This window comes from Streptomyces sp. bgisy159 (assembly GCF_057707805.1).
On record NZ_JBYIQX010000056.1, the window covers coordinates 1 to 40,477 of the forward strand.

A 40,477-nucleotide genomic window follows, 5' to 3' on the forward strand; every position below is an offset into this window, starting at 1 on the left:
TAGGCAACTGTCCAGCCTGAGGGGCCCGCCGAAGCGGCAAGCTAGAGGAGATCACGGCTTTCGGCAACAGTGTGGGCGCGAGTAGAAGCCGTTTAGTGGAAGTTCAGTTGCGCCGGGGTGTCTCGCTGCACACCGAAGGGATTTCCAATCGACGCGTCTATTGACACGGCGGAAATGTCGAGTGCTCTTATATGGGGCGGCGGTTGCGTGACTCCAAGGTCCAGGCCCGGCGTTCCGCCTGCTGTCGGACCGCCGGGACGTGTCGGCCTGCCGCCCGAGGTAGGACAACGTTGTCATAGATGTCGCGGCGCACCGCACCGCACCGCGGTCCGACGGGCCTGCCCGCGATGCCTACGCACTCGCGGACCGGCGCCACGAAGGGCGCGATCGGCCGGCTCCGCGGTGCCGGCATCCGCACCGCCCTCATGGTGGACGCCCCCAACTGGGGCCAGGACTGGTCGCACACCATGCGCGACAACGCCGCGTCGGTCTTCGCCGCCGACCCGGACCGCAACACCGTCTTCTCCGTCCACATGTACGGCGTGTACGACACCGCCGCCGAGGTCCAGTCCTACCTGAACCACTTCGTCGACCGGCACCTCCCCATCGTCGTCGGGGAGTTCGGTCACCAGCACAGTGACGGCGATCCCGACGAGGACGCCGTCGTGGCCACCGCGCAGTCACTCGGTGCGGGCTACCTCGGGTGGTCCTGGAGCGGCAACGGGGGAGGAATCGAGTACCTCGACCTCGTGAACGACTTCGACGCCGACTCCCTCACCGGCTGGGGGACTCGACTCTTCCAGGGCGCCAACGGCATCGCCGCCACGTCCGAGACAGCCACGGTCTACGGAGGCGGAGGCTCGACCGGCGGCGGGACCGCGCCCAACGGTTACCCGTACTGCGTGCACGGTGCTGCGTCCGACCCCGACGGGGACGGGTGGGGCTGGGAGGGCTCCGCGTCGTGCGTCGTGCGGGGCGGCGCCGCGGACCGCTGAGCGGAGCCCCGCGCGATTCGGGATCGCGCGGGCCGGCCCCTCATCCCGACGCGGGCGGCGAACCGTCCTGGTTGAAGGTGACCGGCGTCACCGCCTCGGAGTTCGCGGTGTCCAGGAAGAGCCGGTACAGGTTCACCCCCTGATACCGGCCACCGGGCGCGCCACCGATGATCTCCACCAGCGCCAGGTGCAGGTGCGACGCCGTACCGGCCACTTGGTGGATCCGGCCGAGCACGTCACCGCGGGACACCCGCGCGCCGACGGACAGCTCGGCCGGCACGTCGGCCAGGTGGGTGTAGAAACCGCCCATCTGATCGTTGGGGGCCCGCATGAACAACTGCGCGCCGTACACCTTGCCGGTGTCTGCCGCCGGGTTGTGCGGGTGGTACTTGGTGATGTGGGCGTCGAAGGCGGCGTGCACCGGGATGCCCGCGCCGGCGCCGAGATCCATGCCGTACTGGATGTACCAGTCGGGGGACTGGTGGCCGCCCTCTCCGGGGCCGCCGAGACCGTGTGTGAACCCGCTGAAGAAAGGGTTCGACATGTCGATGGTGAATGCGGACACCGCCGTGCTCCTTGGTGTGGGAACCCCTGCTCCATCATCCCGAAGAAGGTGGTTCGTGGCGGCTGCAATCACCTTCGCGGTGGCCGGTGTTGTGGAAGGAGAAACAAATTCTGCGGTGGAGGGCGTGCCCCGTGAGACCTATACTGAAATCGCCTTCGCAGGCCGTCACCTCCTCCTTCGCGCCAGGTGAGGCCTCCGCCGGAGGGAAATGTCGACAACACCCGGCTTCTTGGCGCCCCCTCCCTGATATTCGCCTACGCGAGCGCGTCGGGGTCATCCAATCCGACGCCGCGAGCCGGGAAGGGAAATCCCGCCCCTGAGGCCCGCTCTCGAAGCTCCGCCCCGAGGTTATCGCCCTAGGAGGCCGTCATGCCCTGGCCGGACGCACCCGATCTCGAATCCGGCGATGTGATCAGCATCCTCGGCGTCGACCACGTCTTCTGCGGGGACGTCATGCGGACGGGTGGCAGCCTGTCCTGGAACAACCGCAATCCCGGGAACATCGTGCGCTCGGACGAAGCCACCCGGTACGGCGCCTTTCCCGGCAAACAGAACCACAACTTCGCCGTCTTCCCCAGCGACGACGTCGGCTTCGAGGCCATTCGCCGCTACCTGGACAACCGCCGTGACAAGACGGTTTTCGAGGTGATGAAGGCATATGCGCCGGCCGGGCACGGCGCCAACGATCCGCAGCGCTATGCCCAGCAGGTCGCCGCCGCCCTGGGAGTGAGCTCCGACACCCCTCTGGCCGGTATGGACGACGGCCGACTCACCACGTTCGCCACCGCCGTCCGGCAGGTGGAGGGATGGCGGCCCGGTCAGGAGTGCGGGCCCGGCGGCCTGCCCGCGGACGTCGCCGGGTGGCTGGCGGATCACCCGAGCCGCGCCGAACGCGAGGCGGCGGACCAGCCGTTCGCCCGGCGTGGCACCGTGGCGCCCGGCGTGCGGAACATCCAGCAGCGGCTGAACGACATGGGCTTCCAGCCCGCCCTCACTGTCGACGGCGCCTTCGGCCCGCACACCGATGAAGCGGTGCGCTGGTTCCAGAGCACCCACGGCCTCACCGCGGACGGCATCGTCGGCAACAAGACCTGGCTCCGGCTCACGGGGTCGTAGCGCCCCCCGAACGCGGTCCGCACGCCACACACTGACCGACCGCACTGACCGATCGAAACGACCCGACCTGACAGGAGTGTCCCCATGACCGCGACCGCGACCATCTTCGACGTCTTCTGCGTTCACGCGGCGACCGGCACCGACACCGCGGTGAACGAAGCACTGTCCGCCCTGGCGGGCAACGAGGTCGTCCGACTGAGTTCCATCGGCGGCTCCGTGGCCGACTTCGTCAAGTCGATCCCGCAGGCGGCGGCGGCGATCGACACGGCCCGTGGCGACCCGGACGATCTCTACCTCACCACGGACACGGCGGGCGGCCTCGACCGGGCGATCTGGCCGGGCAACGGCTCGACGGGCACGGTGCGCAGCGGGCAGACCCAGCCACTGGGCGTGGCCGTGCCGGTGAACCGTGTGCAGAACCTGTCCCTGTGGGACTACGACTCCGTCTCCCGGGACGACCTGCTGGGTTCCATCCGCATCGACGAGGGCGAGCGCGGAGCGGGCCCCATCGCCAAGCTCGCCAGGAACGACACCGAAGGTTCCGCCTACTACGTCACCTACCAGGTGGACTGACCCATGGACGGCGCCTGGTCGTGTGACAACTGTGGTGCCGAGGTGCCGCAGTCCGCCCAGCGCTGCCGCAACTGCGGTGCCTACCTGTCGCTCTACGGCGACGGAGAGGCGGGTTCGGGACAGCCCTGGTACTGGCGGCGCCGGCACGACTGGACCGCCGAGCTGACACAACGGCCGCCCCCGCCACCGACACCCCCGCCCCCCGCGGCCCCGCCGAAAGAGGAGCGGCAGGAACCGCCCCAGCCGCCGCCCCTCCCTCCGGTCCGCACGCTGCAGGGGCGCGGCACCATCACGGGCGTCGCACGACAGGTGCAGATGCGGACCGAGGTCCAGGGGAACTCCAACGGCACCAGCACCGTCGTCGTGTGCACGTTCCGCGTGGAGGTGCGCAACCGGGCCGGCACCCCGGTCTGGGTCGTGCCGGTGGAGATACGAGGCCGCTCCTTCGAGGGCAGCCTCAGCGACGGGGACCTGGTGCGCGCGGAGGGCAAGGCCAGACGCGGGACGCTACGGGTCAAGCGATTGCACAACCTGACGACCGGTGCGGAGGTCAGGACAGGCACCTCCACGGCCGGGATCGTCCTGGCGATCCTGCTGGTCGCCGCCTGGGTCGTGTTCATGATCCTGATCTGGTGACCCGGTCCCGGCCCTGGGAGCGGCCCGTCCTACCGCCGGTGCGGGAAGGGCACGCGCAGGTCCACCAACCGGGACTCGCCCCCGGCCCGCGGCTCGACATAGGCCAGGGGAGCGTAGTGGTAGGCGACACCGTGCGGGCCGCGCCGCAGCGGCTGGCCGTGACGTCCGCGAGGCCACTCGACGTCCCCCGTCAGCACCCTGGCCGGGATGAGCCAGTGATCGCCGCGCCGGTAGACGCGCGGCGACTCCGAGCTGGGCTCGAACCGGATCTCCACGCCGTCCTCCAAGGCCAGCCACTCTCCCTCGCGTACCGGGAGGCCGGTCGCGTCGCCCGCGCCGTACCGCCCGTGGTCCCAGCGCCGCAGGAACGGGTGGCGAGCCGCCACCCGGCCCGCCGTCGGGAGCGAGCCGTCCGTGTCCGGGGCCGCGTCGAGCACGACCCGGTGCTCCGCGTAGTCGATCTCCTTGACGGTGTACAGCCGGTCAGCCGGGTCGTCGGGCCGGTCCGATGCCACCCGGCACACCACCGCGTCGTGGACGATCTCCACGACGTCACCCGTGTCCACCCCGAGCTTGTCGTCCCGTCCCAGCGTCTCCACCTCGACCGACGCTCCCGAGATCGCCCTGATCGGCAGAGTCACGGAGCCGTTCTCCCGGGACCACTTGAACCTCGCCGCGTGGGCCCGGCCCCCCTGATGCACCTCCACCCGGTACAGCTGGTTCTCGGGGCCGCGGTATCCGGACGTCGGGGGGAGGTCGGTGGCCGCCGGGTCCTCCCCGGGGCGCCGGGTGCGAGCCGCGAGCAGCGCGTGCGGCTGGAACTCACGCCGGATCCGGTCCCGCAGGAAGCCCGGGGCGCTGTCGCTGTCCGGGACGAAGGAGCCGTCCACCAGAGGCAGCACGCAGACCTGCCAGACGACACGGGTGCGCGCCGTGGTGTCGGGACCGTTCAGGCCCAGGGCGACCTCACGGATCCAGGGCGCCTCCACCGAGGTGACCAGCCGCTCCCAGACCCGCAGGTACACCAGGAACGGTCCGGACGGCAGCCGGTCCTCCGGCCGCGCGCGGTCGAGGTGGCCGTCGGGCTGCTCCCAGTAGTCGGTGCCGTCGCATTCGCAGAGGATGCCGTCGACGTACATCCGCCCCGGGGCCACGCCGAACGTCTCTCCGTCGTATCCCTCGACCCCGAATCCGCCGACGCCCTCGTCGTCCGGCGCGTACGCGGCGGGGCCCAGGAGGTCGGTGGCCAGCGTGCGCAGATAGTGCAGCAGGACCGCCGTCTGTTCGTTGATCTCTGCATCGAGCTGCACCCTTCCCTGCTGGGACAGAACGGCCGAGAAGCGGCGGGCCGGATCGAAGGTGACGCGGGAGAAGTCGCCGTGCATGCGGTGTGCTTCCTGCCTGGGATCGAAGGGGCCCTCGAAAGAGGGGGGCGGGCGGACATGGACGTCGGGGAGCCGCTGTTTTGGGGGCAAGGGGTCGGCGAAACAGGCAGAGCGTCCCGCCGTTCACGTCACGAAGTGGAGCCCCGTGTCGCATCCGGCGGGCGTGTACTCGGCCAGCCGGATACGGAGGTTGTCCTCCCGCTGCGGCTGGAACAGCTGGTGCAGCGCGCCGGGCTCCGACCCGTTGGCGCCGCCCCGGCGGATCTCCGCGGCACACCGGTCGCTGAGGCGTACGTAGGCGGGCGCGCCGTACCGGGTCGCGGAGAACCGCAGGTCGGCCGCGCGTGACCCGGAGTGGTCCGGCTCGCAGTGGAAGCGGGTCGGCGTGGCAGAGCCCTCGGGAAGCCAGCAGAACCGCAGGGACCCCCGGTCGCGCCGGTCGACCCGGACCTCCCCCGCCAGCAGGCAGTTCTCCAGCAGTTCCACTCCCCGCACGCGCACCTGACCGAGGACGGTGCTGCGCCGGGCGGTCAGCACCACCCCGGCAGAACCGCCGTCCGGCGCGCCGAGCGCCGTCGCTTCGAGGTCGGTCGCGTCCACCACGCTGTCGCACACGTCCAGCACGTTCGCCTCACCGGCCGGATCCACCGACACAGCCCCGAGAATGCTGGAGCGCACCTCGACGCTCACCGGGCTCCCCGCGATGTCCAGGCTGGGCGCCCCCGGCGCCAGCGGCCTGCCCTGCGCCTGGAGCACCCAGCCGGGCACCAGGGTGCAGTGCCGCAGGACGAGCCGGCCCACCTCGCCCCGCACCCGGATCCCGCCCCCGGCGACCAGCAGACCGTCGAGGACGCACACGGTCGGGGCCTCGCCGGGGCGCCCGCTGCCCGTGCCGTTGATCACCAGCCCCTGCGGACGGTCGCCATGGCGGCCCCGGGGCAGCCTGAGGACCGGGCGGACGCCCTGCGCCGCGCGCAGCGTAAGGCGGTCGCCGGGATCGAGACGGATCTCCGCCGGTTCCTCGTACACTTCGTTGGAGATGATCTCCACGACGGCCTCCGCCCCGGCCGGGCCGCCCCGCTTCGCCGCCTGCCAGTGGTCGAGCGCGTCGGCGACGCTGCGGTGCCTCTCACCGGGGCCGACCCGGTAGAGGGCGCCCCGATCGGGCTGTTCCGGGGCGGGGCGCGGGTACTCACCCCCGCCCAGGTCGCCCGAGAAGGCGTGATGATAGCTCACGCGCACCTCCGAGGCGGGGCCCGTGCCCGGCCCCAGCACGAGCCGGCCGAGCACCGGGTCGACGGCGACCTGACCGGGAGCCGGCCGGTAACTCCAGTCGGTCAGATCGGCGGCGACGACCCGGGCGAGCGGGACCACGTCGGCCACCGAGTCGGGCCCGGTCCACACGCACAGGCTCCTGCCCGGCCCGTAGAGGTCGTAGAGCCGCTCGGACAGGGCGCGGCGGCTGATGGGCTCCGGCACGTTCGTCTCGTCCGCCACGTGGCAGCGCGACGGCTCGGGCACCGGTGCCGTGTACAGCGGGGTGTCGACGGCGAGTACGTTGAAGGCGTAGCAGGCCCGGTCACGGTCCAGGCAGTACGCCGGGGCCCGGGTCACGGAGTACGCGCGCAGCCGCCACACGTACACGCCCACGGACTGGACGCCGTACCTCCCCGCGCGCCGCGGGGAGTCGGGGCGCGCCACCTCCACCGTGCGGGCGGCACCGTCGAAGGGACCGCCCAACCGGTCCAGCGCGCTCGCCCCCCGTACGTCCACCAGGCCCCCGTGCGCCGTCCTGCGGCGGGCCGTGGCACCGTCCGAGGTGAAGCGGCGCACCGGCTGGGTGAGGCAGAGCAGGTGCCGGTACTCGACAACCCGGGCCGGCCACCCGGCCACCCCGGACGCCAGGTCCTCCAGCAGGGCGAGGGTGCCCTTGCGGCGCCGGTGGTCGACGGTGTCGGCGACGTCCCGCCGGGGAACCGCGGCGGCCGGCAGACCGCCCGCCCGGACGGTGTCCTCGGACAGGGCGGTGGCGATCCAGGGCAGCACCTCGTAGCCGACGAGGTCGCCGATGTAGGGCACCACCCAGTCCTCGCAGGTCTCGACGAACCAGTTGTCGTAGAGCCGCTCGATGTCCTGCCGCACGGCCGCGGCGGAGTCGGCGACGACCGTCAGCAGCGCCCGCAGCGGGCCACCCTGCTCCGCGTCCCGTCTGCGGTGCACGGCGGGCAGCAGCGCGTACAACTCGTCGGGACTCATGGGATCCTCCGCACGGTGAGCGTTTCCGGTACGGCCGGGTCGAGCAGGACCAGCTGGGCCGGACGCAGCACGACGGTCTCCGCGGGCGCCGGTGCGGTGCCGGTCCGGGCCGCGCGCCGGCCGGCGGGCAGGGCGGGCACCCACGCGGCGACTGACGGGTCTTCGGCGAACCGGACCGCGGCGGCCGCCTCATCGCCCTCCGGGACGCCTCCGAAGGCGTCGACATCAACGAGGTCGACCCCGGGCACCGTGTGCGCGACGGCCAGGACCGTACTCAGGTAGACCGGCTGGGCCAGCCGCGCCGGCGCGAAACCGAGCCGGGCGGCCAGTGCCTCGCGCACCCGCCGCTCGACCAGGTCCGGCGGATGACCTGGCGCCGTACGGACGCCCAGCCGGAGGACGAGCCGCACCCGTTCGCAGGGTTCCACCCGCACCGGCAGCGCGAAGTCGCCGTACCGGAGCAGGGCCGCGCGCAGTGACAGCACCAGCGGGGAGGCGGCGTCCAGCGAGACGTCGCCCGCCGCGGCGACCGTGACGTGCAGCACGGGGCGGCCACCGTCCGCGCACCGCGCCGCCACGGCCTTGCCGACGCCCGCGTAGGCACGAGCGAAGGCCTCGTAGTCGCCCACCGACACGAGCCTCCCCAGCGCGGCCAGGCGCAGGGGGATGGCCTCGCGCAGCTCGGCCGGACCGTCGGCGTCGGCTCCGCCGGTGGCGGGCAACGGGTTCGTGACCCCACTGACGCCCCGCGGCCGGCTGACGACCTGGCTGATCCGGCCGGCCCCGACGTTCCCCGCGCGCCCGCCCCCGAAGCGGTAGCGGGCGGTGACGTTCTCCGTACCGGAGGGCAGGCGGGCACCGTGCCGGCCGTCCCCGAACCGCACGGTCGCCCGCCCGTCCCGGTCCGCCAGCAGGTGGAAGACCTCCGCTGCCCCGTCCTCCCCGCCCGGGTCGTCGGTGCGCCGCCACGCCACGTCGCCGACGCGCACGGTGAGGGCCTCCTCGCTGCCCTCGGCGGTCGCCGAGGGCAGCCAGACCAGGGGGGCCTGCCGCAGGGGGAAGGCCTGGCCGGCCCGGGAGGCGTCCCCGCTGCCCAGGATCTCGGTGACCGTCTCGCCCGCGGTCGCCTCGACGACGTTGCCGTGGACGACCACGCTGTCCCGGCGGTACCGGTGGGCGAGGGGAGCGGTCAGCACCAGGGTCGTCCGTACCCGGCCGTCCGGCGAGGAGCCGTCGAAGCCGTGGCGCACGCCCGCGAGGACGGCGAGCTCGCAGCCGGGCACGCCGGGACCGTCGCACGCGCCGGCCGAGGGGAGCACGTCGGTGCGTTTCCCGGAGACGACGAGCAGCCTGCCGGGCGCCAGCCCCTCGAAGGTGCCCTCCAGGTCGATCTCCCGTCCGGCGACGTCCTCCGGATCGGGCGAGGCGGCCGGGACCAGCGGCTCGGCCGCGGCCCACACCGTGACGGCCCGCCGTACGGCCATGTCCTCGCAGTCGTCGATCCACGGCCCGGCCAGCCGCAGCCGCGTCACCCGCAGCGCGTCCTGGCCGCCGGCCACGGAGAGCTGCCCGGCGTCCAGGACCCGCAGGACCCGCGTCTGCGGCCGGCCCGCCACCTGCACGGCGACGAAGCCGCCCGGCAGGATCTCCTCGTGCACGCCGTCCAGCAGCAGGACGTCGCTCGCGAGCGGGTCCTCCTGCGCCCGGAAGGGCGCCGCAGCGCGCAGGAGCCGCCTGACCCGGGCGTCGTCCGGGACGGACGCTCCCAACGGGGCGCAGACGACCCGGAATCGCAGCACGTCCGGCGCGGTCGCACCCGGCATTGAAACGGCGGACAGCGCCTCGTACAGCGAGGCGGTCAGACCGGGCCGGTTGCCGGCCAGCAAGCGGGGCAGGGCGTCGGAACCGGCGCCCAGCAGGTCCCGGACGGTCGGCGCGGTGGGGGGCGGCGGTGCGCCCTGACTGAGAGCGGTCAGCAACGGGTCGACGGCGTCGAGGACCGTGCGGCCGGGCCTGCGCAGATCGCGGCGCAGCGCGTCGGTGTCCCGGGGCACGCCGACCGCCGGTGCCTCCCCGAGACGCCGCACGGCGTCCTGGACGGTGGCGAGCCGGACCGAGGCCCGCTCGGCGAGGGCGCCGGCGTCGAGCGCGTCGCCCACGGACGACAGCCGTTCGCGCAGCCCGCGCAGTCCGCGGTCGAGGCGGGCCGCGACCGTGTCCGGGTCGTGCAGATCGTCGACGTGCCGGCGGACCTCCCGCAGCAGAGAGAGCAGGTCCTCGAAGGGGCCCCTGGACGGTGCCCGGCGCGCGGCGTCCTCCAGGTCCTCCCGCAGCGCGTCGACGGCGTGGGCCAGCTGCCGCGGCGGATCCGGCACCTGAAGCCGCAGGCCGGTCCGTCCATGCTCCGGGTCGGGCCGCACCGCCTCCACGACGCGGGTCAGGTCGAGCCGGGCGTCGGCGTAGGCGAACAACAGGCGGTCACCGGGGCGCAGGGCGTGCTGCACTCCCTCGACGTCGATGGACCGCGCACGGATCGCCACGTCGGCCGTCAGGTCGCCACGGCGGGTGGTGCGCACCGGCAGCCGGTTCCACTCGGCGCGGGCCGTGAGCGCGTTCGCGGTCTCGAAGGTCAGCGGCAGAGCCCCGGGTTCCGGTTCGCTCCTGACCTGCGAGCCGGCCGGGACGACGCAGGACGTGCCGACGTCCAGTGTGTAGGCGAGGTGGGCGGCGGCCGCCAGGGCGGGACGCGGCCGGTGCCCGACCAGCCGCCCGAGCTGGACCAGGGACTCGTTCTCCTGGGCCGTGCGCAGGAAACCCTCGTCGGCGATGCGCTCCTGATAGAACGTCAGGACATCGGCGACGACGGCCCACGCGTCCAGCAGCGCCATCGACGGGTCGTCCGGCTCCCGGGTCGTCAGCCCCGCCAGGGCCTCGTCGCCGCCGGGCCCGCTCAGCGCGGCCAGCATGGCGTCGAGGAACTGCGGGTGCCTGCCCAGGCGGTAGGCCAGCGCAGGCAGCCCCGGCCGGTTCCACACCGGGGCGAGGCCGGCCGCGTTCTGCGCGGGCTCCGTCATCGTCCACCCCTCAGCCGCAGCGTCAGACGCCCGTCCTGCGGGCGGGTGACCTCGCCGTCCAGCCGCGCGATCTCGAGCGGCCGCACGACGAGCTCACCGGACGCCGGTACCCGCGGGACCCGTTGCTCCGGTCCCGGAGCGTGCAGCCGGCGCAGTGAGGTGACCTCGGCGTGCCGCACTCCGGGAACGCTCATGCACGCGGCGACCAGGGCGCTGACGCGTACCGGGGTGCCGAAGGTCAGCACCGCCGGGTCGAAGAAGCCCACGGTGCCGTCCGGAGCCCGTCCCGGCAGGAGCCGCCGCTGGAGGGCCTCGCGGACGCGGGCGGTGACGTGGTGCGGGTCGACGAGCACGTCGACGGCGACGTCGAGCGGCACGAGGAGGGCGGGGCGGGTGACGACGTCGTGGCCGATGCGCCTGAAGCGGTGCAGCGCGGTGCGCACCTCCTCCAGCAACGCCGGCGCCGGTACGGCGGGGCCGCTCGGGTCCACGGCGACGTCGGCCTCGTACCAGCTGCCGGTCCAGCGCAGGGTCGCGGCGGCCTGCTGCACCGTGTGGCCGTCGGCGGCGAGGACGGCGTAGTCCTCCGCGGTGACGGCCCGCAGCGGGGTGCGGAACGGCGCCTGCGGGGCGGCCGTGCGCACCCGGGCCACCGGCTCGGGGTCGGTGCCCCCGCGCACCGGCAGCGGATTGCGCACCCGGGTGACCGCCCCCAGGCCGCCGCTGAGCGAGGCGATCCGGTTGACGGCTTCGCTGCCCGCGTTGCCCGCCCTTCCGTTGCCGACGCGGTACACGGCCCGCAACCGGGTCCCCGGGGGCGCCGCCCGCCCGCAGTGGCCGTCGCCGAAGCGCAGGGTGAGGATGCCCTGGTCGTCGCACTCGCCCACCACATGGCGGTCCCCGGGGCCACTGGCCAGCAGATCCCGCCGGGCGGTCCACCGGGCCCGCGGCTCGGTCGCCTCCACCAGGTCCAGCGCGGGCAGCGCCTCCCGGGGGTCGGGGTCCAGGGCGGAGCGCGCCGGGCCGTGCAGCGCCGGATCGGCGGGGTCGAGCGCGCGGGCGGCCCGAGGGCCCCAGGTCTGCCCCAGTTCCCAGCCGGTGTCGGCGGCGTCGAGGACGTAGCCGGACCGGGCGCGGCGGGCGAGCGTCGTGAGGCGGCGCAGCCGTGGCTCCAGCAGCGTGTCCAGGCGCGACAGCAGACGGGTCGCGACCTGCCGGCGAGTGGCGGCCCGCGCCAGGTCGTCCAGGACGGACGGACCGAACAGGGCCGAGAGGAGTTCGCGCTCGGCGTCGTCGAGTTCGGCCACCCCGTGGTGCACCTCGCGCAGCAGGTCCCGGGCCCGGGCCGCCAGGTCGAGGAGCTGCCGGGCCTGCGCCGCCGCCACATCGGACGGTCGGGGGTACGGCGGGGACCAGGTGACGGGAGCGCCGCGCAGCACGGCCCGGAAACGGCGAGCGGGCACCGCGGGAGCCGTTCCGTCACCAGCCTGCGGCACCTCGATCAGCTCGTCGGCGTCGCCACCGGGCCACCCCGGCTCCACTCCGTGCTCGACGAGCAGGGCATTGCCGCGCGCCAGGACGGTGGCCCGCGGCCGCCCGTCGGGCTCCCGGCTGACGCTCGCGGACAGTGGGAAGGTGAGGGCGTCCTCGTCGGCCCAGGCGATCTTCAGCACCTCCGTGCCGGTGTACGCGTCGCGGTCCCGGGTGACCCGGGTGAGCCGCACGGCCTGCCGGTGGCCGGGGTCCGGCGGCCCCCCGCCGGGCCCCCGTACCTCCTCCAGGACGAGCAGGTCACCCGGCTTGAGCCGCAGGCCCCGGCGGACGCCGTCACCGTCCAGGAGCGCGGCGCCGGTGGTGCCGGCCGGCAGCTCGAACGCGTTCCCGCCCCAGCCCCACACAGGGATGCCGTTGTGCTCCGGCATCAGCCGTACCGCTCGCCGCTCCAAGGGGCGGTAGACGGGATGCGCGCCCTTGGCGAGGACGTCGGCGGGCACCACCGGCCCCCCGGACCGTGGAGGCTCCTCCTCGGGCTGCACGCCGAACGCGACCTCCGCCAGGTCCAGCGTCATCGACGCGGAGGTCTCCACGCACACGACGGTGCGGGCGGCGCAGCCGTCGTGCATCGGGTAGCCGACCAGCCGTGCGTGGCGCCGCACCGAGGTGCGTAGCCGGGCGGTGCCGAGATAGGCCTCCGTGGCGACGGCGTCCTGCTGGTAGCTGAGCCGGTCCCCGACGTGCGCCAGCAGCTCCACCAGGGTGAGCCACAGGTCCGGAGCATGCCGCTCGGTCCACTGGGGCAGGGTCAGCGACAGCCGCTCCAGCAGCAGCCTGCGGAAACTGGCGTAGTCCTTGGCCAGGTAGTCGATGGCCGGAGCCGGGCGGAGGGGCGGGGGCGTCGGCGGGGGGAGCGGGCCGTCCGGCGCGCTCGTGCGGACGGTGGCACCGAAACCGAAGTCCGCCCGGTTGCGCGCGGCGTGGAACCCGCGCCCCAGCGCCCGGAGCCGGTACGTGGACTCGTCGCCCGGCCGGTCCAGGAGCAGCCGCACCCGGTGCCTGCCGCCCTCGCCTTCGGCCGGGGCTTCCCTGACGACCCTGAGGACGCGGATGCCGACGACCCGTCGTCCGCCCTCGATCACGAAACGGGTGCGGTCCAGGGGTTCCGGCAGCACGCCTGAGAAACTGACGGTGAGCGTGCGCCCGTCCGGATGGGCCAGCACGTCCTCGACAGCCGCCGGATCCCGTCCCCCGAGGCCCTCGTCCCGGTCATCAAGCACGGTCATGACGGGCTTCCTCCGCTCACCGTGACGGCGCGGGTCTCCCCGGTCGCCGCCAGCACGTAGGTGACGTGCACCAGCAGCGTGGCTTCCTCAGCGGTCACGGTGAGGGAGTCCACCGTGAGCAGGTCACCGAGCCAGCGCTGCAGAGCCGCCCGGGCGTTCGTCTCCAGGGCCGCCGCGAGTTCGGGGCTGTTCCCGGTGAAGACCATGTCCAGCAGACCGCAGCCGAAGTCGGGCCGGTTGACGCGCTCCCCGGGGCTGGTGAAGAGGACCAGTTCCACCATGTGCCGCACATGGTCGGCATGGCCGGCCGTGGAGGTGCGGCCCCGCGGGTCGACCCGGTAGGGGAAGTCGACGTTCATCGTCCTCACATCCCTCGCACCCGGAGCTGCATGGTCTGGACGAGGGGCGGGTTCGGCGGCGGTGTGCCGATGCCGACCGCGGGCGCCGGGCCGACGGGGGGAGCGGGCTGGAGCAGCACCGGCAGGCCGCCAACGAACACTCGGGCGGAGGTGTGCAGCCAGGTGACGCCCGTACACGGTGGCGCCCCGAGCGTCATGGCGGGGAACCCGCAGCCCGCCACTAGGAACGTGTCCGCGGTGGTGGCGACCGGGTGAGGGCCGACCAGCACACGCTGCTGGACCGGTGCGGGGATCGTCACCAGGCCGGGCGGGTGGGCGCACATCATCAGGGCGCCGTGGTGCATCAGCAGTCCGGGCACGGCGTCCTCACAGCACCGTCAGGGCACCGCCGTTGACGGTGACCTCAGGACCGGCGAGTCGGAGGGTGGCGAGCTTGGGGCCGCAGGAGATCTCGATCGCCGTTTCGTCGATCTTGATGAAGGGTCCCTTGTCCCCGTGCAACTGGAGCTTGATCCCGCCGCGGGGCCCCGGCTCGTCACTGATGACGAACGCGTTTCCGGAAGGGGTGGCCAGCACGATCTGCGGGACGCCGGCCGACGCCGACCTGGCCGCAGGGGGCACGTCCCCGGACCCACCGCGCCTGAAGCCCACCCACACCGCCCGTTCCGGGTCCCCGTCGAGGAACCGCACCCAGACACCCGCGTCCGGCGGCGGCACCACGTACATGCCGCAGTCCCGGCCGGCCAGCGGGGTCAGCGGCGCGGCCCACACCGGGGCCTCGTCGCCCAGCACCTCCGGAACGCGGACCAGCAGCCTGCCCGCACCGCCGGGGTCCACGGCCGAGACGACGACCCCCTCGTACAGGCCGTGCCACTGCCTCACCTGAGCTGTCGTCATACCGTGACTCCCTGAGTGTCGGTGCCGAGCCCGTCGCGGACCAGCGTGAAGTGCTGCCTGTAACTGTGCCGGGAGAGTTCGTGGGTCACGGCGGCCACCAGGTAGCGCCCGTCGTGGGCCCGGCCCGCACCCCGCACGCCCACGAGGCCGTGCGCGCTGAGCACATGGCCGTAGCGCAGGACGTCGACGGTTCCGCGGCCGGTGACCGCGTGCGCGGCGACCTCCCGGCCCAGCCCGGCCAGCAGCGTCCGGGTCAGGGAGCGGGCCGTGTGCCCCGGGAGCGGACCGGTCCGCAGGGCCGGGGCGGGGTGCGCCGCGAGGCCGTCACGCAGCAGACGGGTTCCGGGCGCCATGACCTCGGAGACGGTGGCCGGCGGCTCCAGGCGGTGCGTGGTGTACCCGGAAGTGGCCAGGCCGTCGTACGCGAAGGAGAGTTCCTCGACGTTGTCTGCGGGACCACAGCCGGTGGTGAGGGCGGGTTGCGGCGCGCCGCCGCGGTACTGCGGCCCCCAGTAGGCGGTACTGACGCCGGGGGCCGGGCCGGGCACGAGGTGGAACACGTGACCCACGTCCTCGGCCATCGCCCGCAGATAGGCGAGATCCGTCGCCGACTGGACCGGCACGTCCAGCACCGGGTCCGGCTGGTCGGTGAGCACCGGAGCCACGGCCTGGGGCGTGATGCCGTACTGCGCGTACCCGGCGCACACCGCGGTCGCCCGCAGGTGCGGCGCCAACCCCGGGAAGGCACGCCGGACGTGCCGGAGGTCCATCAGAGCGGTCAGGTCCTCGCCGGTGACCACGAGGTACGGCGCGCCGGGCGTCCGGCCGGCGTGTGTCTCCTGGTGGGTGACCACCCCGTCCATGAGTACATGGCAGCGGCCCGACAGGACGACGGCGACCACGATCCGCTGCTGCGGATGGAGGGGGCCGCCGGGCAGCACGGCGTCGGCCGGACGGGAGTAGGGAGCGAGGGCGAAGGTGAGCTGGAAACCACCGGTCGTACCGGCGGCGGAGGTGATCCGCACTCTGTGCAGGGCGTCGACCAGCTCGGCTGGAGCCGGCCGCGGCACCACCTCGCCGACCTGCAGCAGGAGCTGGAGACCGGGGGGCGTCACGGCGCCACGCCGTCGCCGACGGCCGCCGACGCCTCCGCGGGCAGCGTGATCCGCAGGCGCCGGCCGGGCACGGCGGTCAACTCGTCCGGGTCCATCGCCCGGTTGGCGTCGGCGATCCGCCACGACTGCCCGGGGTCGCCGTAGTACCGGGCCGCGATACGGTCGAGCCGGTCGCCGGCGGCGACGACGTGCTCGCCCACCACGGTCAGCTCCTCGGGCCGGGGCAGGAAGCGCCGCCGCAGGCAGGCCACGGAGCGGCCGTCCGCCGTGGTGTGCGTCGTGGTGGGGACCGTGTAGTACCTGCTGTGCGGCTCGAACACCGCCCGACCTCCTCCAACCTGGTGGTGCACGGCTCAACCGCCCACGTATCCGACGGTGCCGGGGCCGTATCCGACGAGGGCGGCGAAGCGCTCCCTGCTCTGCTGGTACTGCAGGTAGAGGCCGCCGGCCTGGTGGCCGAAGCCGACGTCGTCGACGGTGATGATCCGCAGTGTGAGCGTCACACGCGCCCTGATCGGGTTCAACTCGCCGTCATGCGCCTCTTCCAGGACCTCGACGTCCACCATCCGCACCGGCAGCACCCGGTGCGGCCCGAGCACCAGGACGGACAGCGGGGCCTGCGCGGGAGCGATCTCCAGGATGCCCCGGGCGGCCAGGTCGCTCTGCCGGTTCAGTTGCGCCGCCGTGGGTGTCACGGCTGTTTCCAGCGCGGAGAGCACGCCGAGCAGTCCACCCCCGGCCGGCTGGGCCACCCCGACCGCTGACGCCAGTTGGTCGGCGGCGTCGAACTCCGCGTCGATCCGGAGGGTCTCCCGCGCCGGTCCACGCAGCCGCAGCGGGTCCTGCCGGTCCCCGGTGTCGTCGGCCGCGCTCTGCGGCAGCAGGGAGCGGGTGACGCCGTCGGGGTTGTACTGGAAGGGCACGACGCGCTGGACGCTGCCCTGCTCGGGGTCGAGGAAGACGAAGCCGCCCCGGCGCGGGCCCGGAGTACTCATGACGTACCGTCACCTGCCTTCGGTCGTGTCCCCAGGGGACGTTGCCCGGCACAGCGCCCGGTGCACGGCAAGGGCGATGGTCCGGCCGAGCCGGGCGTCCCGGCCGCGCGCCGGTCCGACCGCCCCGTCGCCGGGGCGGTCCCGCCCCTTCCTACCGGTTCCGGGGCGTTCGGTGGCGGTGGCGAGGCCGAGCAGCGCGGCGAGTTCCGCCTCGATGGCCGTACACAGCTCCTCCGGCGACGGCGCCGGAACACCGTCCAGCACCAGGTGCCGGATCCGCACCTCCAGCCGGGGCGCCGTCACGTGATCACCACGGCGAGGTCGGTGTCGAACCCCTCGGCGTGCCCGTCGGCGAGCCGACTGTCCACCCCGTCGACCCGCAGCCGCAGCGGGTGGCGTCCCGGCCCGCGCGCGACCAGCCGGAAGCACAGGGTGCGGGTCGCCCGCGCGAACGGCTCGGCGGGCACCGGCCGGTCCGCCACCAGGAGTTCGGCCCGCTGCCCGGGGTGGACCGTGGGCACGCAGTCGACGTTCAGCACGGCCACCCCTCGATCGTCCCGCCGGACGGTCAGGGGGAGCGTGCCCTTGATCCGCGGGGCGACCGTCACGGTCAGCGGCCCGGTGGTGCGCTCAACACCGTCCGGGGCGGTGAGAACGACGGTGGCGGACCACCGGCCCGCTCCCTGGTCCGCGCCCAGGGTGGCCCGCAAGCCGGCGCTGCCCTCGGCCCGGCCCGGCAGCACTACCGGCGGGAGGACCGGGTGCGTCAGTCGCACCGTCGGGGTTCCCGCCCGCAGTCCGCCGCCGGTGAACACCACATCGGTGCCGGGGGCGGCGTGTGCGGGCACCACGGCGCGCAGCACGGGCCAGGCCCCGGCGGCCGATGGCATCGCCTGGGGCCCGGCGCCGGTCGGGCCCGTCCGGAGGACCGGTAGCGGGGCCCGACCGGGCAGGGAGCTGTCGATGAGCACGATCCGGGCCTCGTAGGCCACCGACAGGCGGTAGGCGTGGCCCAGGGCCGTCCACAGCCGGCACAGTTCCTCGGCGGTCGGCGCGGCGGGTGTGAGTCTCACCGGCTCCTGCTGCAGGTGGAGATCGCTGAAGCCCGCGGCGCGCCGGAGATCGGCGGCGCGCAGCTCCGGCCGGTCGTGCAGTGCCGACATCACCGCTCCGATCAGCCGCTCGGGGACCGCGGAGTCCGCCCCGGCCGGCGCGTGCCCGGTGAAGAGGTAGTGCAGGACGAGCGGGAGCGCCGGCCGGCGGGACTCCCCGGGGCGGGTTCCCACCGGATCGGTGTTCCGCCAGGCGGTGTCGACGGAGGTCCGGTACAGGAAGACGTTCAGACTCCCCGGCGTGCCGGCCTCGGCCGGTGTGACCGCCTCGCCCGGATGACGCACCGTCACCACCGCGCCCGGCACCGCGCGCTCCACCCCGTCCCGCAGAACCGCCCGCAGGGTCTCCGTCACCGCGGCGACGGCCAGCGCGTCGCTCATGACCGCCTCCTGAGGTACTCCTCCAGGCTCAGCCTCGGCCGCCGCCGGGGGGCTCCGCCCTGACCGGCGGCCGATGCCACGGCCGTGCGGACCACCAACCGGTCGATGGTGACGCGTACGACGGTGCCCGCTCGAGTCACCGCGGACGCCGCGGCCTCCCCGGTCGGCTCCGCGGCGGAACGCGCCCGGGCCGGGCCGGCTCCACGAGCGGGCCGGGAAGCGGGGCCCGAGGAGAGCACGCCCCGGGCGCTCACAGGGGTGACGACCCCGCCTGCCGGCGACCGCGCGCTCTCGGGAGTGCGGGGGCGGGCGCTGTCCGTGGTGCGGGGGCGCGCGTGGTATGAGGAGCGGGCGGAGGGGGCCGGGGGAGTGGGCAGGGGCGTCAGGGAGACGGGGGATGTCGCGGGGGTGGGCTCCTGCGCGGCGCGGGGGGCGGGCCGGGGGCCGGACCGGTTCGCCGCGGTGACTGGCCGGACGGTGGGGGGAGTGGGGGTGGGAGTGCTGGGGGTCGGCGCTGACACGATGGGCGGGGGTGGTGTGGTGGTGGAGGTGCTCGGGGTGTGGCGAGTCGGCCCGGTCCGGGGTCGGTCCGGTGCCGGTGCGGCGGTGGAAGTGTCGAGGGTCTGGCGGGTGGGCCCCGCGCCGGGCCCATGCGTGGCGGTTGCTGTCTGGGCGGCACGGGAGGTGTGAGGGGACGGCTCTGACGGAGGCGGTGTGACGGCGGCTGAGGGGGGAGTGGGGGACTCGGGGGCGTGGCGGTCGGGCCGGACGGAGTGTGGGCCCGCGTCGATCGAGGGCGCGAGGCCGGGCTCGTTCTGGGGGGCGCACGTCGGCGACGTGCCGGGCGGGGGAGGGAAGGACGGATCTCCCGCGCAGTGCGGGTGGGCCGGGGAGAGCGGCGCGGTAGGAAGTCGATGCGGGGAGCGCGCTGCGGAACCGGTTCCGGTGGAGGGCGGTGGCTCGGCGGAAGGCGGTCGCGTCCCCCGGTCAGGGGACGGCGGCGGGCCGCCTGGAGCCGGCTGGGCCGCCGCGCCCATGGGCCGAGCGGCGAGGTTCCCGGCGGACAGGTCCGCACCGGAAGCGTCACCGGCCCGTCCGCCGGCCGCCACCACGGGCGTCGGCACGTCCACCTCGTGGGCGTGGGCGTGGGAGTGGGCGCCGCCCGACGCCGGACCGCCGGAAGGCCTCCGCCGCGACCGCATCCCGCGCCGCGGCGGAGTCGGGCTCGCGTCCTGCCGGCCGTTCGCGGGGACGGGGACGGACCCCTGCCCGGCGGCATCCGGTGCCGACTGTTCGGGTCCACGGTGGCCGGGCGGATCGCCTACGCGAAGGCAAGGACTTGCCGGCGCCGGGCCGACCTGCGGCCCGAAGGGGACACGGGGAGTCGAGCCGGGCGGAGGCTCCCGCCGGTCCTGGTGGACGGTACGGGGCACGCGCGGGCCGTCGCCCCCGGCCGCCTGCCTTTCCACGTCGGCCGACTCGGCGATCCGCTCCGGACCGTGCTCTTCCTGGCTCCCGTCCCCGCGGCCTGGAGAGTAGCGCTGGTCCAGGGCGTCGCGGTGGCCGAGGCCGTCCCGGCGGTCGCACCGCTCGCCGTCGTCACCCTTCTCGGAGGCCTGCACGTCGAAGGGGAGCAGGCCGGGCGGCGCCGGGTCAGCCCCCACGGCGGGCGGTGTCTCCTCGTCCGCCGCCGTACCCTCGGCATACGGTGGCGCGGGTGCCTGGTGCCGGACCGCCGACTCCCGCGGGGCGTCGTCACCGCCCGGCAGGTGCGGTGCGGACGGGTCGAACACCTGGGGCGCGAGCGGCCGCAGCCACGGTCCGGGTGCGCCCAGGAGCCGGTCCACGAAATCGGTCATCCGGCGCTCACCTCCAGGTAGAACCGGCGGCGGACCGGGCTCACCGACAGCACGTCGGCCTCCGACCAGCCGTAGGCGCGGGCCAGGGCGTGGACCTCGTGCAGGATCCTGCGGGCGCAGCCGGACACGTCGGTCCACAGGTGTTCGGCGACGTCCAGCGACGCCGTCCAACGGTGGTGGCAGAAGGGGCAGTCGAGAGGGAGCAGGGGGTCCGCGCCGGGGTCGAGGTCCGCCAGCCGTCGTGCCACCTCCTCCAGTACCTCGTCCGGCAGGTCAGCGGGCGGGCTGACGTCGACGACGCAACGCCGCAGCAGCGTCTGACGGGCACCGGGAGAGGCGGGATCGACGGCCGCCGCGTCCCGGGCGGTGATGGCCCGGAAGGTCACGGTCGCACCGAGCGCCGTCAGGGACCCCGTGGTGGGCTCGGCCGCCGCGTCCGTGTCATCCGCACCGCCGCTGGGGGGTGGCAGCAGTTCGGCGGCGGTGACGGTGACGTCGAGGCTCTCCCCGCACGCCGGGCAGTCGGCCGCGCACGGCAGGGCGTCGCCGAAGGCAGCGCACCGCAACTCCAGCAGCAGGCTGTTGAGGGTGCCCAGGGGCAGGTCCGCGGCGCCCTGCCCGGTCGGCGCCGCAGCCGCCGCGAGGAGCAGCCGGCGAGCCGCAGGCACCTCGGCGAGTCCGCGCTCCCACAGGTCCAGCACGACCGCTTCCGTCAGCCGGCACGGCACGCCGCTCACCCGGCTGTATCGGTGAACTGCGGCTCCTGCGGTGGGTTGGTGTGCTCCCGCACCCAGCCGTGATGCTCCACCTTGATGTGCTCGAAGGCGACGCCGTTCGAACCGGCGTCGAGTTCGGGAAGCCCCTGGTACTCCGACACCCAGCAGTCGTGGACGGAGTAGGACAGCACCTGTTGTCCGCCCTCGTCGAAGACGTCGATGATCAGGTCGCGGCGGAAGTCCTTGAGGGAGGTCTCCAGACCGCCCGCAGAGTTCTTCAGGCTCCACACCCGGTTGGCCCACTCCTCGAAGGCCGTGTCGGTGGTGCAGCCGCGTTCCAGGGTGATGGCCTCGTACTCGGTGCGGCCCGGGAGCTTGCGGCTGGTGCCCGGGTCCCCGCCGTCTCGGTGCCGGATGACCTCGGTCGTCCGCCTGAGCCCGCTGACCTTGCTGATTCCCGCGATGTAGGCGGTCTCCCCACTGAACTTCACCCGGAACCGGAAGTTCTTGAAGGGGTCCCGGCGCGTGACTTCCGGCATCGGTCGTCCTCCTAGACCTGGATCTGCCCGGCGAGTTGCTGGATGTGCACGATCACGAACTCGGCGGGCTTGAGCGGAGCGAAGCCCACCTGGACGTTGACGATCCCCCGGTCGATGTCGTTCTGCGGGTTGGTGTCCTTGTCGCACTTGACCAGGTACGCCTCCTGAGGCGTGCGTCCCTGGAACGCCCCCGCACGGAACAGCGAGTTCATGAAGGCGCCGACGTTCAACCGGATCGAGGCCCACAACGGTTCGTCGTTCGGCTCGAACACCACCCACTGCGTGCCGCGGAACAGGCTCTCCTCGATGAAGAGCGCCAGCCGCCGCACCGGGAGGTACTTCCACTCGTCGGCGAGGCGGTCGGCCCCGCGCAGGGTGCGAGCCCCCCAGGCGACGGGCCCGGCGGCGGGCAGCCGCCGCAGGCAGTTGACCCCGACCGGGTTCAGCCGTCCGATCTCCCGGTCGGTCAGCGCAACTTCGAGGTCGGTGACGCCGCTGAGCGAGGCGTCCGTGCCGGCCGGGGCCTTCCAGACCCCCCGCTGGACGTCCGTACGGGCGAGGACGCCTGCCATCACCCCGGAAGGTGGAAAGGCGCGTACGGCACCACTGCGGAGCGGGTCGGGGGCGAGGACGCGGGGGTAGTAGACGGCGGCGTTCCGGCCGGCCTCGCCCAGCTCCACGTCCGCCAGCCGGTCGAGGAGGGTGCCCACCACCCCGGCGGGCGAGCCGCCGGTCGGCTCACCGGTCCATGACGCGGGCGGATCGACCAGGAGCACGGCGCGCCGCTCGACACACAGGTTGAGCGCGTCGGTCACCAGCGGCTTCACCGGCACCAGGTCGCTGAGCCAGTGCAGGTCGGGCAGACACAGGACGTTGAAGATGTCCGTCTTCAACAGTTGGTACAGCCCCTGCTTGTCCGCCCGGCCGTCCGTGTAGGCCGAGGTGTCGCGAGGGCGCTCGTCGTACTTGCCCGCTCCTTCGTCAGGGGCCGCGGACGGAGCGTAGTAGGGCGGGATCCCGCCGGGCGGGCTGCCCTGGGCCCGGTCCGCGAACGGATCGCCGTCCTCCGGTGTCGGGTTGGTCGGCGGTACCTCCATGACCCGCGCCTCGGACGCCCGTACGAGCTGCGAGGACTCCAGCAGGTGTGCGAGGTTGCGCGGGCTGTCCGGTTCGATGCTGACGTTGAGGTAGCGCTCCTCGGCCCCCGTCCGCATATCACGGACCGTCAGGTTGAAGAGGGTCCGTCGCTCGTGCGGACCCGGCTCCTCCGAGGTCTCGTGGTCGACACGCGCGCGCAGATGCCGGGCCCAGCGGCCGGGGGAGGCGGCGCGGAGGGTGAGGACGCTTCCCGCGCCCTCCCCGGCGGAGCCCGTGGCCTTCCGTCCCCCGCCGGGTGGGTTCTGCTTCTCCTGCCCGGAGGTGTCCTCGCCGTCGGTGTCCGGGCTTGCCGCGTCGTCCTTCGGCGTGGGGGCTGCGGGCGACGACCGGGCGTTGTCCCGGCCGGACGACGAGCTGACGCCGAGCGGCAGTGTGAGGGTCTCCACGTGCGGCCCGACCACCCGCACGACCTCGGCCTCGCTCCCGCCGTTCTGGTAGAACTGGTAGACCGCGTAGCTCAGCGGGCAGTCGGGCTGCAGGCCGCCGAAGAAGGCTTCGTAGTCGGCCCAGCCGGTGAGATGGACCGGCCGGTCGGCCGGTCCCCGCGGGGCGTACCCGACGAATGCGGCGACCGACGTGGGCACGCCCGTGATCGTCCTGACGGAACTTCTGACCTCATCGATGTACACACCTGGATAGGTGACGTTGACCGGCATGCCGGCACCTTCTCTCCGTCCTGGATGGGCCTGTCCCGGCCGGTACCGGGCAGTGCGCGGGCGGACTGGCGGCCGCCGGGCGCCAACCTGGAAGAGCGCTGCTCGTGATCCGCGATCACCGTATCCGGATGTCCGCGAACCGGCTCCGCCCAACCAGGTGCGACTGCTTCGAACAGGTGAGACGTGTCGGCTGATCAGCGGGTCCGCGCGGGTCGCCCGCCGCGGCCGTACGACTCTCCGGGCCCGTCCCCTGACGGATGGCACGACCGGCCCCCACGAGGTCGGACAGCCCCGCCCCGCTCGCCGCAAGACGTGGGCACCCTCGCGTGAGTGCGGCCCGGAGCCGGCGTGGAACCACCACGTCGTTCTCGCCCCCGTCGGGTCGGCTCCAGCGCGGCACTCCCGCCTTCCCGGAGGGTCCTCCGCCGGGCCCGCTCGCCCCGGCGTCGACAGCCGTCCCCGTCGGTCGCACACTGAAGTACATGAGGCGTCCTCGGGGGACGGGGAGGTGCTGGACGTGGACTGGTGGATATGGGTGGTGATCGCCCTGGCGGTCGTCGTGCTCGGTGCGGTGTCGGCCCTCGCCGTCCAGGCGCGGCGGCGCAGCGGCGGAGTCATCGCGGGCCAACGCCCTCCGAGAGGCGGAAGGGGGTCACGGCCGTGACCGAGTTCGTGCGGGCCGGCGAGCTGGCCAGGCTGCCGGTCGTGACGCTCGAGGGCGAGGACGTCGGCCAGATCAAGGACATCGTCTTCGACGCCGCCCGCGGCAGCGTCCGCTGCTTCACGCTGAGCGGACGCGGGCTGCTCGCGGGTCCCCTGAAGCGGGACCTGCCATGGAACAAGGTGCACGCCCTGGGGCCGGACGCGGTGATGATCCGGGACGAGAACGCGCTCGCCGAGGACAACCAGACCTCCAAGGACCTCACGGCCTCCGGGGGCGGGAACGTCATCGGAGCCCGGGTGATGACGGAAGGCGGCACCGACCTCGGCAAGATCGTCGATGTCGTCATCTCCGGGGGCCGCCGACCGGCCGTGGCCGGTTACGAGATCGAAACCGCGGCCCAGGGCCACCACCGCGTGCTGCTGCCCGTGATCAAGCCCGTGGCCGTTTCCGGGGAGATGGTCCTCGTCCCCGACGCCACCAGCGAGTTCACCGCCGGCGACCTGACCGGGTTCCCCGAAGCGGCCCGTGGGCTGCGCGGCCGCCTGGAACGGGAGACATGACGATGCTGCTGTTCAGCCAAGCCAAGGGCCGCAGCGTCGTCGGCCTGACCACCGCCGAGACCCTCGCCACCGTCACCGGACTCGCCCTCGCGGCCCACCCCGCGCGCATCGCCGCTCTCCGGGTCAAAGCCAAAGGCCACGGCACCGTCATCACGTGGCAACATGTGCAGGCCTTCGGACCCGACGCGGTGACCGTGCGCTCGGCCGAAGACGTCCAGGCCGAGGCCGACGTCCCGGTCCGGGCCGACAAACACCACGACCCCCTGGGCCGGCGCGTCCTGACCGAGACCGGACACGACCTCGGCCCGGTCGAGGACATCGAGTTCGACGAAGCCAGCGGACACATTCGACGCCTGATCACCGCCGACCAGGACATCGACGGCGACCGGCTGCTGGGCGCCGGCAGCCACGCCGTCGTCGTCGCCGCTCCTTGAACTCGGCGCGTGCCCACCGGACGGCCGCCCCGCCCGGAGGTCCGGCGCCTGACGTCGCGGGGCCACGCCGACGGTCCGGGGGCCGATGTCGCCTCGACTCGGGCCCCGGGTGGAAGGGACGTGATCGCCGATCCGGCGCGCCCGTGGGCTCGGGCGCGTGCACCACCAGCCGACGCTCGGCGACGCGTGGCCGTCCACGGTGACGCCGTGGGGGCGGGCCGGCCCCGCGAAGTCGTGCCGTACCAGCGGGAACGCCGAACCGCCACCCGTCAGGCCACGACCCCCTCCGGCACGTCCACGCCGCGCGCGGTGACCACATGGGCGGTCCCGTCGGCCAGCCGGTAGGACAGGCCCACCACGCCGGCCCGGCCCTCCTCGATCGCCTGCGTCAGGGTGCGGGAGCGGTCCAGCAGCAGATCCACGGTGTGCCGGACGTGCCCGGCGATGAAGTCCGCGTCCTCGGTGTGCCCGGCCGCGTGAGCGGCCAGCACACTGGGCGTCACACGCTCGACCACGTCACGGACGTAGCCCGGAGAGGCCGTGCCGTCCTGGATTGCGGCTCGGGTGGCAGCGACCGCGCCACAGGCATCGTGCCCGAGCACGACGACCAGCGGCGCGCCGAGCACACTGACCGCGTACTCGATGCTGCCCAGCACCTCCGGGCCCATCACATGCCCGGCGGTGCGGACGACGAACAGGTCGCCCAGCCCCCGGTCGAAGATGATTTCGGCAGCCAGACGCGAGTCGGAGCAGCCGAACAGCACGGCGAACGGATTCTGCGCCAGCGCGACCTCGGTACGGCGGGCGGCGTCCTGGTTCGGGTGCTCCACCGAACCGGCGACGAACCGCCGGTTGCCGGCAAGCAGCATCTCGAAAGCCTCAGAGGGCGTCGGGGACTGGGTGTCGGTGTCGGTCATGCCCGCAGGGTACGGCCTGTGCCCTGCGGACACGCGCAGGACCCCGCCCCGGCGGCCCGGCCGGCAGCCAGGACCATCGCGCACACGACAGCTCTCGCACGGGCGGAACGGCCGGTCCTCCGCCCGAGCTCCGCCCGCAGGGCGCTCCGGCGGACGTGATCCGAGTGAGACGCGTCCCTGCTGCCGTGTGGCGGAGGTCACGACGAAGAAGGTTGAACCTGGAGTCGTGTCCAGGATCTAGCGTCGGGTGCATGACCACAGCCATCCTGCCGGGCGCGTCCCGGTTCACCATCGGAGCACTGGCGCGCGCCGGCGGCGTCTCGGTGGACGCCATCCGCTTCTACGAGCGGCAGGGACTTCTCCCGGCCGCGGAGAGGACCAGAGGCGACCACCGCCGCTACCCGCCCGAGGCGCTCGATCGGCTCGACTTCATCCGGGTCGGCCGGCGCCTGGGCCTGAGGCTGGAGGAGATCAAGGACCTGGCGGATGCCTGCGAGCAGGTCCCGGACTGCCCGGTGACCCACGCCGTCGAGGTGTTGCGCGGTCGCATCGCGGCCGTGGAGCGACAGATGGAGGAGCTCACCGGCCTGAGGGACCGGCTCGTCGAAGTCGTCGAGAGGATGGAGTCCCATCGGGACGGGGATTTCACCGCGGAGACCGTGATTCCGGTATCAGCGACGGAGAGCGGCCGATGAGCACCCTTCTGACGGCCCCGGCCCGCGCGCTCCACCGTGCCGGCCTGATCGGGGCTCTGGTGACCTTCGCCTGCGCGGTCGTTTTCCAGGTCCTTTCCGCCGCGCACCCGGGGGTGCACCTTCAGCCCACTGACGTGCCGCTGTCCCCCGACGCCTTCCTGCGGCCCCTCGACGACGAGCCGGACGCCGTGCTCGTGTGGATGGCCTTCGACACGGTCTTCGTCGTCGCCTACCTGACCACCTTCGTCGCGGCCAGGGCTCTGACCGTCTCCCGCCTGCTCGGTACCCTCAGCCTCGCCGCGATGATCACAGCGGGTGTCCTGGACATGGCGGAGAACGCCGTGCTCGCCGTCCACGCGGCGCAGGCGTCCGTGATGGACCCGGCCCCCGCGGCGCCGATGATGACCTTGTACGTGATCGCGCAGCTCAAGTCGACCGCCGCGGCCACCGGTATCGCCTTCCTCGCCCTGGCGCTTCCCGCGCGGGACCGGCTGCTGCGCGCGGCGATCGTGGCGGCGGGCGCGTTCGTGCTGGTCACCGCCGCCGGTGTGGCCCGTCCCGAGTTGGCGGGGCTGGAGGCGTTGCCGATCCTGCTGCTCATGGGTCTGCTGGCGGGTGTCTTCGCCGGCCGGCTGAGGAAGCCCGCCACGGCTCCGTCCGCCGTGGCGGAGGCGGCGTAGCCGCACGGGAGCGCCGGGCCGCCTGTACCACCGGGTCGGCGTAGCGCTACGGGAGCGCTGGGCCGCCTGTACCACCGGGTGGCCCGGCTCGACGTTCTCCCGGGGCCCGGTACGGACCGACGTGCGTCACCGTACCCAAGGGTCCGGTGGCCGCGGGCTCGGCGGTGGCCGGTCCGGGACCCGCCGCCTTGCAGGCCCCGCGGGCGGCCATGGTGTCGTCGAAGAGGAGTACCGGGAGCACGGCGATCGCGGCCGGGCCGAGCACGCCGATGACTCCCCAGGCTCGCCGGGCCGGTGCGCTTGCCCGCCGTGCCCCGAGTGTGGGGAACGGGACCACGTGCAAGGGCGGAGGCGCGGAACGGGGCCGCCGCGGCACCTCCATGAAGTTCACCGCGCCGGGGCCGCGTCCCGTCCGGCGCCGAGGGTGAACTCGGCCGCCTCGTGAGGCCGCCCGTTGATCTGGAGTTGCACGCTGTGGAGGCCGGGGTGGTAGCGACGCGTGCTGAGTTCCCGGAAGGAGTGACGGCGGACGGCCGACCAGCGTTCGCCGGGGGCGAGGCTGCGGGAGGTCAGCTTGAAGACCTTCGGGCTGAGAGTGCCGTTCGCCTTGCGGTGGTGGACGACGTAGTCGATGACGAGGGCGGTGGTGCGGGTACCGGTGTTGATGACCTCGTAGCCGAACACGAGATGCTCCCCGATGCGCACCTCGGGTGTGCGGATCTCGGGTCCGACGACCCGAACGGTGACGTCGGGGTCGTGGCCGAGGAGCGCCAGGGCGTCGGCGTGGCCGTTCTTGACGAGGGTGCGCATGCCGTGCCGGGCAACGGCGGGAGTGGTGGACGCCGGGGCGGCGAGCCAGCGGGCGGCCGTGGCGACGGCCGTACTCGGGTGGTCCTTGCTGATGTCGTTGAGGTGGTTGGCCACCGAACGCCTGACGTACGCGCTCGGGTCGCGGTACAGGGCGTCCAGGATGGGCAGGGCCGGGGTCGGGTCGGTGACCAGGCCGGTCAGCCGCGGCGCCCACGGCAGCCGGGGCCGCGTGCCCTCACTCGCCAGCCGGCGCACGTGCTCGTCCGGGTGGCGGGTCCACCCCATGACCGGCCGCAGCGCCCGGGGGAGGTCGTGGCGGAGGAAGGGGCGTACGGCCATCTCCGCGGTCAGCAGCGGAGTGAGTTCGGCGAGCAGGTCCAAAGCGGGCTCGAACACGGCGCTGTCCAGGGCGCGTTCGGCAACTGCCGCGTTGACGGGGAAAGTCATCCAGCCGGTGAAGTCGGGCCGGCGCAGGGCGGCTCGCACGACGTGGGCGAAGGCCGGGTAGTCGTCCGGAAGGTCGGTGAGGACCGCTTCCTTGACCGCGGTGACGCGCCGGCTGAATGTCAGGTCCTCCAGCAGGGCGCCGACTCCGTGGAGGGCGGTGGCCGGTGCGGCGCCCGCTGCCGCCATGACCGAGGCCAGCAGGTCCGTGGTGCGAGGGTTGATCAGTTCGTCGGCCGTGGGCACGGCTGTCCCTTCTCATCGGGGCCGGTACCGGCGGCGCGCCCAGGGTGTGGTCGGGCGTGCCGCCGGTACCGGTTCGGCTACGGCTGGGTGCTGTGCAGAACCCGGGCGTGCCGCATCTCGTGGACCTCGCCGATCAAGCTGAAGAAACCGGCGACGCCGGGCTCTGCGGGCATCTCGCGCGCCGCGCGCGCGGCGGCCTCGGGCGAGGCCCACAGGATGAGGTCGAGGAGCGAGCCGTCCTCGCAGTGGGCGAGGTGTGCGCCGAGGAAGTCGTTTCCGTATCGCTCGCGCAGGAGGGAGATCAGCCGGTCGCGCTGCGCGGTCAGCTTCGCCGGGTCGGTGGTCTCGAAGCGGACGTACTCGATGGTCGCATCCAACGGGGTGTTCCTCTCGATCGTCATGTCACGGATTCACTGGTGGAGATCCGTGATCGACGCTATCACGCATTCAGTGAGTCGAATCCGTGGGTCCGGTAAGTTGGGGTGATGACCCTCAGAAGCCTGCGCGACATGCCGTGGATCGGTGAGCATCCCGTGCTGGATCTGGCCAACACCGTCCTCGTCGGAGCCGGACCCGCGGGCGAGGACGTCGACCTCCTGCGCGATCCGGAGCTCGTGACCGCCTGGCGGGCCAAGGCCGCGGACCGGGCGTCGGCGGACCTCCCGCTGGACGAGCTGACGGAACTGCGCGATCCGGTGCGTATGGTGCTGGACGCCGCGGCACGTCAGGCCCCTCTGCCCGCCACGGTGCGCGAGCGCCTCAACGCCCTGGCCGCGCGCGCACCGGTGACCTTCCACGTCGACGATTCCGGCCGCCTGGCGGAGCGCGAGGCCGGCGGCCCGGCCGCCGGTGCGGTGGCCCGGCGGGCGCTCGCGCTGGCCGCAGGGCCGGAGCAGACCAGGCTGCGCCGCTGCCCCGCCCCCAGTTGCGGGATGTTCTTCCTCGCGCGCAGACGGGACCAGGCGTGGTGTTCGATCGGCTGCGGCAACAGGGCGCGCTCCGCCCGCCGGGGCGGCTGACCGTCCCGGCGCCTCCCCGGCGAGTCGCGGCCCGAATCCGTCAGCCGTCGACGAGTTCGCCGATGAGCCGCTTCATGTGGTTCAGGGAGATGAGGTGGGCGTGGATCCATCTCAGGTAGCCGCTGTCGCGGAGCCGGATGAGGTCGCTGCCGGGGAGGCGGTGCAGTTCCTCGTCGTCCACTGCCATGAAGTCGGTGAAGCTGACGGACCTGCCGTCGCGGTGGCTCGCCGTCATCAGCTCCCGCCGTAGCAGGCCGAGGCGGAGCAGCTCGCTGGTGAACTCCCTGGTCCGCAGGGTGTCCCGTACCCCCTGGAGCACCATGGTGACGGACTCGTCCAGGAAGGGCGTGCGGGAGCCGTCGTCGAAGAAGAGGCGCTTGCCCTCCGTCGTGCTCCACCCCGTGAACTCGGTGTCGATGCAGATGCCGACCTCCTCGTTCCCCAGGTCCACCGGCACGAACGGATAGGCCCGGATCACCCCCGGGATGTAGGTGTGGGGGCGCCAGAGCCCGTCCGGGCCGATGTTCTGGTTGCGGCCCTCCTCCAAGCCCAGAACGACGCAGGGGGCCGGCTCTCCGTCCTTCTCGGCGAAGACGATCGGGTGCGCCAGCGCGGCGTCGTTGAACTCGCCCGCGGTGATCATGGCGAGCTGGAGTGACGCGGCGAACTCGGGCGTCGGTGCCGACGAGATGCGTAGCGACACGTGCGTCTCGTTGCTCAGTCGTTCGAGATGCATGAGATCAGAACTCCCCCGCCTCTTAATCACGGATTTGCTTGTCAAATCCGTGATTAAGGTAGCAGGCTGGCCGGGTCGCCGGCCGTGGAGTCCGAGAGTGCCGGGTGCGACCTGCGGGACGAGTCCGGCGGCGGCCCCTGTGTGTCGAGCGCGGGTCAGGACTCCGGGAAGAGCGTCATCGCCGCCCTGGCGGCTCGTTCGAAGGGCTCGGTGCCTCCGCTCGCCCGGCACAGCACCTGTGCGCCCTCGAGGAGGGCGACCAGCAAGGTGGCCTTCTCCTCGGCCTCGGTGGCCGGGATTCCCGCCTCCCGCAGATTCCGGGTGAGCTGTTCGGTCCACGAGGTGAAGGTCGCGGCGGCGGCCTGGCACAGCTCGCCGTTCTCCTCGTCCGCGGGGACGGTCACGGCGGCCACGGCGCATCCCGCACCTCGGGCGGCGGCCTGGGCGACCGGCCGCGCGAACGCCACGAAGGCCGTTGCGACAGCCCTCGGGTCGGCCGCGCGAAGCTCCGCGAGCCGGGCGCGCACCTCGTGTCCGTGCCGGGTGGTCGCCTCTGCGACCAGCTGGTTCTTGCCGCCGGGGAAGTGATGGTAGATGGCGCCACGGGCCGCCCCGCTGCGCGCGAGCACATCGGTGAACGACATTCCCTGCAAGCCGCGTTCCCGCAACGCGTCGACCGCGGCATCCACCATCCGGCCCCGGGTCTCCTTGGCCATCGTGTTCCGGCCCTCCGTTCGTCTCCCGCTTGACTAGTACGCCCATCCTACTCCAGAGTTGCCCTCGCTAGTACGTCCGTACTAGTCGTCTGTCACCAACCCGATCTGTCAACCGACTTGAGGAGCACACCCATGCCCATCGCCGTCATCGCCGCCGCCGGCGCCCTCACCCCGGCCGGCGAGCGGGAGATCATTCCGCGACTCAGTGACGCTCTCATCGACGTGAGCGGACTGACCGGCAACACCTTCTTCACTCCCATGGTCGCCGGCGTGCTGCACCTGCTCGACCCCCAGCACGTGTACGCGGGCGGAACCAACCGATCCCTCGTACTGGTCGAACTCAAGCTGCCCGACATCGGCCTGCCGTCCGTGGCGGCCCGTGCGGCCTTCATCGAGAGGGCCACCGACATCGCGTACGAGCTCATGTCACCCGGTCACGACCGCGGCGACATCCGGATCAACGTCGTCAACGCCCCGGACGGAGGCTGGGGGATGGGAGGCCACGCCTACACCGGGGAGCGCCTGGTGGACGCCATCACCCAGGCGTCCACCACCGGGACGCACGCCTGACCGGCCTGTCGGCGTACCGGCGACCCGAGACCCGCCCGCGGTGTCTCGGGTCGCCGGAAGGCGCACCGGGCATGCGGTACGTGCGGTACTGCGGTACACCTCGACGCCGGGCTGTCCGCGCGTCGACCACCGGCAAGGAGGGGACCATGAGGGTTTCACGTCTGCGGCACATTCCCGGCATCGGCGTGAACGTGATCGGTGACGCGGCGGATGCCGCCATGGACCCCGACATGCTGCGTCTGGAGAATCTGGACACCGACCTGCGTCCGCCCCGGATCGCGCTCGAGATGACCCGGTCCGCCGTGGAGGACGACACGGCCAACAGTTACCTGCCGTTCCAGGGGCATCGCGGACTGCGGGAGGCCGCCGCCGCCCATGTCACCCGGCTGTCCGGCGTCCACTACGATCCGGCCACCGAGTGCGTGAGCGCCGCCGGAGGGCTCAACGCGCTGCTCAACGTGCTCCTGGCCACGGTGGAGCCCGGCCAGGAGGTCGTCGTCTGCGATCCGGTGTACGCCGGGCTGGTCAACCGGATCCGGCTGGTCGGGGGCGTTCCCCGGCACGTGCGGTGCACTCCCTCGCCCGCGGGCTGGCAGGTCGATCCCGACGAACTCGCCGCAGCGGTGGGGCAGGGCACCGCTGCTGTGCTGGCCATGTCGCCGGCCATGCCGACCGGCGCCCTGCTCGGCCCGAGTCACTGGAACGCTCTCGCCCCGGCCTTGGAGCGGCATGACTGCTGGCTGATCCACAACGCGGCGATGGAGCGCATCCTGTTCGACGACAACCGCCCGGCGCATCCGGCCGCGCACCCCGGCCTCGCGGAGCGGACCCTCACGGTCGGCTCGGCGTCGAAGGAGCTGCGTCTCATCGGCTGGCGGGTGGGCTGGACGGTTGGCCCCGCCCGGATCCTCTCCGACATCGCCCTGGTGGGGATGACCAATGTCGTGTGCCAGGTGGGGATCGCCCAACAGGCCGTCGCCGCGGCGCTCGACGCCCCGACGCCGACGAGGACGTCGCCGCGGCCACGCGCGTCTGGGAGCGGCGCCGCGACATCGTGCTGCGTCAGCTCGACGGCTATCCGCTCATACCCCCGCACGGCGGCTGGTCCCTTCTTCTCGACACCGTCGCACTGGGGCTGACTCCCGGGGAAGCGTCCGAACGCCTGTTCCACCGCGGGCGCGTCGCCGCGACGCCGATGACGGGGTGGGGCCCCAGCGGTGACGGATACCTGCGGCTGGTCTTCGCCAACGAACCCATGGACCGCCTCGGCGACCTGCGCGAACGCTTCCGTACCGCCCTCGGATGACGGCACGTCGCCGAGGCGGCCGGTCGCGTCCGGCAGCCGCCAGGGCGCCTCGTCGTGCATCGGCGCCGATTCCGCCGATCGGCTGCTGAAAAGGCGTCAGGCGCAGGGGCTGCCACGGAGGTATCGCGGGGAGCACCGGCTCGGCCCCGGCGTGCCGGTGGACGACGAGTCGGCGGTGGGACTCGTCGACGACGAGGCGCGGATCGTCCGCCGTCGGAGCCGGTCACGCCTGTCCCCGACGCCCACCGGGAAGCCCGGTTCCGGGACGCCGTCGCCGCCGTAGCGCGCCAGGAGGCGATCTCGTTCACGACACGCTCGGTGAGGCCGACGCCGGCCTCACCGAGACCGAGAACCAGGGCAGGCGCCTCTTCGTTCGCGCCTAGAAGAAGCCCAGCTTCTTCGGCGAGTAGCTCACCAGCAGATTCTTGGTCTGCTGGTGGTACACGACCTCACCCGCCTCTGACCTGCGGCAATGGATGGAATCGCCCGATGCGAAGCCGAGTTGGTCCGTCCCTGGTCCGGATCACTGAGGCCCCCGGGTAGATGCTTGGGAAACCTCGGCGTGCCTCAGCGGCCAGGTCTGCTCCCCGATCCTGCTGCGGCATCTGCGAACGCCTCGAGTGCCCGCAGCGGGCGGCGCGTTGGTGCCCCGCCCCGTGGCGCCCATAGCCGCCTGCGGGGGAATGCGGCTCCGGAGTCTTCCACCTGGTCGGACAGCTACAGCCACGACCCCGCTCATAGCGGCTGTCCTGACACGAGTCCGGTTGCGGCGGATCAGCAGCCGGTGGCTGCCGGGCCGGGGTCCAGCCAGGCCGATGACAGCTCAGTCACATCAACGGTGCTTCTCGGCGCCGACCCCTGCCACCCTGGACGAGCTGATCCCGCTCACCTGCCACGGGATCCAGCGACTGCTGACGACGCTGGTCGACCGGCCCGTGCACACTGCAGTAACTCTGATCCCGGTATCGTGCTTGGGTTGCCTGATATTACGGGGAGGGGCAGCGGTGCCCGAGGTGCAGCGGGAGCAGTACATAGCCGTCGTCGAACGGCTCGCCGGTCGTTGGCTCCCCACCACTGAGCAAGTCCTGCCTGCCGGGCTGCGGGCTCGCCTGATCGGCGAGCGAGCCCTCGACGCCTATGAGGAGGGAGCGGACGACGGCGCCTTGATCGACGCTGTCGCAGCTCTCAGCGCCGCCGATGCCTTAGGCTCCGCAACGCCGGAGCTGCACGAACGGCTCAGCCATTTCACAGCACAGCCCGTGGGGATCACCCGATACGAGACCGTCGCGTCACCGGCCCCCCGTGAACCCGACCCGGACCGCCTTGGTGAGCTGCTCGACCTTGTCGACGCCCGTACCGGCGAGAGCCGGACTCTGGCCCCCATGCCACTGCCTGCAGCCTCGGGGGCTACAAACGGTTACACGGGGGAGGTCTCGGCGTATGAGCTGCTGGCCAGCATCTTGGCGATGCGCGACACCCTCGACCCTACGGAGGTTTGGGCCGACAGTGAGGAGGAGGCTTGGAGGGTGCCCCTACGGTTGGGCCGGACCCACCTCATGCGGTACGCCGACACCCGCAATATTGACGCATTGAACCAGGCCATCGGCGTTCTCCAGGCGGCTGCGGCGTCGGTCGAAGACGATTCCGTCCGGCAGGGGTATGTTCTGCTCGGCGATCTGGCGTTGGCACAGCTCATGCGTTACGACGCTACTGGGCACGCGGATGATCTCAACGAGGCCCTGCACCGAGCCAGGACGGCACAGGGAGCTGCGGTCTCAGAGTGGGCGGGGGCCCGATACCCCGCTTTGTGGCATAGCGTGTTGGGCGCCGCGCTCTGGTTGCGCCACGAGGCCGACGGGGACCCCGCCGACCTCGAAGCCTCGGCCGACGCGTTGTGGGTCGCCGCGCAGCGATGGACCCATGTCACGTCGGTTTCATGGCTGCGTCTGACCGGGGCGATCCAACGGCAGCAGTACGCGCTGTCGCGGCAGGCCGCTTACCTGGAAAGGGCGTTGGTCCAACACCGCCGCATCGCCACGGCGCAGATGCTCGTACACGATGCGACGGTGCTGCGCGAGACATGGGCAAGCGTGGGCTACACCCATCTTGCTGAGTACGAACGGTCCCGCGAGCCGGACGAGCTGGACCGCGCCGTGCAACACCTCACCCGCGCACTGGAGACCGACGAGCTCCAGGAGCGCGACTCCGCTGCTCGGCTTGAGTGGACCCGCGTGCTCGTCTCAGGGCATCGTCTGCGCGTCGAGTACAGCGCTGACCGTGACGCCTTGGAAGACCTCGTCGCCACCCTCGCGGGGGTGGTGGCAAATGCGCCCGCGGACTCTCCAGAGCGTGCTGCATGGCTCGGTGCCCTTGGTGAGACTCTCTTGCGGAGATATGAACTGGCGGGCGAGGCAGACGACTTGCGGACCGCTCGTAGTCTCCTGGAGCGCGCCGAGGACCGCTCGGCACTAGCCACCGTCTGCCATCTCCTGTACCAGCACAGCAGCGACTTGCATGCGCTGGACGACGCCGTGCGCATGGGAGCGGAAGAGGTGCGCAGGACGGCTGGCCCCGAGGGAGCGCACGTGACGGCGGCGGCCGGGCTCGGTCTGGCCCTGCTGTCCCGCGCCGAGGTGCTGCGCGCTCCGATGGATGCAATGGCTGCTGCGCGTCTCCTGGATCACTGCCTGCAGTGGGGTGATCAGTCCGAGGTGCGTCTAGCCTCACTGCGGGCCGAGTTCGGGTGCGCTCTGCTGAATCTGCTTGAGCTGCCGGTCGCCGGCGTCGGGGCCGTGCCCGGCTACGAGGGCGATCCTCTGGAGGATGCGGTCGTGGCCCTGGTGGACGCGCTGGACGTCGTCCGGAACCACGAGGGGGACTGCTCGCGTATCTACGATCTTCTCACTCGGGCGAACGCGGCGGCGAGTTTGGTCATCGCACGTGAGGAGAGGCTGGGCGAGGGCCCCGGCCGGCTGCGCGGGGAACGGCCGGTCTGGATGCGTGTGCGCGCGGCACTTGACGAGTGGGCCGTCGAGTCGGGACGCTCTCGGCTTCCCAGAAGCGGCGACTGGCGCGACGCCCTGCGTGAGGAGCCAGTCACCATGCGGGGGGCGCTGCGTGAGCGCATCGTCGACACCCTCATCCGCCACCTTGGTGACCGATCTGCCGAACAGGTTCGCCGGGTCGTGGGCGAAGCAGACGTGCTAGCCAGGGCCTGTCTGGAGGCCGGGGACGCCGAGGCCGCTCTCGAACTGGTCGAATCGGGCCGGACCCTGGCCGAGGAGGTGGCGTCCGGCGCAGCCACCGTCACCGGTTCGACGCTGGAGGAGCACCGGCGCATGCGGAGGGCGCGACGGCTGGAGATCACCGGGCCGACCGGCACCCGGCTGCCACAGCTCATGACCGGCCCGGCATCGACGCGGTCGGGGGACGCCCTGCGGGCCTCCTTGCTTGACGCCCTGTCGAGCACCACGGAGTTGCTCGCGCACGGCTGGCCCGCACATCTGTGCCGGACGCTGGGCGTGGACGCCGTGGTGTACCTCTTGGCCGGCCGTCGCCATGGATGGGCCCTCGTACTGCACTCGACCGGACGACTCCATGCGCTGCGGCTTTCGCAACTGCGCTCCGATGCACCGGACCTGGTCAACTTCACCGCCGCGCACGACCAGCAACTTCGAGGAGTCGCGAACACGGCGCCGGGTGATGCGTGGCGCGGGGCGCTGCGCAAGGTCTGCGACTGGGCTTGGCGAGCAGCGGTCAAGCAGCTCTTCGAGCATTTCTCGGCCTCGGGGTCCCAGACAACGCCACGGATCGTCCTGATCCCGTCCGGGACACTGGGCCTGGTGCCCTGGCACGCGGCACGGCACCGGGTGCGCCGGAATGACGGCAGCTCGATGCACCGCTTCGCAATCGAGGCCATGTCCGTCAGCTACGCGTCCTCGCTGGGGATGTTGACCCGGTTCGCCACCCGTTCCTTGGCACCGCTCGCGGGGAGTGGGCTCGTGGTCTTTGACCCCACGGGCGATCTGCCCCATGCCCGCCAGGAGGGCGAAGACGTCTACCGCTGGTTCTATGCCAAGGGGCAGCGGCTCGGCGGCTCCGGCGAGAGCGCGGCGCCCGCCACGCCCGCCGCTGTCCTCACCGCGCTACAGGGTCATGAGGCCGAACGCGGCCACCCAGTGGCTCACTTCGCCTGCCACGCGCGCAATGGCGTCCCCGCGACGGACTCGTACTTGATGCTGGCCGGCGGGCAGCGGCTGCGGGCCGGTCGCCTTCTTGGTCTGGCCCACGGCAACAGCGCCGCACGGAGCACGCAGGCCCTGGTGGTCCTGTCCGCCTGCGCGACGGCGGTGCCGGGAGCGCACTACGACGGCGCTCTGAGCCTGTCGACGGCATTCGTCGCGGCGGGGGCAGCCGCCGTGGTGGGGTCGCTGTGGCACGTGGAAGATGCCACGACCGCCGCGTTGATGCGGGACTTCCACACTCTGCTCAACCTCGACGGAATGCCGCCTGCCGAAGCGCTGCGCACCGCCCAGCTGCGGCTGCTGCGCGAGGCCCGCGCCCGGACCCGAGGACAGAGCCCCAAGGCCAGGACTTCGGCGGAGGACCCCTTCTTCTGGGCCGCATTCGTCCATCAGGGCCGGGGGCATCCGACGGCGCCACCCGCTGACGGAGCCTCGTCGGCGATCGCTGAGCTCCCCGACAACCCCACGGATGGCGGCGGCTCGTCCGATGGCTCCGGGTTCAGACTGCCGATCTTCCCGAGTCTGCCGGGGCCTGGATCGGCTGAGATCGTATGGACCTGCCCGGTGACCGACTGTGCCGAGGAGGCGATCGGCGATGATGACTCGCCCTACGCCGCCGATTGCTGTCCTGCGCATCCCGATAGCGCCTTCGTCAACTCGGCGTAGGTGGTTGCTGTGGGCGGACTCGTCAAGGGATTCCTGGAGCCGATCGCGAAGCGCTGGAGCGCTGCGATGGGCGGTCCGTTGCTGCTGTTCTGGCTTGCGGGCACGTTGATCGTGCTGTGGCGCCGCGATGACGGCGCCCATCCATGCCGCACCACCGAGTCATGGACACGCGTGTATTGCGGCATCGCCGCGCAGCAACCGGTGGGTCCCCTCGTGCTGTCCGCGGCCGCACTCGCACTCGTGGTGGTGTCCGCCTGGGCGGCCTCGGCGTCGGCTCCCTTCGTGCTCGAAGTCTTGGCGGGCCGCTGGGGCACGTCCCGGCCTGCGCTCGCGTACACCCGGCGCCGCATCGCGCGGCACCGTGCCCGGCGCGCCGCATTCGCACGACGTTCGGAGCCGCCGGCGGGGCTGAGCGGGGATGCCCTCGGCGCCTGGCAGGTGCAGACTGGCTGGCATGCCGCGCGTAGTCGGGCGGCATCCGCGCGCTATCCGCGGCCGCGCGACCCGGAACGGTTGTTGCCCACGACACTGGGCAACGCGCTGATCTCGGTGTCCGCCGAGACGCGCCGCAAGTATGGTCTCGAACTGAGCGTCTGCTGGGACCCGTTCGTCAAAGCACTGGAGGCCCCCGACCGCGATGACCTGACGGCAGCGGCGACCCGTGTCTTCGCCCGGGTGCAGGCACTGATGTGCTCGGCGGCCACCACACTCTGGGCGGTGCTCCTGCCCGGCTGGTGGCCGCGCCTGTTCTGGATCACGGTGTGCGTCCTGTTGGTCGGGGCGGCGCACCGGGCGCTGCGCGCGGGCGTGGACGCCTACTGCCGACATGTCGGGGACATCTTCGCCCTCCACCGGGTCCGGCTCTATCGGGCGCTCGGGATCACCCCGCCGGCTTCGAGTGCGCAAGAGGTGACCTCCGGCGAGATCCTGAGCGCCGCCTTGTCCCTGTCCCTCAGCACGCTGCCGAACGGCTCGACTCCTATTCCTTACGACTGGTCCCTCTAGCAACACAATGAGCGTTTTCCCGGACGCAGTCGGCTGTCCAGTCCGAGTTGGTCCGGATGCTGGACGAGGCGGCGGCGCTGACGCTGGGTGTGCGTAGTCCGGCTATGACTTCACAGAACAGCTAGGCGAGCTGGTGGTCCGTGCCGCTGTGCATGTGGACTCGGTGTCCAATGAGCCTGCAAGTGACAATTTTGAAGTGGGTTTTCGGACACGAGCTTTCTATGCTGGCGTACTCGGGAGAACGGGGGTCAATATGGGCAAGGGCCGGAAGAAGACGGGACGGACACCTCCTCAAGGGTTGGGCCGACGACTCGCAGGTATGGACATGGCCAGCATGCAGGCTCTGCTCACTGCGGCGGGCGCCAGTCCCGGAACGCGGCACAGATGGGCGTCGGTCGGGTACCTCCTTCAGCAGTTGCTGACTGCGCCGCCAACCGGGTGGTCTTCCGCCAAGGCTGTGACCGTGGGCGGGCTACTGGACGCATGCCGCCGGGAAGCGCCCTGGCTGGCTGGACTGGAGGATTTCGTTCCGTCCGATCCCCGTCAGGTCGTGCTCACGCGGCTCGGTGATGAGGTGCTGCGGCTGGCTCCCGGTCAGGTGGAGAGGCCACTGGCCGACATCACGCGCTGGAAGACGGTGGCTCAGGCGACGGATTCGGTACTGGTGCCCGAGCTGGGGTTCGGGATCTCCGAATACGTCGAGGTGGGATTGCGGTACGCCGATCTTGCCATTCGGGCATTGGCCTCATCGTGGCCCGATGGGGACGTGCCGACAGAGGGTCCCGCAAAGTTGACCGACCAGGAACTGGCGGCGGCAGAGGTCCTTCTGAGCATGCCGGTGGAGGCGATGGTCGCCCCCTCCGAAACACTGCGGGCCGCGCTCAACTGGGCTACCGCACAACAGGCGGAGCCGATTTACGATCCCCGTTCCCCGCAGAGTACTTTCGGCAGGTACTTGGCCGTTTCCCATCAGCAATCCGACGATGACGCAGCGAGGTTCTGGCTACCGTTGGGCTTTCTGCCCGAGAGCCTGGGACAGGGCGTCGTTGATCTCGCTCGCCACGCCGCCTCGTCAGAAGCGAACGTCAGCCTGCGCTTTGCCCAGCTCGCAGCTGAACGTGCACGCCGAGCTCTGTGGCGGTTCTCGGACAAGATTCTCGGCCCTCCTGATACAAGCAGCGGCCCGGCTGTCTCCCCTCGCGACGTTGTGCAGTGGGTGGTGATGTTCGGCCCTGCCAGGGCGTTGCTGGTACAGCTCTTCGCGCGCCCTCATCTGCAAGACGCTCAGTTGCGGGAGGAACCAGCAGCGCTGCGGATCAGCAGGCATGCCCGCGCCCATCCGGACGAAGAGGTTCGTGTCCCGCTGCCCGGCGGGTCCTTGACCCTTCCCGCGGGGACGGAGATCGTTCCGCTTCTCCTCGTCGCCTCTGCAGGCCATCTTGTTGCGCCCCAGCGACCGGGGCTTGCCGCTATGTCCCTTGAGGATCTGCTCTGGGCCTCGACCACCGCCGACAGCGACACGGACCTCTATACCTTTTGCCGTGAACTTGCCGCACCGAACAGACCCCACATGATTGTCTGGGAAGCAATTGACCTAT

34 protein-coding genes and 2 pseudogenes are annotated in these 40,477 nt (G+C 72.5%); 15 read left to right on the plus strand and 21 right to left on the minus strand.

Annotated elements, in window-relative coordinates; all coding sequences use genetic code 11:
• Window positions 1-365: 365 nt before the first annotated feature.
• Window positions 366-995, plus strand: a pseudogene (locus AC3ET3_RS32605) (cellulase family glycosylhydrolase); the annotation flags it as partial.
• Window positions 996-1,035: 40 nt separating this feature from the next.
• Here AC3ET3_RS32605 and AC3ET3_RS32610 read toward each other — a convergent pair.
• Complete coding sequence (locus AC3ET3_RS32610; protein ID WP_432139827.1) at window positions 1,036-1,560, minus strand: peptidoglycan DD-metalloendopeptidase family protein; 525 nt, start codon at window positions 1,558-1,560, stop codon at window positions 1,036-1,038.
• Between the two features lie 369 nt (window positions 1,561-1,929).
• On the opposite strand from AC3ET3_RS32610, the gene AC3ET3_RS32615 reads away from it, so the two are divergent.
• The 3 genes from AC3ET3_RS32615 to AC3ET3_RS32625 all read left to right on the plus strand — a co-directional run bounded on the left by AC3ET3_RS32615 (window position 1,930) and on the right by AC3ET3_RS32625 (window position 3,885).
• Window positions 1,930-2,676, plus strand: a complete 747-nt coding sequence (locus tag AC3ET3_RS32615) for a peptidoglycan-binding protein (protein ID WP_435613423.1) — start codon at window positions 1,930-1,932, stop codon at window positions 2,674-2,676.
• Between the two features lie 84 nt (window positions 2,677-2,760).
• Window positions 2,761-3,249, plus strand: a complete 489-nt coding sequence (locus tag AC3ET3_RS32620) for a C2 domain-containing protein (protein WP_432139829.1) — start codon at window positions 2,761-2,763, stop codon at window positions 3,247-3,249.
• Between the two features lie 3 nt (window positions 3,250-3,252).
• Window positions 3,253-3,885, plus strand: a complete 633-nt coding sequence (locus AC3ET3_RS32625) for a zinc ribbon domain-containing protein (RefSeq protein ID WP_432139830.1) — start codon at window positions 3,253-3,255, stop codon at window positions 3,883-3,885.
• 29 nt (window positions 3,886-3,914) lie between these two features.
• Here AC3ET3_RS32625 and AC3ET3_RS32630 read toward each other — a convergent pair whose 3' ends face one another.
• From AC3ET3_RS32630 to AC3ET3_RS32685, 12 genes are all read right to left on the minus strand, one after another.
• Window positions 3,915-5,270, minus strand: a complete 1,356-nt coding sequence (locus tag AC3ET3_RS32630; protein WP_432139831.1) for a DUF6519 domain-containing protein — start codon at window positions 5,268-5,270, stop codon at window positions 3,915-3,917.
• A gap of 123 nt (window positions 5,271-5,393) precedes the next feature.
• Complete coding sequence (locus tag AC3ET3_RS32635; protein WP_435613424.1) at window positions 5,394-7,526, minus strand: hypothetical protein; 2,133 nt, start codon at window positions 7,524-7,526, stop codon at window positions 5,394-5,396.
• On the minus strand, window positions 7,523-10,600 hold the full coding sequence (locus AC3ET3_RS32640) for a putative baseplate assembly protein (RefSeq protein WP_435613425.1): 3,078 nt from the start codon (window positions 10,598-10,600) through the stop codon (window positions 7,523-7,525). The genes AC3ET3_RS32635 and AC3ET3_RS32640 overlap by 4 nt, the downstream gene beginning before the upstream one ends.
• A complete protein-coding gene (locus AC3ET3_RS32645) occupies window positions 10,597-13,380 on the minus strand; it encodes a putative baseplate assembly protein (protein ID WP_435613426.1) in 2,784 nt (927 codons plus the stop codon). The genes AC3ET3_RS32640 and AC3ET3_RS32645 overlap by 4 nt, the downstream gene beginning before the upstream one ends.
• Entirely contained in the window at window positions 13,377-13,739 is a 363-nt protein-coding gene (locus AC3ET3_RS32650; RefSeq protein ID WP_432139835.1) for a GPW/gp25 family protein, read from the minus strand. Before AC3ET3_RS32650 ends, AC3ET3_RS32645 begins: the two co-directional genes overlap by 4 nt.
• Window positions 13,740-13,744: 5 nt before the next feature.
• A complete protein-coding gene (locus AC3ET3_RS32655) occupies window positions 13,745-14,098 on the minus strand; it encodes a hypothetical protein (RefSeq protein WP_432139836.1) in 354 nt (117 codons plus the stop codon).
• Between the two features lie 7 nt (window positions 14,099-14,105).
• On the minus strand, window positions 14,106-14,636 hold the full coding sequence (locus AC3ET3_RS32660; protein WP_432139837.1) for a phage baseplate assembly protein V: 531 nt from the start codon (window positions 14,634-14,636) through the stop codon (window positions 14,106-14,108).
• Window positions 14,633-15,751, minus strand: coding sequence for a hypothetical protein (locus AC3ET3_RS32665; RefSeq protein WP_432158131.1), 1,119 nt, complete (start codon window positions 15,749-15,751; stop codon window positions 14,633-14,635). Before AC3ET3_RS32665 ends, AC3ET3_RS32660 begins: the two co-directional genes overlap by 4 nt.
• Window positions 15,748-16,071, minus strand: coding sequence for a LysM peptidoglycan-binding domain-containing protein (locus AC3ET3_RS32670; RefSeq protein ID WP_432139839.1), 324 nt, complete (start codon window positions 16,069-16,071; stop codon window positions 15,748-15,750). Before AC3ET3_RS32670 ends, AC3ET3_RS32665 begins: the two co-directional genes overlap by 4 nt.
• A 33-nt stretch (window positions 16,072-16,104) precedes the next feature.
• Window positions 16,105-16,746 (minus strand): hypothetical protein, encoded by a 642-nt coding sequence (locus tag AC3ET3_RS32675; protein WP_432139840.1) that lies wholly within the window; start codon window positions 16,744-16,746, stop codon window positions 16,105-16,107.
• A 9-nt stretch (window positions 16,747-16,755) separates the two neighbouring features.
• Window positions 16,756-17,049, minus strand: coding sequence for a hypothetical protein (locus AC3ET3_RS32680; RefSeq protein ID WP_432139841.1), 294 nt, complete (start codon window positions 17,047-17,049; stop codon window positions 16,756-16,758).
• Window positions 17,046-18,239, minus strand: a complete 1,194-nt coding sequence (locus tag AC3ET3_RS32685; RefSeq protein ID WP_432139842.1) for a Pvc16 family protein — start codon at window positions 18,237-18,239, stop codon at window positions 17,046-17,048. Before AC3ET3_RS32685 ends, AC3ET3_RS32680 begins: the two co-directional genes overlap by 4 nt.
• A 1,499-nt stretch (window positions 18,240-19,738) precedes the next feature.
• Between AC3ET3_RS32685 and AC3ET3_RS32690 the strand changes: the two genes are divergently transcribed.
• Window positions 19,739-20,119 (plus strand): hypothetical protein, encoded by a 381-nt coding sequence (locus AC3ET3_RS32690; protein WP_435613427.1) that lies wholly within the window; start codon window positions 19,739-19,741, stop codon window positions 20,117-20,119.
• Here AC3ET3_RS32690 and AC3ET3_RS32695 read toward each other — a convergent pair.
• The 3 genes from AC3ET3_RS32695 to AC3ET3_RS32705 are packed head-to-tail and all read right to left on the minus strand — an operon-like array spanning window position 20,095 to window position 23,167.
• Entirely contained in the window at window positions 20,095-20,835 is a 741-nt protein-coding gene (locus AC3ET3_RS32695) for a hypothetical protein (protein ID WP_435613428.1), read from the minus strand. The genes AC3ET3_RS32690 and AC3ET3_RS32695 overlap by 25 nt on opposite strands.
• Window positions 20,832-21,353, minus strand: a complete 522-nt coding sequence (locus tag AC3ET3_RS32700; protein ID WP_432139844.1) for a phage tail protein — start codon at window positions 21,351-21,353, stop codon at window positions 20,832-20,834. The genes AC3ET3_RS32695 and AC3ET3_RS32700 overlap by 4 nt, the downstream gene beginning before the upstream one ends.
• 11 nt (window positions 21,354-21,364) lie before the next feature.
• On the minus strand, window positions 21,365-23,167 hold the full coding sequence (locus tag AC3ET3_RS32705; RefSeq protein WP_432158134.1) for a phage tail sheath family protein: 1,803 nt from the start codon (window positions 23,165-23,167) through the stop codon (window positions 21,365-21,367).
• A 660-nt stretch (window positions 23,168-23,827) separates the two neighbouring features.
• Between AC3ET3_RS32705 and AC3ET3_RS32710 the strand changes: the two genes are divergently transcribed.
• Window positions 23,828-24,391 (plus strand): PRC-barrel domain-containing protein, encoded by a 564-nt coding sequence (locus AC3ET3_RS32710; RefSeq protein ID WP_432139846.1) that lies wholly within the window; start codon window positions 23,828-23,830, stop codon window positions 24,389-24,391.
• Entirely contained in the window at window positions 24,388-24,825 is a 438-nt protein-coding gene (locus tag AC3ET3_RS32715; protein ID WP_432139847.1) for a PRC-barrel domain-containing protein, read from the plus strand. The genes AC3ET3_RS32710 and AC3ET3_RS32715 overlap by 4 nt, the downstream gene beginning before the upstream one ends.
• 269 nt (window positions 24,826-25,094) lie before the next feature.
• Here AC3ET3_RS32715 and AC3ET3_RS32720 read toward each other — a convergent pair whose 3' ends face one another.
• Complete coding sequence (locus AC3ET3_RS32720; RefSeq protein ID WP_432139848.1) at window positions 25,095-25,742, minus strand: carbonic anhydrase; 648 nt, start codon at window positions 25,740-25,742, stop codon at window positions 25,095-25,097.
• Window positions 25,743-25,993: 251 nt separating this feature from the next.
• Between AC3ET3_RS32720 and AC3ET3_RS32725 the strand changes: the two genes are divergently transcribed.
• Window positions 25,994-26,437 (plus strand): MerR family transcriptional regulator, encoded by a 444-nt coding sequence (locus AC3ET3_RS32725; protein ID WP_432158135.1) that lies wholly within the window; start codon window positions 25,994-25,996, stop codon window positions 26,435-26,437.
• Window positions 26,434-27,117 (plus strand): hypothetical protein, encoded by a 684-nt coding sequence (locus AC3ET3_RS32730; protein ID WP_432158136.1) that lies wholly within the window; start codon window positions 26,434-26,436, stop codon window positions 27,115-27,117. The genes AC3ET3_RS32725 and AC3ET3_RS32730 overlap by 4 nt, the downstream gene beginning before the upstream one ends.
• Before the next feature lie 387 nt (window positions 27,118-27,504).
• Here the strand turns inward: AC3ET3_RS32730 and AC3ET3_RS32735 are convergent, their stop codons facing one another.
• Window positions 27,505-28,617 carry a DNA alkylation repair protein gene (locus tag AC3ET3_RS32735; protein WP_432157442.1) on the minus strand — a complete coding sequence of 371 codons (1,113 nt, stop codon included), beginning with the start codon at window positions 28,615-28,617 and terminating at the stop codon, window positions 27,505-27,507.
• A 77-nt stretch (window positions 28,618-28,694) separates the two neighbouring features.
• Complete coding sequence (locus AC3ET3_RS32740; protein ID WP_432136088.1) at window positions 28,695-29,018, minus strand: hypothetical protein; 324 nt, start codon at window positions 29,016-29,018, stop codon at window positions 28,695-28,697.
• 84 nt (window positions 29,019-29,102) lie between these two features.
• On the opposite strand from AC3ET3_RS32740, the gene AC3ET3_RS32745 reads away from it, so the two are divergent.
• Window positions 29,103-29,636, plus strand: a complete 534-nt coding sequence (locus AC3ET3_RS32745; RefSeq protein WP_432136089.1) for an ABATE domain-containing protein — start codon at window positions 29,103-29,105, stop codon at window positions 29,634-29,636.
• Window positions 29,637-29,676: 40 nt separating this feature from the next.
• Here AC3ET3_RS32745 and AC3ET3_RS32750 read toward each other — a convergent pair whose 3' ends face one another.
• Together AC3ET3_RS32750 and AC3ET3_RS32755 are read right to left on the minus strand one after the other, a co-directional pair.
• Window positions 29,677-30,372: a SapC family protein gene (locus AC3ET3_RS32750; protein WP_432136090.1), complete on the minus strand. Its 696-nt coding sequence runs from the start codon at window positions 30,370-30,372 to the stop codon at window positions 29,677-29,679.
• 155 nt (window positions 30,373-30,527) lie between these two features.
• Window positions 30,528-31,088: a TetR/AcrR family transcriptional regulator gene (locus AC3ET3_RS32755; RefSeq protein WP_432136091.1), complete on the minus strand. Its 561-nt coding sequence runs from the start codon at window positions 31,086-31,088 to the stop codon at window positions 30,528-30,530.
• Window positions 31,089-31,220: 132 nt separating this feature from the next.
• On the opposite strand from AC3ET3_RS32755, the gene AC3ET3_RS32760 reads away from it, so the two are divergent.
• The 5 genes and pseudogenes from AC3ET3_RS32760 to AC3ET3_RS32780 all read left to right on the plus strand — a co-directional run.
• A complete protein-coding gene (locus AC3ET3_RS32760; RefSeq protein ID WP_432157440.1) occupies window positions 31,221-31,658 on the plus strand; it encodes a hypothetical protein in 438 nt (145 codons plus the stop codon).
• Window positions 31,659-31,804: 146 nt separating this feature from the next.
• Entirely contained in the window at window positions 31,805-32,797 is a 993-nt protein-coding gene (locus AC3ET3_RS32765; RefSeq protein ID WP_435613429.1) for a pyridoxal phosphate-dependent aminotransferase, read from the plus strand.
• Between the two features lie 1,171 nt (window positions 32,798-33,968).
• Window positions 33,969-37,874 (plus strand): CHAT domain-containing protein, encoded by a 3,906-nt coding sequence (locus AC3ET3_RS32770; protein ID WP_435613430.1) that lies wholly within the window; start codon window positions 33,969-33,971, stop codon window positions 37,872-37,874.
• A 9-nt stretch (window positions 37,875-37,883) separates the two neighbouring features.
• On the plus strand, window positions 37,884-38,879 hold the full coding sequence (locus AC3ET3_RS32775) for a hypothetical protein (protein ID WP_435613431.1): 996 nt from the start codon (window positions 37,884-37,886) through the stop codon (window positions 38,877-38,879).
• Window positions 38,880-39,204: 325 nt separating this feature from the next.
• A pseudogene (locus AC3ET3_RS32780) lies at window positions 39,205-40,477 on the plus strand (hypothetical protein); the annotation flags it as partial.

What these genes read in the sequence shown, in the direction of transcription:
- AC3ET3_RS32765 (WP_435613429.1), top strand. Translation starts at nt 31,805, where the DNA reads ATGAGGGTTTCACGTCTGCGGCACATTCCCGGCATCGGCGTGAACGTG.
- AC3ET3_RS32645 (WP_435613426.1), bottom strand. Translation starts at nt 13,380, where the DNA reads ATGACCGTGCTTGATGACCGGGACGAGGGCCTCGGGGGACGGGATCCG.
- AC3ET3_RS32700 (WP_432139844.1), bottom strand. Translation starts at nt 21,353, where the DNA reads ATGCCGGAAGTCACGCGCCGGGACCCCTTCAAGAACTTCCGGTTCCGG.
- AC3ET3_RS32630 (WP_432139831.1), bottom strand. Translation starts at nt 5,270, where the DNA reads ATGCACGGCGACTTCTCCCGCGTCACCTTCGATCCGGCCCGCCGCTTC.
- AC3ET3_RS32715 (WP_432139847.1), top strand. Translation starts at nt 24,388, where the DNA reads ATGACGATGCTGCTGTTCAGCCAAGCCAAGGGCCGCAGCGTCGTCGGC.
- AC3ET3_RS32650 (WP_432139835.1), bottom strand. Translation starts at nt 13,739, where the DNA reads ATGAACGTCGACTTCCCCTACCGGGTCGACCCGCGGGGCCGCACCTCC.
- AC3ET3_RS32755 (WP_432136091.1), bottom strand. Translation starts at nt 31,088, where the DNA reads ATGGCCAAGGAGACCCGGGGCCGGATGGTGGATGCCGCGGTCGACGCG.
- AC3ET3_RS32640 (WP_435613425.1), bottom strand. Translation starts at nt 10,600, where the DNA reads ATGACGGAGCCCGCGCAGAACGCGGCCGGCCTCGCCCCGGTGTGGAAC.
- AC3ET3_RS32625 (WP_432139830.1), top strand. Translation starts at nt 3,253, where the DNA reads ATGGACGGCGCCTGGTCGTGTGACAACTGTGGTGCCGAGGTGCCGCAG.
- AC3ET3_RS32725 (WP_432158135.1), top strand. Translation starts at nt 25,994, where the DNA reads ATGACCACAGCCATCCTGCCGGGCGCGTCCCGGTTCACCATCGGAGCA.
- AC3ET3_RS32740 (WP_432136088.1), bottom strand. Translation starts at nt 29,018, where the DNA reads ATGACGATCGAGAGGAACACCCCGTTGGATGCGACCATCGAGTACGTC.
- AC3ET3_RS32660 (WP_432139837.1), bottom strand. Translation starts at nt 14,636, where the DNA reads ATGACGACAGCTCAGGTGAGGCAGTGGCACGGCCTGTACGAGGGGGTC.
- AC3ET3_RS32750 (WP_432136090.1), bottom strand. Translation starts at nt 30,372, where the DNA reads ATGCATCTCGAACGACTGAGCAACGAGACGCACGTGTCGCTACGCATC.
- AC3ET3_RS32675 (WP_432139840.1), bottom strand. Translation starts at nt 16,746, where the DNA reads ATGAGTACTCCGGGCCCGCGCCGGGGCGGCTTCGTCTTCCTCGACCCC.
- AC3ET3_RS32760 (WP_432157440.1), top strand. Translation starts at nt 31,221, where the DNA reads ATGCCCATCGCCGTCATCGCCGCCGCCGGCGCCCTCACCCCGGCCGGC.
- AC3ET3_RS32620 (WP_432139829.1), top strand. Translation starts at nt 2,761, where the DNA reads ATGACCGCGACCGCGACCATCTTCGACGTCTTCTGCGTTCACGCGGCG.
- AC3ET3_RS32730 (WP_432158136.1), top strand. Translation starts at nt 26,434, where the DNA reads ATGAGCACCCTTCTGACGGCCCCGGCCCGCGCGCTCCACCGTGCCGGC.
- AC3ET3_RS32635 (WP_435613424.1), bottom strand. Translation starts at nt 7,526, where the DNA reads ATGAGTCCCGACGAGTTGTACGCGCTGCTGCCCGCCGTGCACCGCAGA.
- AC3ET3_RS32615 (WP_435613423.1), top strand. Translation starts at nt 1,930, where the DNA reads ATGCCCTGGCCGGACGCACCCGATCTCGAATCCGGCGATGTGATCAGC.
- AC3ET3_RS32720 (WP_432139848.1), bottom strand. Translation starts at nt 25,742, where the DNA reads ATGACCGACACCGACACCCAGTCCCCGACGCCCTCTGAGGCTTTCGAG.
- AC3ET3_RS32705 (WP_432158134.1), bottom strand. Translation starts at nt 23,167, where the DNA reads ATGCCGGTCAACGTCACCTATCCAGGTGTGTACATCGATGAGGTCAGA.
- AC3ET3_RS32685 (WP_432139842.1), bottom strand. Translation starts at nt 18,239, where the DNA reads ATGAGCGACGCGCTGGCCGTCGCCGCGGTGACGGAGACCCTGCGGGCG.
- AC3ET3_RS32745 (WP_432136089.1), top strand. Translation starts at nt 29,103, where the DNA reads ATGACCCTCAGAAGCCTGCGCGACATGCCGTGGATCGGTGAGCATCCC.